The sequence below is a fragment of the Cellulomonas sp. APG4 genome (assembly GCF_009996735.1).
Taxonomy (GTDB): Bacteria; Actinomycetota; Actinomycetes; order Actinomycetales; family Cellulomonadaceae; genus Actinotalea.
The window spans coordinates 56,462-112,122 of sequence record NZ_JAACYI010000007.1 but is presented as its reverse complement, the minus strand read 5'-3'; the positions used below and the strand labels follow the sequence as shown (position 1 = coordinate 112,122).

53 protein-coding genes, 1 pseudogene and 1 riboswitch (1 of these 55 cut by a window edge) are annotated in these 55,661 nt (G+C 73.6%); of the genes and pseudogenes, 34 read left to right on the top strand and 20 right to left on the bottom strand.

The features are described 5' to 3' along the window. The first annotated feature begins 443 nt into the window (after window positions 1-443). Together GXB85_RS07595 and GXB85_RS18125 are read left to right on the top strand one after the other, a co-directional pair. Window positions 444-1,025: a TetR/AcrR family transcriptional regulator gene (locus GXB85_RS07595; protein ID WP_161917036.1), complete on the top strand. Its 582-nt coding sequence runs from the start codon at window positions 444-446 to the stop codon at window positions 1,023-1,025. 190 nt (window positions 1,026-1,215) lie between these two features. Next, a pseudogene (locus GXB85_RS18125) lies at window positions 1,216-1,446 on the top strand (response regulator transcription factor); the annotation flags it as partial. A gap of 6 nt (window positions 1,447-1,452) precedes the next feature. Here the strand turns inward: GXB85_RS18125 and GXB85_RS07585 are convergent. Together GXB85_RS07585 and GXB85_RS07580 are read right to left on the bottom strand one after the other, a co-directional pair. Continuing rightward, window positions 1,453-2,529, bottom strand: a complete 1,077-nt coding sequence (locus GXB85_RS07585; protein ID WP_161917034.1) for a glycosyltransferase family 1 protein — start codon at window positions 2,527-2,529, stop codon at window positions 1,453-1,455. Beyond that, the gene (locus GXB85_RS07580; protein ID WP_161917033.1) at window positions 2,526-3,437 is read right to left on the bottom strand and encodes an alpha/beta fold hydrolase; all 912 of its coding nucleotides are present in this window, start codon (window positions 3,435-3,437) and stop codon (window positions 2,526-2,528) included. Before GXB85_RS07580 ends, GXB85_RS07585 begins: the two co-directional genes overlap by 4 nt. Before the next feature lie 272 nt (window positions 3,438-3,709). Here GXB85_RS07580 and GXB85_RS07575 point away from each other — a divergent pair, with 272 nt between their 5' ends. The 6 genes from GXB85_RS07575 to GXB85_RS07550 all read left to right on the top strand — a co-directional run bounded on the left by GXB85_RS07575 (window position 3,710) and on the right by GXB85_RS07550 (window position 11,298). Then, on the top strand, window positions 3,710-4,723 hold the full coding sequence (locus tag GXB85_RS07575; RefSeq protein WP_161917032.1) for a hypothetical protein: 1,014 nt from the start codon (window positions 3,710-3,712) through the stop codon (window positions 4,721-4,723). Next, window positions 4,672-5,913 carry a glycosyltransferase gene (locus GXB85_RS07570; protein WP_161917031.1) on the top strand — a complete coding sequence of 414 codons (1,242 nt, stop codon included), beginning with the start codon at window positions 4,672-4,674 and terminating at the stop codon, window positions 5,911-5,913. The genes GXB85_RS07575 and GXB85_RS07570 overlap by 52 nt, the downstream gene beginning before the upstream one ends. Before the next feature lie 5 nt (window positions 5,914-5,918). Beyond that, window positions 5,919-7,148, top strand: coding sequence for a sensor histidine kinase (locus GXB85_RS07565; RefSeq protein WP_161917030.1), 1,230 nt, complete (start codon window positions 5,919-5,921; stop codon window positions 7,146-7,148). Continuing rightward, window positions 7,145-7,846, top strand: coding sequence for a response regulator transcription factor (locus tag GXB85_RS07560; protein ID WP_161917029.1), 702 nt, complete (start codon window positions 7,145-7,147; stop codon window positions 7,844-7,846). The genes GXB85_RS07565 and GXB85_RS07560 overlap by 4 nt, the downstream gene beginning before the upstream one ends. A gap of 129 nt (window positions 7,847-7,975) precedes the next feature. Beyond that, on the top strand, window positions 7,976-8,767 hold the full coding sequence (locus GXB85_RS07555) for an ABC transporter ATP-binding protein (protein WP_370524080.1): 792 nt from the start codon (window positions 7,976-7,978) through the stop codon (window positions 8,765-8,767). A 5-nt stretch (window positions 8,768-8,772) separates the two neighbouring features. Beyond that, the gene (locus GXB85_RS07550) at window positions 8,773-11,298 is read left to right on the top strand and encodes an FtsX-like permease family protein (RefSeq protein WP_161917028.1); all 2,526 of its coding nucleotides are present in this window, start codon (window positions 8,773-8,775) and stop codon (window positions 11,296-11,298) included. A 10-nt stretch (window positions 11,299-11,308) separates the two neighbouring features. Here GXB85_RS07550 and GXB85_RS07545 read toward each other — a convergent pair whose 3' ends face one another. Both GXB85_RS07545 and GXB85_RS07540 read right to left on the bottom strand, forming a co-directional pair. After that, window positions 11,309-11,890, bottom strand: a complete 582-nt coding sequence (locus tag GXB85_RS07545; RefSeq protein WP_161917027.1) for a TetR/AcrR family transcriptional regulator — start codon at window positions 11,888-11,890, stop codon at window positions 11,309-11,311. Continuing rightward, entirely contained in the window at window positions 11,890-12,414 is a 525-nt protein-coding gene (locus GXB85_RS07540; RefSeq protein WP_161917026.1) for a dihydrofolate reductase family protein, read from the bottom strand. Before GXB85_RS07540 ends, GXB85_RS07545 begins: the two co-directional genes overlap by 1 nt. Window positions 12,415-12,634: 220 nt before the next feature. Between GXB85_RS07540 and GXB85_RS07535 the strand changes: the two genes are divergently transcribed. The 4 genes from GXB85_RS07535 (at window position 12,635) to GXB85_RS07520 (ending at window position 16,441) form a co-directional block, all read left to right on the top strand. Further along, entirely contained in the window at window positions 12,635-14,269 is a 1,635-nt protein-coding gene (locus GXB85_RS07535; protein WP_161917025.1) for a methyl-accepting chemotaxis protein, read from the top strand. 61 nt (window positions 14,270-14,330) lie between these two features. Next, window positions 14,331-15,110, top strand: a complete 780-nt coding sequence (locus GXB85_RS07530; RefSeq protein WP_161917024.1) for a DUF6544 family protein — start codon at window positions 14,331-14,333, stop codon at window positions 15,108-15,110. A 234-nt stretch (window positions 15,111-15,344) separates the two neighbouring features. Next, entirely contained in the window at window positions 15,345-15,578 is a 234-nt protein-coding gene (locus GXB85_RS07525; RefSeq protein WP_161917023.1) for a hypothetical protein, read from the top strand. An 8-nt stretch (window positions 15,579-15,586) separates the two neighbouring features. Next, window positions 15,587-16,441 (top strand): cyclopropane-fatty-acyl-phospholipid synthase family protein, encoded by an 855-nt coding sequence (locus GXB85_RS07520; protein WP_161917022.1) that lies wholly within the window; start codon window positions 15,587-15,589, stop codon window positions 16,439-16,441. Between the two features lie 15 nt (window positions 16,442-16,456). On the opposite strand, the gene GXB85_RS07515 is transcribed toward GXB85_RS07520, so the two are convergent. Further along, entirely contained in the window at window positions 16,457-16,948 is a 492-nt protein-coding gene (locus GXB85_RS07515) for a metallophosphoesterase (protein WP_202627710.1), read from the bottom strand. 158 nt (window positions 16,949-17,106) lie between these two features. On the opposite strand from GXB85_RS07515, the gene GXB85_RS07510 reads away from it, so the two are divergent. Continuing rightward, window positions 17,107-17,709 carry a helix-turn-helix domain-containing protein gene (locus GXB85_RS07510; RefSeq protein ID WP_370524076.1) on the top strand — a complete coding sequence of 201 codons (603 nt, stop codon included), beginning with the start codon at window positions 17,107-17,109 and terminating at the stop codon, window positions 17,707-17,709. Here the strand turns inward: GXB85_RS07510 and GXB85_RS07505 are convergent. After that, window positions 17,706-18,560: a DUF1028 domain-containing protein gene (locus GXB85_RS07505; RefSeq protein WP_161917020.1), complete on the bottom strand. Its 855-nt coding sequence runs from the start codon at window positions 18,558-18,560 to the stop codon at window positions 17,706-17,708. The two genes, GXB85_RS07510 and GXB85_RS07505, sit on opposite strands and share 4 nt — an antisense overlap. Window positions 18,561-18,729: 169 nt before the next feature. Here GXB85_RS07505 and GXB85_RS07500 point away from each other — a divergent pair, with 169 nt between their 5' ends. From GXB85_RS07500 to GXB85_RS07480, 5 genes are read left to right on the top strand one after another with little or no spacing between them, the layout of a single operon-like run. Then, on the top strand, window positions 18,730-20,265 hold the full coding sequence (locus tag GXB85_RS07500; RefSeq protein WP_161917019.1) for an ABC transporter substrate-binding protein: 1,536 nt from the start codon (window positions 18,730-18,732) through the stop codon (window positions 20,263-20,265). Then, a complete protein-coding gene (locus tag GXB85_RS07495; RefSeq protein ID WP_161917018.1) occupies window positions 20,265-21,209 on the top strand; it encodes an ABC transporter permease in 945 nt (314 codons plus the stop codon). The genes GXB85_RS07500 and GXB85_RS07495 overlap by 1 nt, the downstream gene beginning before the upstream one ends. Beyond that, window positions 21,206-22,066 (top strand): ABC transporter permease, encoded by an 861-nt coding sequence (locus GXB85_RS07490; RefSeq protein ID WP_161917017.1) that lies wholly within the window; start codon window positions 21,206-21,208, stop codon window positions 22,064-22,066. The genes GXB85_RS07495 and GXB85_RS07490 overlap by 4 nt, the downstream gene beginning before the upstream one ends. Further along, window positions 22,063-23,037, top strand: coding sequence for an ABC transporter ATP-binding protein (locus GXB85_RS07485; protein ID WP_161917016.1), 975 nt, complete (start codon window positions 22,063-22,065; stop codon window positions 23,035-23,037). Before GXB85_RS07490 ends, GXB85_RS07485 begins: the two co-directional genes overlap by 4 nt. Next, window positions 23,034-24,053, top strand: a complete 1,020-nt coding sequence (locus GXB85_RS07480) for an ABC transporter ATP-binding protein (protein WP_161917015.1) — start codon at window positions 23,034-23,036, stop codon at window positions 24,051-24,053. Before GXB85_RS07485 ends, GXB85_RS07480 begins: the two co-directional genes overlap by 4 nt. A 15-nt stretch (window positions 24,054-24,068) precedes the next feature. On the opposite strand, the gene GXB85_RS07475 is transcribed toward GXB85_RS07480, so the two are convergent. Together GXB85_RS07475 and GXB85_RS07470 are read right to left on the bottom strand one after the other, a co-directional pair. After that, complete coding sequence (locus tag GXB85_RS07475; RefSeq protein WP_370524074.1) at window positions 24,069-25,604, bottom strand: sensor histidine kinase; 1,536 nt, start codon at window positions 25,602-25,604, stop codon at window positions 24,069-24,071. Beyond that, the gene (locus tag GXB85_RS07470) at window positions 25,601-26,350 is read right to left on the bottom strand and encodes a response regulator transcription factor (protein WP_161917014.1); all 750 of its coding nucleotides are present in this window, start codon (window positions 26,348-26,350) and stop codon (window positions 25,601-25,603) included. The genes GXB85_RS07475 and GXB85_RS07470 overlap by 4 nt, the downstream gene beginning before the upstream one ends. 154 nt (window positions 26,351-26,504) lie before the next feature. On the opposite strand from GXB85_RS07470, the gene GXB85_RS07465 reads away from it, so the two are divergent. From GXB85_RS07465 to GXB85_RS07445, 5 genes are all read left to right on the top strand, one after another. Further along, complete coding sequence (locus GXB85_RS07465; protein ID WP_161917013.1) at window positions 26,505-27,107, top strand: DUF4956 domain-containing protein; 603 nt, start codon at window positions 26,505-26,507, stop codon at window positions 27,105-27,107. Then, window positions 27,104-27,925, top strand: coding sequence for a polyphosphate polymerase domain-containing protein (locus tag GXB85_RS07460; RefSeq protein WP_370524073.1), 822 nt, complete (start codon window positions 27,104-27,106; stop codon window positions 27,923-27,925). The genes GXB85_RS07465 and GXB85_RS07460 overlap by 4 nt, the downstream gene beginning before the upstream one ends. Further along, entirely contained in the window at window positions 27,922-29,808 is a 1,887-nt protein-coding gene (locus GXB85_RS07455; RefSeq protein ID WP_161917012.1) for a carbohydrate-binding domain-containing protein, read from the top strand. The genes GXB85_RS07460 and GXB85_RS07455 overlap by 4 nt, the downstream gene beginning before the upstream one ends. Before the next feature lie 128 nt (window positions 29,809-29,936). Then, complete coding sequence (locus GXB85_RS07450; protein WP_161917011.1) at window positions 29,937-30,596, top strand: exonuclease domain-containing protein; 660 nt, start codon at window positions 29,937-29,939, stop codon at window positions 30,594-30,596. A gap of 81 nt (window positions 30,597-30,677) precedes the next feature. Continuing rightward, complete coding sequence (locus tag GXB85_RS07445) at window positions 30,678-31,502, top strand: CPBP family intramembrane glutamic endopeptidase (RefSeq protein ID WP_161917064.1); 825 nt, start codon at window positions 30,678-30,680, stop codon at window positions 31,500-31,502. 14 nt (window positions 31,503-31,516) lie between these two features. On the opposite strand, the gene GXB85_RS07440 is transcribed toward GXB85_RS07445, so the two are convergent. The 4 genes from GXB85_RS07440 to GXB85_RS07430 form a co-directional block, all read right to left on the bottom strand. Then, on the bottom strand, window positions 31,517-32,902 hold the full coding sequence (locus tag GXB85_RS07440; protein ID WP_161917010.1) for an NAD(P)/FAD-dependent oxidoreductase: 1,386 nt from the start codon (window positions 32,900-32,902) through the stop codon (window positions 31,517-31,519). A gap of 122 nt (window positions 32,903-33,024) precedes the next feature. After that, the gene (locus GXB85_RS07435) at window positions 33,025-34,068 is read right to left on the bottom strand and encodes an isopenicillin N synthase family oxygenase (protein ID WP_161917009.1); all 1,044 of its coding nucleotides are present in this window, start codon (window positions 34,066-34,068) and stop codon (window positions 33,025-33,027) included. 129 nt (window positions 34,069-34,197) lie between these two features. Then, window positions 34,198-34,275: a putative leader peptide gene (locus GXB85_RS18800; protein ID WP_370524091.1), complete on the bottom strand. Its 78-nt coding sequence runs from the start codon at window positions 34,273-34,275 to the stop codon at window positions 34,198-34,200. Window positions 34,276-34,359: 84 nt separating this feature from the next. After that, complete coding sequence (locus GXB85_RS07430; protein ID WP_161917008.1) at window positions 34,360-34,635, bottom strand: 2TM domain-containing protein; 276 nt, start codon at window positions 34,633-34,635, stop codon at window positions 34,360-34,362. Window positions 34,636-34,762: 127 nt separating this feature from the next. Here GXB85_RS07430 and GXB85_RS18120 point away from each other — a divergent pair, with 127 nt between their 5' ends. The 6 genes from GXB85_RS18120 (at window position 34,763) to GXB85_RS07400 (ending at window position 40,064) form a co-directional block, all read left to right on the top strand. Then, window positions 34,763-35,146 carry a TraR/DksA family transcriptional regulator gene (locus tag GXB85_RS18120; protein WP_370524072.1) on the top strand — a complete coding sequence of 128 codons (384 nt, stop codon included), beginning with the start codon at window positions 34,763-34,765 and terminating at the stop codon, window positions 35,144-35,146. 91 nt (window positions 35,147-35,237) lie between these two features. Beyond that, window positions 35,238-35,585, top strand: coding sequence for a cupin (locus GXB85_RS07420; RefSeq protein ID WP_161917006.1), 348 nt, complete (start codon window positions 35,238-35,240; stop codon window positions 35,583-35,585). Window positions 35,586-35,658: 73 nt separating this feature from the next. Further along, window positions 35,659-36,222, top strand: coding sequence for a 2-oxoacid:acceptor oxidoreductase family protein (locus tag GXB85_RS07415; RefSeq protein ID WP_161917005.1), 564 nt, complete (start codon window positions 35,659-35,661; stop codon window positions 36,220-36,222). Next, a complete protein-coding gene (locus tag GXB85_RS07410; protein ID WP_161917004.1) occupies window positions 36,206-37,384 on the top strand; it encodes a pyruvate ferredoxin oxidoreductase in 1,179 nt (392 codons plus the stop codon). Before GXB85_RS07415 ends, GXB85_RS07410 begins: the two co-directional genes overlap by 17 nt. Continuing rightward, entirely contained in the window at window positions 37,381-38,433 is a 1,053-nt protein-coding gene (locus GXB85_RS07405; protein ID WP_161917003.1) for a thiamine pyrophosphate-dependent enzyme, read from the top strand. Before GXB85_RS07410 ends, GXB85_RS07405 begins: the two co-directional genes overlap by 4 nt. Continuing rightward, window positions 38,433-40,064: an NAD(P)-binding protein gene (locus GXB85_RS07400; protein ID WP_202627686.1), complete on the top strand. Its 1,632-nt coding sequence runs from the start codon at window positions 38,433-38,435 to the stop codon at window positions 40,062-40,064. The genes GXB85_RS07405 and GXB85_RS07400 overlap by 1 nt, the downstream gene beginning before the upstream one ends. Window positions 40,065-40,071: 7 nt before the next feature. Here the strand turns inward: GXB85_RS07400 and GXB85_RS07395 are convergent, their stop codons facing one another. Then, window positions 40,072-41,652 (bottom strand): M15 family metallopeptidase, encoded by a 1,581-nt coding sequence (locus GXB85_RS07395; protein ID WP_161917001.1) that lies wholly within the window; start codon window positions 41,650-41,652, stop codon window positions 40,072-40,074. A 313-nt stretch (window positions 41,653-41,965) separates the two neighbouring features. On the opposite strand from GXB85_RS07395, the gene GXB85_RS07390 reads away from it, so the two are divergent. Beyond that, complete coding sequence (locus GXB85_RS07390; RefSeq protein WP_161917000.1) at window positions 41,966-43,447, top strand: threonine/serine exporter ThrE family protein; 1,482 nt, start codon at window positions 41,966-41,968, stop codon at window positions 43,445-43,447. Window positions 43,448-43,474: 27 nt separating this feature from the next. On the opposite strand, the gene GXB85_RS07385 is transcribed toward GXB85_RS07390, so the two are convergent. The 6 genes from GXB85_RS07385 to GXB85_RS07360 form a co-directional block, all read right to left on the bottom strand. Beyond that, on the bottom strand, window positions 43,475-43,963 hold the full coding sequence (locus GXB85_RS07385) for a GNAT family N-acetyltransferase (RefSeq protein WP_161916999.1): 489 nt from the start codon (window positions 43,961-43,963) through the stop codon (window positions 43,475-43,477). 108 nt (window positions 43,964-44,071) lie between these two features. After that, window positions 44,072-46,948 (bottom strand): vitamin B12-dependent ribonucleotide reductase, encoded by a 2,877-nt coding sequence (locus GXB85_RS07380; RefSeq protein WP_161916998.1) that lies wholly within the window; start codon window positions 46,946-46,948, stop codon window positions 44,072-44,074. 473 nt (window positions 46,949-47,421) lie between these two features. Beyond that, window positions 47,422-48,318, bottom strand: a complete 897-nt coding sequence (locus GXB85_RS07375) for an ECF transporter S component (RefSeq protein WP_161916997.1) — start codon at window positions 48,316-48,318, stop codon at window positions 47,422-47,424. Continuing rightward, window positions 48,315-49,979 (bottom strand): ABC transporter ATP-binding protein, encoded by a 1,665-nt coding sequence (locus GXB85_RS07370; RefSeq protein WP_161916996.1) that lies wholly within the window; start codon window positions 49,977-49,979, stop codon window positions 48,315-48,317. Before GXB85_RS07370 ends, GXB85_RS07375 begins: the two co-directional genes overlap by 4 nt. Then, the gene (locus GXB85_RS07365; RefSeq protein ID WP_161916995.1) at window positions 49,976-51,016 is read right to left on the bottom strand and encodes an energy-coupling factor transporter transmembrane component T; all 1,041 of its coding nucleotides are present in this window, start codon (window positions 51,014-51,016) and stop codon (window positions 49,976-49,978) included. Before GXB85_RS07365 ends, GXB85_RS07370 begins: the two co-directional genes overlap by 4 nt. 1 nt (window position 51,017) lies before the next feature. Further along, a complete protein-coding gene (locus GXB85_RS07360; protein WP_161916994.1) occupies window positions 51,018-51,695 on the bottom strand; it encodes a hypothetical protein in 678 nt (225 codons plus the stop codon). Between the two features lie 169 nt (window positions 51,696-51,864). Next, a riboswitch (cobalamin riboswitch) is annotated at window positions 51,865-51,938 on the bottom strand. A gap of 90 nt (window positions 51,939-52,028) precedes the next feature. On the opposite strand from GXB85_RS07360, the gene GXB85_RS07355 reads away from it, so the two are divergent. The 4 genes from GXB85_RS07355 to GXB85_RS07340 all read left to right on the top strand — a co-directional run bounded on the left by GXB85_RS07355 (window position 52,029) and on the right by GXB85_RS07340 (window position 54,649). After that, on the top strand, window positions 52,029-52,577 hold the full coding sequence (locus tag GXB85_RS07355) for a cob(I)yrinic acid a,c-diamide adenosyltransferase (protein ID WP_161916993.1): 549 nt from the start codon (window positions 52,029-52,031) through the stop codon (window positions 52,575-52,577). Between the two features lie 69 nt (window positions 52,578-52,646). Next, a complete protein-coding gene (locus GXB85_RS18795; protein ID WP_161916992.1) occupies window positions 52,647-53,270 on the top strand; it encodes a PilZ domain-containing protein in 624 nt (207 codons plus the stop codon). Between the two features lie 108 nt (window positions 53,271-53,378). Further along, complete coding sequence (locus GXB85_RS07345) at window positions 53,379-54,014, top strand: DUF3105 domain-containing protein (RefSeq protein WP_161916991.1); 636 nt, start codon at window positions 53,379-53,381, stop codon at window positions 54,012-54,014. Window positions 54,015-54,058: 44 nt separating this feature from the next. After that, entirely contained in the window at window positions 54,059-54,649 is a 591-nt protein-coding gene (locus GXB85_RS07340; RefSeq protein WP_370524071.1) for a DUF305 domain-containing protein, read from the top strand. 74 nt (window positions 54,650-54,723) lie between these two features. On the opposite strand, the gene GXB85_RS07335 is transcribed toward GXB85_RS07340, so the two are convergent. Then, a protein-coding gene (locus tag GXB85_RS07335) for a DEAD/DEAH box helicase (protein WP_161916990.1) crosses the window boundary here: on the bottom strand, window positions 54,724-55,661 show its 3' portion. Its footprint extends 838 nt past the window's final position; 938 of the gene's 1,776 nt are visible here — the last part of the coding sequence; its start codon lies off the right edge, out of view — the gene reads right to left on this strand; it ends in the stop codon at window positions 54,724-54,726.

Genomic DNA, 55,661 nt, shown 5'->3' with positions numbered 1-55,661 from the left:
GCGTGGCCGCACGCAAATGGGTGATGCAGCTAGGAAAGCCGGAGGTTCCCCGCGCGGGAGAAGACCTGCCGACGCGACGCGTCGGGGAGGAGGCGCGCAACTCCCACACGGCCGAGGCCTGGGTGACGGTGACGTCGTCCAGGCTGCACCATCATGGGGTCCGCCTTGACTGCCAAAGTGACAGCCTAACTAGGCTAAGACGGGGTGGGCAATCTCGGACGCGGCTGGACGCGAAAGGACACCTGACCTGCACAAACGGCGCTGCGAATACGGTCGGCCAACCGCGCGGGGGAGCCTGGGGGTCAAGGGGTCGCAGGTTCAAATCCTGTCATCCCGACAGTGAAACAGCAGGTCGGAAGGCCCGCACCGCTTCGGCGGTGCGGGCCTCTCGCTGTCTGGTGGGCAGACCCCCGCGCCCATGGCCGACGGATACAGCGGCAGTCATGACCTCCGCCCGCCGCTACCATCATGGCAACCTGCGTCAGGCGGTCCTGGACGAGGCCGCGACGGTGGTCCGGGACAGGGGAGCCGCCGAGCTCTCGCTCCGCGAGATCGCGGCGACCGTCGGTGTCACCCACGCCGCGCCGCGGCGGCACTTCCCCGGCAGGCAGGATCTGCTGGACGCCGTGGCCGTCGAGGGCTTCGCCCGGCTCGGGACCCGGCTGCGGGATGCCCTCGACACGTCGTCCGACTATCGCGCACAGCTCCGGTCGGTCGCAGAGGCCCATCTGGACTTCATGATCTCCGAGGCGAACCTGGTCGAGCTGATGTTCGCTCACAAGCACGGGCCGGCCGGAGCCGCCGTGGGGAAGGCAGCCGCATCCGCGTTCGCGCCCATCCTCGTGATGTTCCGTCGCGGCCAGGCCGACGGCGTGGTCGCCGTGCGCGATCCCGAGCGGCTCGGCCTGGTCTTCCTCGCCACGCTCCAGGGCCTCGCCGGTCTCGTCGGCTGCGGCGTCATCCGCCCCGGACAGCTCGACGACCTGATCCCCGACGCCCTGGCGCCCTTCTCGGGCGGACGCTGACCCCGCCGCCTACGGCTGCGGCGGTACGCAGGAGGTGCCGCACAGAGGCGATGTGGGCGTGCGCGCCGGTCGCGAGGATCGGCTCATGACGATCAGCGCGCACCTTCGACGGGAGACGCCCGTCCATGGCCCGAACGGGCGGACCAGCCCCGTGGCGCAGCCTGGCCATCCGCACGTTCAGCGCACGCAGCGCTCCGACGACCGTCTCGAACGGCTCACCGAGCGCGAGCGCGAGGTGCTGGCGCTCATGGCGCAGGGGCGGTCCAACGGCGCGATCGCGCGACTCGTGTACCTGTCGTACGGGGCGGTCGAGAAGAACGTCGCGTCGATCTTCTCGAAGCTGGAGCTGACACCCGACACCGCGGACCACAGGCGCGTGCTCGCCGTCCTCCGGTACTTGGGGCGCGACACCGGAAGGTGACGGTGCTCAGCGCCGGGCACCCGCCACGCGCCGCAGCACGTCGGCGAGGATCGCGGCGGACGCGTCCCAGGCGAACCTGTCGGCGCGCGCACGTGCGGCCGTGGATCGGCGCTCCCACTCCCCGCCGTCTGCCAGAGCGCGGACGGCCTCGGCGAAACCCTCGGCGTCACCCGGGTCCACGTACGCCGCAGCATCACCGCCGATCTCCCGGAACACCGGGATGTCGCTGACCACGACGGGCGTGCCGAGGGCCATCGCCTCGACGAGCGGGATGCCGAACCCCTCGTCGCGCGACGCCGAGACCAGGGCTGTCGCACCCCGCAGCACCTGCCAGTACTCCTCGTCGGTCGCGCCGTCGTGGAAGACGAGCCGTTCGGCTCCGGCCAGGTCCGAGAGACGCGTGCGGTCGGACGGTGTGACCCGGCTCATCAGGTGGAGCACGTGCCCGGGCAGCATCGCCACGGCCCGGGCGAGGGTCTCCACGTTCTTGTACGGCATGAACGAGCCCATGTAGACGAGGACGCCGGGCCGTCGCTCGTGGCGCGACGGCGTCCCCGTCGGTAGCCCCGGGTCGGCAGCGTTCGTCACGACGGTCACCGGGCGGCGCGTGAGCCGGTGCCGCGCCATGAGGTGCTGGGTGGTGCGCGACACGGTGACGACGTGGTCCGCTCGGTTCAGCAGGGCCCGCTGGGGCCACCACGCGAGGTGGAAGGCGCGCCACAGCACCCGGACCGCGGCCGGCAGGCCCCCGGGTGGGGTCCGGTGGCGGTAGTAGATGAGGTCGTGCAGCGTGAGCACGAGCCCGTAGTCCCGGCCCCAGCTGCCCATCGTCTGCATCGGGCTGAAGACGACATCCGGGTGGAGGCGACGAACCTGCCGTGCCACGAAGGGCTCGCGCCAGCTCGTCGGGGCGCTGATCAGGTGCCACGGTAGGTCCGGGAGATGGTCGAGCTGCCGCTCGTCGCTGACGAGCAGCTCCACCGGTAGCAGCCATGCGAGCTCGGTGACGAGCCCGACGGTGAAGCGGCTGATGCCGTCGTGCCGGCCCACCCGCACGTAGCGACAGTCCACGAGCGCCCTCACCCGGACACTCCTTCCACGAAGTCGACGAGCGCCCGCGCCACCTCGTCGGGCGCCTCGTAGTGGGTCAGGTGGCCCACGCGCGGCAGCATCACGAGCCGCGCGTCCGGGAACAGGCGCACCAGCGCATGCTGGTCCGCCGGCGGCGCCACGCCGTCACGGTCGCCGGCGACGAGCAGGGTCGGTGTCGTCACGTGCGGCGCGAACGAAGCGACCTCGCCCGACACCGACGCGTCGAACGCATCCAGCAGCGTGCGGCGGTCGGCGAACGAGGAGAAGTGGCGATCGTGCTCGTCGTGGATCCACCGGCGCAGCCCGGGGTCCGGAGTGGTGACCATGAGGATGCTCGCCCCACGGGTCAGGACCGGGTGGCGCAGCACCCAGGTGCCGGCACGCTCCGGCAGCCTCCCGGCGAGGCGGTGGAGCAGAACCGTCCCGCGCACGGTCAGCCGGTGCCGTCCCCGCAGTGCGGACCTCGCGATCGGGTTCACCAGCACGAGGCCACGCACCGGGGGTCGCTCCTGACCGGCCAGCGCGGCAGCGGCCACGATCGACCCGAACGAGTGACCGGCGAGGACCGGACGGTGCTCGGTGGCGACCGCAGCGAGCAGGTCCCTCGCCCAGCGTGCGTACCCCGCGACGTCGTGCCGACCGGTGGTCAACGGCTGGGAGCGGCCGAACCCGGGGAGGTCGGGGACCACGACGCGCAGCGCGGGGAGGTGGGCGATGATCGGCTCGAGCCCGTGGTGGTCCCCGCGGTAGCCGTGCAGGAACACCACGCAGGGTGCGTCGTCGCGGCCGTACACCCACAGACGGGTGAGCGCGCCGCGGAGCACGATCTCCTCCTGCCGGGCCTGGAGGCCGGCGAGGAGCGGCGTGGAGGGGGAGGGCCACCCGGATCGACGAGGCATCGGCCTGAGCCTAGGTACCGGGACTCGGTCCACGGGCGCTTCGGATCATCCCGAGCCGGAACTCGGGGGACAGCCCCCCAGAGGGTCCCGCCTCTACTGCCGCGGTGGTAGCCGCCGGTCGCCGCGTCAGGGTGATGTGGGCGACGACGCCCGCTCAGGATGCTCACCGCGTGACCATCACGACAGCACGGCCGGCGACCGCCGCTGACCGCCAGGACGTCGGCACCCCCGCCGACGTCTGGCGGCCCCGCCCGCGTCGCCCGGAGAGCTGAGTGGGCGACCACGGTGCCGCCGTCCTGCTCGCTCTGCTGGGTGCCGCCTGCTTCGCGGTGGCCTCCACGCTCCAGCACCACGAGGTGCGCACGGGACGCAAGGGCTCGCGTGCCCGGCCCGGCCCGGACGACGGCGGCGCACACGACGAGCGCCTGGCGGCACGCCGCCTGCTAACGATCATGCGGCGTCCGCGGTGGCTCGCGGGTCTGGGCCTCGCGGGCGTCGGTGCCGCCGTCCACGCCCTCGCGCTGCTCCTGGCACCCCTGCGGGTGGTGCAACCGATCGGGGTCCTCGCGGTCCCGCTGACCGTGGTGATCGCGACGGCCCGGACCCGCCGACGTCCTCCGGGCGGTGTGGTCGTGGGCACGGCGGTGGCCGTCGCCGGGGTCGCCACCTTCGTCGCGGCGTCCGCAGGCACTGCGACGAGTCGCACGCCCACCGCCGGCGCCACGGTGGGCGCCGGCGTCGCTGTCCTCGTGCTCGTCGTCGCTCTCCGCACCGTGGCCGGCTCCGTCAGGTCCGGCACGGCGCGGTGCCTGGCGACGGCCACCGCAGGCGCGTCGGCGTTCGGGCTCGTCTCCGTCTTCGTCCGCGTGCTGTCGGAGGTGGTCACCTCCGACGGCGTCACGACGGGTGCGGCCCGGGTGCTCGGCACGGCCGGTGGCCTCGTGGTGGCGCTCGTCGTCGGGGGCTGGCTCGTCCAGCAGGCCTACCACGCGGGGTCGCCCGAGCTCGTGATCGCGTGCCTCACCGTCGTCGACCCGATCGTCGCGGTGCTCCTCGGCGCACTCGTCCTCGGCGAGGGCGCGGGCACCTCCCCGGCGACCTGGGCGCTGCTCGCCGTCGCGGCGGTGGCGGCCACGGCCGGGGTCCTCGTCCTCGCCCGTCACCACCCCGACGCCGTCCGCGCCCGCGCCGCCGCGAGGCCCGCTTCCCGCTCACACCACCCCTGGGAGTCACCATGGCTGCACTCCGGCTGCTCATCGGCGCCGAGACCTACCCGCCGGACGTGAACGGCGCGGCACGCTTCGCCGGACGCCTGGCCACCGGGCTGGCGGCACGGGGCCACGAGGTCCACGTCGTCGCGCCCTCTCCGACAGGCCCGCCCGGCGCGACCGTCGTGGACGGGCACACAGTCCACCACGTCAGCTCGAAGAGGTACGGGCCGCTCGACGCGATGCGGATCTGCATGCCGTGGGACGCCGCACGGGAGGCGGCGCGCATCATGCGGGACGTCGACCCCGACGTGGTGCACACCAACGGGCACCTCTCCGTCGGACGCGCGGTCGTGCACGCCGCACGGCGCTCGGGCCGCCGACTCGTCGCGACGAACCACCTGATGCCGGAGAACGTCGTCGGCTACCTGTCGCTGCCGGCCTTCGTCCGGGACGCCGTGGGCATGTGGATGTGGCGCGACCTGGGCCGCGTCTACTCCCACGCCCAGGTCGTCACGGCGCCGACGCCCCGGGCCGTGGAGCTCCTGACGACGCGGTCCGGGATCACGGCGGCGGTCGCGGTGTCGAACGGGATCGACACGGAGCAGTTCCAGCCCCGAGCGAGAGCGGCCGCCGTCGCGCCGACCATCCTGTTCGTGGGGCGCCTCGATCCGGAGAAGCGGGTCGACGACCTCCTGCGTGCTGTCGCGTCGATGCCTCACGACGTCCGCTGTCGCGTCGAGATCGTCGGAGAAGGGCCCAGACGCGCCGAGTGGACCGCCCTGGCGACGAGGCTCGGCATCGCCGACCGGGTGCGCTTCGCCGGCCGCGTCACCGACGACGAGCTCCTCGAGTGCTACGCACGCGCCGACGTCTTCTGCATGCCCAGCGTGGCCGAGCTGCAGAGCCTGGTGACGCTCGAGGCGATGGCCGCGGGCCTGCCGGTCGTGGCGGCAGACGCCATGGCCCTGCCGCACCTCGTCCGGCCCGGGATCAACGGCCGGCTCTACCAGCCGGATGACACGGAAGGGCTCGCCCGTCACCTGGCCGAGCTGATCGGCGACCGCGGGCTACGCGAACGGAGCGGGGCCGCGAGTCGCACGCTCGTCGCCGAGCACGCCATCGAGGCGACGCTCGACGCGTACGAGGCCGTGTACGCGCGGGTGCTCGACCGACAGCCCGTCGTCGCGGACGGCTCCACGCCCTCGCAGATGCCGCCCGTGCAGGTGCCGGGGCGACGAACGGCCCCGGACCGGTCCGTAGGGTGAGCACCATGGACAAGGGCCGAGCGGCCATGGGTTGGATCCGTCGTCATCCTGCGACCTCGGACCTCGTCCTCGGTGCCGGGCTCACCCTGCTCTTCGTGATCGGTGCGATGGCCGCGCCGGGCTGGCTGGATGAGGGCGCGCCGGTCGATCTCACCCTCACCCCACCCGGGGTCGCGCTCACGGTGCTGACCGGCGCCGCTCTCACGCAGCGACGTCGTCGTCCGGCCGCGACCCTCGTCGTGGCCACGGCAGCGACGGCTGCGTCGGTGGCTGCCGGGTGGCAGGTCCACCTCGCGCCGCTCGCGCTCGCACTGACGATGTACGGGTACACCGTGCGGAGCAATCGCGCCCGCGCCCTCGTCGCGGCGGGTGCCGCCGCGATCACGGTCGGGATCGGCGGGGTCGTCGCCGGTGTGCGGCGCGACGACTGGGACCGGCTGGACACGATCATCCTGCTGGTCGGGACCTCCACCGCGATCGCGCTCGCCGTCCAGGCCCGACGGGCGACGATCGCCGCGCTCGAGGACCGCGCTCGTCGCGCCGAGGAGTCGCGCGAGGCGACCGCGCGACGCCGCGTCGCCGAGGAGAGGGTGACGATCGCGCGCGAGCTGCACGACGTGATCGCCCACCATGTGGCCGTCATGAGCGTCCACTCGGGCGTCGCCGAGCACCTGCTGGAGCGGGACCCGGCGGCGGCCCGCGCGGCGATCGGCCATGTCCGGGATGCGGGCCGCGCGGTGCTGAGCGAGCTCCAGTCGGTCCTCGGTGTCCTGCGGCAGGACGAGACGGCGCTGCCCACCGCGCCCGCGCCCGGCCTCGCGGCGCTCGAGGGACTCCTCGCCTCCTTCCGGGCGACGGGTGCACCCCTTGAGACCCGGATCCCGACGCCCCTGCCCGTTCTGCCCCCGGCGGTCGACGCCGCCGCACTGCGGCTCGTGCAGGAGGCCCTCACCAACGTGCAGAAGCACGCGGCGGCCGCCTCGACGACGGTCCGCCTCGAGGTGGACGGCGGCTCCGTCCTCGTCGTCGTGACCAACGCCCGCCCGCCCGACCGCTCACCCACCCCCGATCCAGGCGGGCCGGACGTGCCGGACACCCGTCCGGGTTCGGGCCTGGGCCTCGTCGGCATGCGGGAGCGGGTCGTGGCGGCCGGTGGCTCGCTCGAGACCGGACCGACCCCTCACGGCGGCTTCATGGTCGCCGCCCGACTGCCCCTGACCCAGGAGGACCGATGACGGTGCGAGTCGTGATCGCCGATGACCAGGCGCTCATCCGTGGAGGCTTCCGCGTGCTCGTCGACGGCGCCGACGACCTGGAGGTCGTCGGCGAGGCGTCCGACGGCGAGCAGGCCGTCGCGCTCGCCCGGAGCGAGCGGGCCGACGTCGTCCTCATGGACATCCGGATGCCCGGTCTCGACGGGCTCGAGGCCACCCGACGCATCAGCGCCGACGAGGACCTCGCCGGGGTCAAGGTGCTCATCCTGACGACCTTCGAGCTCGACGAGTACGTGTACCTCGCCCTGCGCGCCGGCGCGAGCGGGTTCCTCGGCAAGAGCGTGGACCCCGACGAGCTCCTCGCCGCCATCAGGCTCGTGGCTGCGGGTGAGGCGCTGCTCTCCCCGGCCGCGACCCGCTCGCTGATCATGAGCTTCCTGGCGCAGCCGAGCCGGGTCGCGGCAGCCGGCTCCACCGTGCAGCTCCACCAGCTCACCGAACGGGAACGCGAGATCGTGTCCCTCGTCGCGGCCGGCCTGACCAACGACGAGATCGCAGCGAGGCTCTTCATCTCGCCGATGACCGTCAAGACCCACGTCAACCGGTCGATGACCAAGCTCGACCTGCGCGACAGGGCGCAGCTCGTCGTCGCCGCCTACCAGTCCGGGCTGGTGCAGGTCGGTCCGCTGCCTCCGGGCGGCGTACCGCCTCCGGTGTAGCCGCGAGGCAACGCACCAGGGCGACGCGGGGCACCGGGCCCGCTCGACATGCTCGAGCGGTGACGACCCACCAGGACCGTCGGTGGCCACCGTCACGGTCGAGGACGTCAACCACTCCCTGGAGGTCTCGTGTCGCCCTACCCAGATCACGCCGTCGTCGACCGGCTGCCGGGGAGCGCGCCCCCGTCCCGCCCCGACGACGCCGCCGCGATGCTCGTGGGGGCAGTCAAGCGGTACGGCTCCGGCGGTGCGTCCGTCGTCGCGCTCGACGACGTCACGATCGCGTTCCCGGCGGGCAGGTTCACGGCGGTGATGGGTCCGTCCGGCTCCGGGAAGTCGACGATGATGCACTGCGCCGCCGGGCTGGATCGCCTGAGCTCGGGCCGCGCCTTCGTCGGCGGTACGGATCTGTCGACGCTCGACGACCGCGAGCTGACCTTGCTGCGCCGCGAGCGGATCGGGTTCGTCTTCCAGGCGTTCAACCTCGTGGCGACGCTCACGGCGGAGGAGAACATCTGCCTGCCGTTGACGTTGTCGGGCCGACGCCCGGACCGTGCCGTGCTCGAGCAGGTCGTCTCGATGCTGGGCCTCGGTGATCGCCTGCACCACCGACCCGCGGAGCTCTCGGGCGGCCAGCAGCAGCGCGTGGCCGTCGCCCGGGCGCTGGTCGCCCGGCCGCAGGTGGTGTTCGCCGACGAGCCGACCGGCAACCTCGACACCCGTTCCGGGCACGAGATCCTCGGGTACCTGCGATCGGCGGTCGACCTGCACCACCAGTCGATCGTCATGGTCACGCACGATCCGAACGCCGCTGCCTGGGCTGACCACGTCGTGTTCGTCGTCGACGGCCGGGTGCACGACGTGATGGATCGCCCGTCGGCCGACGCGGTGCTCGACGTGGTGAAGGGTCTGGGGCGATGAACGGCATGGCGCGGAGCGCAGCCCGCAGCGTGCTCACGAGCCCGAGCCGACTCGTGCTGACCGGCACCGCGATCACGCTCTCCGTCGCGTTCCTCGTCGCGACACTCGTGCTGACGGACTCGATGCGCGGCCGAGCCGCGCGCGACATCGCCGAGGCGTTCGCCGGGACGGACGCGGTGGTGCAGGGCGTCGAGCTGGGCGAGCCCGGCGGAGGGCCGGGGGACCCGGTCAGGTCGGTGCAGCAGGCCCTCGACACCGGCATCACCGAACGCGTCGCCGCGGTCGACGGCGTCTTGGGGGCCGCCGCGCAGTGGGTCGGCTTCGCGAAGCTGGTCGTCGACGGGTCGTCGGTCGGGGCCGGCACGGCGAGCGACGTCGGGCGCACGTGGGTCTCGGACCCGGGGCTCAGCCCGTTCCGCCTCGCGAGCGGACGAGCGCCGAGCGAGGTCGGCGAGATCGTGGTCGACCGCTCGCTCGCGACGGCTGCAGACGTGGCTCCGGGCGACGTCGTGCAGGTGCTGACGGCGACAGGGATGCACGACGCGACCATCACCGGCGTCGCGACCTTCGCGTCGGCGGACGCGGCTCCGCTGCAGCGCACCGTCCTGCTGCCCGACGCGGCGGCAGCCCCCTGGCTCGACACGGTGGCACCGACCGAGGTGCTCGTCGACGTCGCGGAGGGCGCCGACCGGGCCGAGGTGCTGGGCCGGGTGGCGGCGCTGTCCGACGGTGACGTGGTCGACGGCGCCGCCTACGTCCGGACGGCGCAAGGCGCCGCGACCTCTCCGCTGGAGTTCCTGAACGTCTTCCTCCTCGCCTTCGCCGTGGTCGCGGTGGTGATCGGGGTGACCATCATCTTCAACACGTTCGGGCTGATCGTCGCCCGTCGTCGGCGGGAGTCAGGACTGCTGCGTGCGATCGGCGCCGAGCGGCGGCAGGTGGTCGGAGGGGTCGTGGTCGAGGCCGCGCTCGTGGGGACGCTCGCGACCCTGGTCGGCCTCGTGTGCGGGGTCGCGGGGGTGGGGGCGCTGCGCTGGGTCGTCGGGCTCACCGGGATCAGTCTGCTCACCGGGCCGACGATCGTGACCCCCGCCTCGATCGGGATCGCCGCGACCGTCGGGATCGGGGCGACGATCCTCGCCGCATGGATCCCGGCGCGCCGCGCGGGGGCGACGCCGCCGATCGAGGCGCTGCGCGAGAGCGCGGCGGAACCCCGGCGCGTGCCTCCCGCGCGGACGGCGAGCGGGTTCGTCCTCGCCGTGCTGGCGATCGCCGGAGGAGCGGTCGCTGTGGTGGGCTCCACCCCCGCGTGGCTCGTGCTCGTGATCGGCATCGTCCCGGCGATCGTGCTGTGCGGCCCGGCGATCGTGACCGCCACGGCACGCTGGAGCTCTCCGCTGGCCCGCCGCGCCGCGGGTGTGGGTGGTGTGATCGCAGCCGGCAACCTGGGGACGAGCCCGCGCCGGTCGGCGTCGACCGGGCTCGCGCTCACGCTCGGGACCGCGATCGTCACGCTGTTCGCGATCTTCGCGAGCTCACTGGCCAGCGGGGTAGGGACGGACGTCCGTGACGGGCTCCAGGCGGACATGGTGGTCACCTCGGCGACACCCGACGTGTCGACGATCGACCCCACCCTGGCCGACCGGATCGAGGCGCTGCCCGACGTCGGCGCCGTCGCGGCCGTGACGAAGGCCGAGGGCGTCGTGGCGGGGGCGGCCGAGGCGATCGGCGGCATCGACCCCGCGGCGCTGCCCACGATGTTCGACCTCGACCCGATCGCCGGGGACCTCGCCGACCTCACCGGAGGAGGCGTGGCGGTGGTCGGCGACGACCCGGCGCGGCTCGGCGACGTCGTGTCGATCGAGTTCGAGCGCTCGACGCTGGAGGCGCCGGTCGTCGCCGTGGTCGCCAGGAGCACCGGCGGTTTCGAGGCACCCGTGCACTTCGTCGACCGAGCCACGCTCGACGCCGCCGCAGGGAGTCAGCTCGACGCGCTGGTGCTCGTGGACCTCGCCGACGGCGCCGGCCGCGACGCCGAGGACGACGTCAGGGCGCTGGTCCGGGACGTGCCCGGCTCGTTCCTCGAGACCCGGGCAGAGCACGTCGCCAACAGCGGGAGCTCCGTCGCGGCGTTCGGCAACTTCATCGACGGCATGCTCATCCTCGCGAGCCTCATCGCGCTCCTCGGGGTCGCCAACACCACGGCGCTCGCGATCAACGAACGGAGGGGGGAGATCGGGCTGCTGCGGGCCGTCGGCACGACCCGCCCCGAGCTGCGTCGCATCGTGCGCCTCGAGACGGGCCTGCTCTCGTTCGTTGCAGCGGTGATCGGCGTCGCCGTCGCGGCCGGCTTCGGCTGGGCTCTGATCGATGTCACCGGGGGCTCGGAGATCCCCTCCGTGATCATGCCGTGGTCCCGCATCGCGCTGACCCTCGTCGTCGCCGTCGCCGCCGGGGTCGCCGCCGCTGCGTGGCCCGCGTTCCGGGTCTCCCGGGTGCCCGTGCTCGAGCTCGTGAGCCGGGACCGCTGACGTGGTGGTCTCAGGTGCGATAGGCCTGCAGGAGGCGCAGGAACTTCCTCTCGAGTGCGGGGACTAGCGGGCCGTCCCGATGGATCGCCCAGTGGATCATCGCGCCGTGGTAGGTGACCTCGAGCAGCTCCGCGAGGGCGTCGAGGTCTGTGCCTGCCCGGAGCTCCGCGGTCGACTCGGCCTCACGGAGCCGCTCGACGATCTTCGCGCGCAGGCGCACGGCGCCGTCCTGGGTCGAGGCGTGGAACTCGTCGTCGGCCAGCCCGATCTGGAGGAGGGACACCGAGTTGGCCATCTCCTGCGCCGTGGTGTCGGCGTCGACGGCGTGCACCATGCCGGCGATCAGCCGGTCGAGAGCAGAGCCGGTGTCCGGTACGGCGTCCATGCCACCGACCCATCGCTCGACGGCCCAGCGGTCGGCCGCCAGCAGGAGCTCGCGCTTGGAGCCGAACCGCTGGACCAAGGTCGACGGGGACAGCCCGGTCTGCTGGCCGGCCGCGGTGAGGGTGAACCTCTCAGGCCCGATCCGCTGCACGAGGCGTAGCACCTCGGCCAGGACGGCTTCGTCGCTGATGAGCTTCGGGCGCGGCATCAGGCGGGGAAGCGGTAGACGGACTGCACGGCACCCTGCTCCGTCGACGTCGACGAGACGAGCTGGGCGCGGATGGCGGCGGGCACCGGGCCGAAGAGCGGGATGCCGTCGCCGAGGACCACGGGCACTCGCGTCACCGTGAGGTCGGAGAGACGCCCGAGGGCCAGGAACGACTGGACGGTCCGACCGCCGTCCGCGTAGACGCGTCCGACGCCTGCCGCCTCGAGGCCTGTCACCAAGGACGGGATGTCCCGGTGGGCCGTCACAGGTGACGGACCCATGTCGGGGAGCGGACCGGGCGTCATCGTGGACGACAGGACGTGGATGGGCGTGCCTCGGTAGTAGTCCGGAGCGGACTCGGCCATCACCTCGTAGGTCGCCCGGCCCATCGCCAAGGCCTCGACGGACGCGAAGAACTCCTCGTATCCCGTGTTGTCGAAGGACGTGAGCCAGTCGAGCTCGCCGTTCGGCCCCGCGATGTACCCGTCGAGACTGCATCCGAGGAAGGCGTGGAAGGTCGTCATGAGGCAAATAGTAAACGAACGTGCACTTATATGGCTGCCATCAGGCTCGGACCCCGACGATGGCTGGGGAGCAGCGGGCGCTACCACGTCACCCCTCTGAGCGCCGGGATCGCGGCCGTGCCGACAGGCGTCACGTCCGTCACACGCCGACCCGCTCAGGAGGGTCGACCGCCGGTCGATCAGTGAATCGATTCGAGGGCGGCGATGAAGGGGGACGGCGATGATCGAGGAAGAGCGGGCCACGGAGGGCACGGTGCCGCCGCGGCGGGCGGCATCCCGGCGACGGTTCCGGGACCTGGCGGTCGCGGTCCGGATCGGTACCGCCGTCGGGGCACTCGCGGTCGTCGCCGCCGGGATGGGTGGCCTCGGCATGCTCACGGCCCAGCAGCTGAACGCCGGCCAGCACAGGTTGTACCTCGAGCACGTGGTCCCGATGGACCAGCTCGACGAGATCCAGCGCACGCTGCAGGGCAGCAGGGTGCGCGTCAACGCGTACACGTTCGAGCCGGAGGACACGCGCGGTGACCTGCGGGCCGAGATCGCCGAGCGCCGTGCGACGCTCGAGAGCCTCGTGGAGGGGTACCTGCCGCTCGCGGCCGACGCGGACCGCACGTCCGACGGGCTCGCCTCGGCGCTGCAGTTCCACGCCGAGTTCGAGGCCCAGTTCGCACCCGCCATCGAGCGAGGTGACCAGGCCGCGCTCTCCGCGCTCTACGACGACGTGATCTACCCCGCGGCGGACGCCGCACTCGACGCGTTCTCGGCCGAGGCCGAGGAGCAGGCCGTTGCGGCGGCGGACGAGTACGCCGTCGGCGAGGTGATGGTCGCGGAGCGGCGCGTGCTGATCGTCGGCGCCCTCGTCGCGGGCCTGGGCGCTGCCCTCGCGCTCGCCTGGGTGATCGTCCGTGGCATCACCACGACGGTCGGCGAGGTCAGGGCCGCGGCGGGTGCGATGGCCACCGGCGACCTGACCCGCGCACCGAAGGTCGACTCGCACGACGAGCTCGGCCAGATGGCCGGTGCGTTGGCTGGCGCCCAGGTCGCGTTGCGGCGCACGCTCGCGAGCGTGGGGGAGGCGTCGGCGACCATCGCCGCAGCATCGGAGAAGATGTCCGCGGCCGGGAGCCAGGTCGCGGCGGGTGCCGAGGAGACCTCGGCGCAGGCGGGCGTGGTCGCCGCCGCCGCCGAGCAGGTCTCGCGCAACGTCGAGACCGTGTCGGCGGGCGCCGAGCAGATGGGTGCGTCGATCCGGGAGATCGCGCAGAACGCGCACGAGGCGGCGCAGGTCGCTGAGCGCGCCACCGCTGTCGCTGCCTCGACGAACGCCACCGTGACGCGGCTGGGCGCCTCGAGCCAGGAGATCGGCAACGTCGTGAAGCTCATCACCTCGATCGCCGAGCAGACGAACCTGCTCGCCCTCAACGCGACGATCGAGGCGGCGCGAGCGGGTGAGGCCGGGAAGGGCTTCGCCGTCGTGGCCGGCGAGGTGAAGGACCTCGCGCAGGAGACCGCCAAGGCGACGGAGGACATCGCGCGCCGGATCCAGGCCATCCAGGGGGACAGCGCCGACGCCGTCGCGGCGATCGGCCAGATCTCCGACATCATCGGGTCGATCAACGACTACCAGATGACCATCGCCTCGGCCGTGGAGGAGCAGACCGCGACGACGACAGAGATCTCGCGCGGCGTGACGGAGGCGGCCACCGGCTCGGGCGAGATCGCGGTGAACATCACGGGCGTCGCGTCCGCTGCGTCGACGACCACCGAGGTCGTGGCCCAGATGGAGGCCTCGACGAGGGAGCTCGCGCAGATGTCGGCCGAGCTCAGGGCCCGCGTCGACACGTTCACCTACTAGGCCGCCCGACGGAGGACCTTCGACCGGGAGCCACCGTGCGGCGTCGGACGAGCATGGATCTGTGCCCTCCGACCTGAGTGCCGTGCCACGCAGCGCCCTGGCCGTCGCAGACCAGTGGGTGAGGCTCGCCGCACCGACGCCCGTTCCGGCTCCGTTCGACCCGACGTGCGTGGACCGCCTGCCGATCCCGGTCGCGCGGTGGGTGCGGCACTCCATCGCGCCGGGCACACCGCTCACGCGCACCCTGCTGCTCGAGATGGACGGGCTCATCCGCCTCGGGGCATGGCGGCCGTTCACCGCCAGCCAGGTGCTCGCCAGCTCCCGTGGGTTCATCTGGACGGCCTCGGCCCGGTTCGGTCCGGTGCCGGTGGTCGGGTACGACAGGTGGGCCGAGGGCCAGGGTGAGATGCGCTGGCGGATGGCCGGACTCGTCCCCGTGATGTCCGGGACGGGCCCGGACGTGACGCGGTCGGGTGCAGGGCGGCTCGCGGCCGAGGCCTTCCTCAGCCCGACGACGGCGCTCGATCCTTCCGTCGCGTGGCGGGGCGTCGACGACCACCGAGCGGTCGCGGAGCTGGAGGTGGGCGGCTGGACGCACGCGATCGACGCCGTGGTCGACGACACCGGCCGACTGACCGAGGTCTCGTTGCCCCGGTGGGGCGGCCCGGCGGGCGAGCCCTTCGCGCTGCACCGGTTCGGGGTGTTCTTCACGGGGGAACGGGAAGACGGCGGGGTGAGGCTTCCGGAGACGATCGAGGCGGGTTGGTTCCCCGGGACCGACCGGTGGTCCGCCGACGGCCTCTTCTTCCGAGCCGTACTGCGGCGGGTCGTGCACCGCTGACCGCGCGCCGAGGATCGCGCACCCCGATGCACACCACCTCTCCGCGAGGTCGCCACGGCACGACGGCCCACAGCCATGAGGCCCGCGCTACGGTCTGATCAAGGGTCGGGAGTGCCCCGGCCGCCGCCCCGAGGAGGCCATGTGAGCAGGCGTCGACGTCGGTGCACGACCGTGGGTCTCGTCGCTCTCGGAGCGCTCGGGCTGGCTGGCTGCGGCGACCCCCCGGACATCAGCGTGACCAGTACCAGCGAGGTCGCGGTCTCCGTACGGATCGGCGACGAGGACGTCGGTGAGGTGCCCCAGGACGGTGGCGTCGTGCTGCTCGAGGTCACGGAGTGCTACGGCCCGATCGTCCTCGAGTACGCCGACGGTCGCACGGTCGAGCTCGACCAGGAGATCTGCCCCGGGCAGGAGCTGGCGGTCGACGGCACGGCGGCGAGGGTCGTCGACACGGCCACATCCGACTGAGCCCTCCGATGCCGACGCCCACCGCACCACGACCCGAGCCGTTCAGCGCGTTCACCACGCCCGCGTTCTGGGACGACCCGCACATCTCCGCCGGGATGCTTGCGCTGCACCTGGACCCCGACGCCGAGCTCGCGTCGCGGCCCCACGACGTGGTCGACCGCTCCGTCGACTGGCTCGTCCGGCACCTGGGCCTGGCGACCGGGGCCCGCGTGCTCGACCTCGGGTGCGGCCCCGGGCTCTACGCGCACCGTCTCGCACGTCGGGGGGTCCGAGTGACCGGGATCGACGTCTCACGTCGTTCGATCGCCCACGCGCGCGCCATCGCCTCGGCCGAGGGGCTGCCCGCAGAGTTCCGCAGGGCGAGCTACCTCGACGCGAGCCTGGGCTCGGGGTACGACGCCGCCCTCCTCGTCTACGAGGACTTCTGCGCGCTGAGCCCGACCCAGCGGGCGGGCCTGCTGCGCGCCGTCGCCCGCGCGCTCGTGCCCGACGGCGCGTTCGTGATGGACGTGACCGCGGCCGCGCGGTTCACCTCGGAGCAGCCCTTCGAGGAGAAGGATCACGACCTGGACGGCGGCTTCTGGGCGCCGTCGCCCTACGAGGGCCAGCACGAGCGGTGGACCTACCCCGAGCTGCGGCTCGTGCTCGACCGCTACACGATCGACGACGGCGCGTCCGAGCGGCAGTTCTGGAACTGGACGCACTGCCTCACTCCCGACGAGGTCACGCGTGAGCTCGAGGCCGCCGGCCTCGCCCCACCCGAGCTGTTCGGCGACCTCACGGGCGCGCCCTACGACCCGGACGGGCCGACGTTCGCCGTCGTCGCCCGCCTGCCGTCGGGCACCACACGCGGGAACCCATGACCTCGGGTGCCGTCGTCACCTGCGCGGCGGCAGGCGGTGCAGGACGACGTCCGCGAGCTCGCCCTGCGTCACGTGTGCCGTCACGTACGTACAGGCGGGCTGCCTGCGGCGGTCGGTCGGTGAGCCCGGGTTGAGCAGCCGTAGGCCGCGCGGGGTACGGGTGTCCCAGGGGATGTGGCTGTGCCCGAAGACCAGGACGTCCGCGGAGTCCGCGAAGAGGTCGTCGCAGCGCTGCTCACGGCCACGCGTCGGTCCCGTCTCGTGGACCACGGCCATGCGCACGCCGTCGAGCTCGACGCGAGCGACCTCCGGCAGCCGCGCGCGGAGTCCCGGGCCGTCGTTGTTCCCGTAGCACGCGACCAGGCGACGCGAGCGCTGCTCGAGCGCGTCGAGGGTGGCCTCGTCCACCCAGTCGCCCGCGTGCACGACGACGTCGGCGCCGTCGACCGCGGCCCAGAGCTCGCCCGGCAGGTCCTTCGCACGGACGGGCAGGTGCGTGTCGGCCATGAGCACGAGGCGCAGCGGCCCGCGGGCGATGGGCGCACGGGCGGCGCGAGCGGGGGAGGCGGGCACGGAGACATGCGACACCGTGGTGCCGCGGGCCGCAAGCGGGTACCCCTAGGATGCGGCAGGCCGGGTGCAGTCGAGCGCAGGGGACGGGACACGTGGGCCAGCCGAGCGAGGACGGACCGGACGCGGTCGCGGCGCCGACGGCGACCGTGGGGGTGGCCGTGCGCTCGACCCGGCGGGTCCTCGGGCTCACGGTCGAGGCCCTCGCCCAGCGCTCAGGGGTCAGCACGGGCGCCCTCAGCCAGCTCGAACGCGGTCAGGGGAACCCCTCGTTGCTCACGCTCCAGCGGCTCGCGACGGCGCTCGGCGTCCCGCTCGCGCGGTTGCTCCAGGGCTCGACCCCGCCCGACCACCTGGTGGTCCGCGCCGGCGAGCGGCCGCGGCTCCCGGCGGCGAACGGTGACCCCGAGGGGATCGACGTGGTCCGCGAGCTGCTCACGCCGTCGGGCGGGCGGATGCAGGTGATCCGCAGCGAGCTGCCGCCCGGGTTCAGCAACGAGGGCCGCTCGTACCGACACCTCGGCGAGGAGTGCGTCGTCGTCCAGCAGGGTCGGCTCACGGTGGGCGTCGGCGACGAGGTGGTCGAGCTCGACGAGGGCGACGCGATCACCTACGACTGCACTGTCGCCCACTGGTGGGCGAACCGCGGGAGCGGCACGGTGGTCGTCCTCGGCTCGGTGACGCCGCTCGCGTTCTAGCCCTCCGCGCGACCGCCCGAGGCCCGCTCGGCGGCCGCGGCCCGCAGCTCGCGCAGGAGGACGGGGTCCAGGTGGCCGTCCACGAGTCGGTGCTCGACGTTGGCGAGGTGGGCCCACGCGGCGAGGCGCTGGGGCAGGGGCCCTTCGGGCAGCCCCACGCTGCCGAGAAGGTCGTCGACCGTGCCCGCCACCGCGTCCGTCAGGGGGACGAGGAGCGTCTCGTCGGGCGGGTCGAGGACGACGTGCTGGCGGCCGAGGAGGCGCGCGAGCTCGTCGACGGGGTTCGGGTGGTCGTCGACCCGCAGGTCGGTGCGCAGACCCCTCCGCAGGGACGGTGCGTCGTCGGCTCCGAGGACGAGCAGGGCGGCGCTCTGCCGGCCGCGCCGGTCACCGCCGGCGCGTTCCCCGGCGCGCAGCGCGTCGAGCAGCCGTGCGTCCAGGCGACCGGTCGCCGTCAGGAAGGCGTCGCGCATCGCGTCGAGCACCTCCTCGGCCGCGAGCAGGTTGCCGATCACCGCCCAGCCGTCACCTGTCCGGTGCCCCGCCGGTCGGGTGCACGCATCGCCGGTCACGGCGGCGCCCCATCCGCGCGGCCCGACGAGGGCGACCTGGCGCTGTGCCGCCTCCGGGTCCAGGCCGAGGAGGTCCGTCACGGCGGCGGTGGGATCCCGACCGTCCCGCAGGAGGTCGAGCCCCTGCCCCCGCAGCGAGGGGTTGGTGTGTCCCTGGCTCGCGACCGCGCCGAGCCCCGGGGCCACCGCGGGCACCGTCGCGCCGATCGCGAGGAACTTCGAGGCCGTGGCGACCCCCAGGGCACCGTCGGCGTCGCGGGCGACGATCGAGTAGGTCATGACCCTCCGCGGTCTCGGTGGCGCGTGCCTTGTGTCACCAGCGTGTAACGACCGTGGTCGATGCTTGACGTGGACGACATCGCCTTCGACATAATGACGGATCCTCACCATAGTGATGCAGGGTCCGGTACGTGAAGCACCGGGCACACGACCCCGGAAGGAATCCCCCATGAGGCGAGCAGCACGATGGATCAGCGCAGGAGCCGCAGTCGGTCTGCTGGCCGCATGCTCCACGGGGGAGGGCGTCGACCTCGACGGCGACGAGGGCACGGGCGGCGACGCGACGGGCGAGGTCCTCGTCGCGGCCATCGCGGGGGAGCCGGACCAGCTCGACCCGCACCGCACGTCGTCGTACTTCTCGTTCCAGGTCCTCGAGAACGTGTTCGACACGCTCGTCGAGCCGGATGAGAACCTCGAGATGCAGCCAGCCCTGGCCGAGTCCTGGGAGGTCAGCGACGACCAGCTGACCTGGACGTTCGACCTGCGTGACGGTGTCACGTGGCACGACGGCTCGGACTTCACGGCCGACGACGTCGTGTACTCCTACACGCGGATCATCGACGAGGAGCTCGCGAACGCGTGGCGCTTCGCGGCCGTCACCGAGGTGAGCGCACCCGACGACGACACGGTGGTGATCGAGGTGGCCCAGCCTTCGCCGAACCTCCTCTCGAGCATCGGTGGCTTCAAGGGCATGGCCATCGTGCAGCAGGAGAACGTCGAGAGCGGGGACATCGTGACGGCGCCCGTCGGCACCGGGCCGTTCTCGGTCGCCGACTACGCGGCGGGCGAGGCCATCGACCTCACCGCCAACGCCGACTGGTGGGGCGGGGCACCCGAGGTCGGCGGCGTGACCTTCCGGTTCGTCCCGGAGCCGACGACGGCCGTCGCCGAGCTCACCGCGGGCGACGTGCACTGGACCGACAACGTGCCGCCGCAGCAGGTGAGTGACCTCGAGGGGAACGACGACGTCGTCGTCGGGGCGGCCGCGAGCAACGACTACTGGTACCTCGCCGCGAACCAGGCGCGCCCGCCGTTCGACGACGTGCGCGTGCGGCAGGCCCTCGCGTACGCGATCGACCGCGAGGCGATCGCGCAGGTGACGCAGTACGGCAACGCGACCGTCAACCAGCTCGCGATCCCGGAGACCAGCGGCTGGTACACCGCGTACGACACCTACAGCCACGACCCTGCGCGTGCGAGCGAGCTGCTCGAGGAGGCCGGGGTCGACGGGCTCGAGATCGACATGATGGTCACGAGCGAGTACCCCGAGACGGTGACGGCGGCCCAGGCGATCGCCTCCCAGCTCGCGGAGATCGGCGTCACGGTGACGCCGCGTGAGCTCGACTTCGCCACGTGGCTCGATGAGCAGGGCCAGGGGAACTTCGACCTGCTGATGCTGTCGTGGCTCGGCAACATCGACCCCGACGACTTCTACTACGCCCAGCACCACAGCACGGGCTCGTTCAACTTCCAGGGCTACGCCAACCCCGAGGTCGACGCGCTGCTCGACGAGGCCCGGACCGAGACCGACGAGGCCGCCCGCAAGGACCTCTACGCCGAGGCGGCCACGCAGATCGCCGACGACGCGAGCTACGTCTACCTCTACAACCCCGACGTCGTGCAGGCCTGGGTCCCCGAGCTCGAGGGCTACGAGGCCCGCGGTGACGGCGCGATCCGGTTCCGCGACGTGAGCCTCGCCGACTGATGCTGCGCTTCACCCTGCTGCGCGCCGGGCACGCCGTCGTCGTGCTGCTCGGTGTCACGGTCGTGGTGTTCGCGCTCGTGCACCTCGTGCCCGGGGACCCCGTGCGGGTGGCCCTGGGCACGAGGTTCACGCAGGAGTCCTACGACGCGTTGCGCGCCGCCTCGGGCCTCGACCAGCCGCTGCTGACGCAGTACGTGCAGTACCTCGGCAGTGCCGTCACGGGTGACCTGGGGGTGAGCTTCCGCACCGGTCAACCGGTGACGACCATCCTGCTCGAGCGGCTCCCCGCGACGGTGTCGCTCGCGGCCGCGGCGCTGGTGATCGCGCTCGTCATCGCGTTCCCGCTCGGCGTCTTCGCCGCGACACGGCACGGTCGGGCGTCGGACACCGTGGTGCGGGTCGCGAGCCAGGCGGGCGTCTCGGTCCCGGACTTCTGGCTGGGGATCATGTTCATCCTGCTCTTCTCGGTCACGCTCGGCTGGCTCCCGCCCTCGGGCTACGTCCCGCTCACCGAGGACCCGCTCGAGTGGGCGCGTCGCGTGGCGATGCCCGCCCTCGCCGTCGGCCTCGTCTCGGGGGCGATCCTCACGAGGTTCGTGCGCAGCGCGGTGCTCGAGTCGCTGGGTTCGGACCATGCGCGGACGGCGCGCGCCAAGGGCCTGCGGGCGAGGGTCGTGCTGCTGCGGCACGTGGTGCGCAACGCGCTCGTGCCCGTCGTGACGGTGATCGGCGTCCAGGCCGCGACCCTGCTGGGCGGGATCATCGTCGTCGAGGTGGTGTTCGCGTGGCCCGGGCTCGGGCGGTTGACGTACGACGCCGTCGCCGCACGGGACTACCCGGTGCTGCAGGGCTCGGTGCTGCTGGTGGCCGCCCTGTTCCTGCTGGTGAGCTTCCTGGTCGACGTGCTCTACGGCCGGATCGACCCGAGGATCTCGGCCCGATGAGCGCCTCGACGAGCGCATGGCGCCTGCTGCTGCGCAGCCCGGTCGCGGTCGCGGGACTGGGCGCGCTGGGTCTGCTCGTGGTGCTCGCCCTGCTGGGACCCGTGCTCGTGCCCTACGGCGCGAACGCCGTGGACGTGACGCGCGCGCTCCAGCCGCCGAGCGGCGCGCACTGGTTCGGCACCGACGACCTGGGCCGCGACGTGCTGAGCCGGGTGGTCCTGGCGGCGCGCGCGTCGCTCCAGGTGAGCGTGGTCAGCGTGAGCATCGCGCTCGTGCTCGGCGTGGCGCTCGGCCTGGTCGCGGGCTACTTCCGTGGGTGGGCCGACGCCGTGGCGATGCGCGTGGTCGACGTGCTCTTCGCGTTCCCTGTGATGCTCCTCGCGATCGCGATCGTCGCGGTGCTCGGCCCCGGCCTGACCACGGCCATGATCGCGATCGGCATCGTCTACGTACCCGTGTTCGCCCGGGTCACGCGCGCGAGCGTGCTCGGCGTGCGCGAGGAGCCGTACGTCCGCGCCGCCGTGGCGATCGGGGCCGGGCCGCTGCGCATCATCCGCACGCACGTGCTGCCCAACGTGACCGCGCCGATCATCGTGCAGACGTCACTGAGCCTCGCGTTCGCGATCCTCGCCGAGGCCGCGTTGTCGTTCCTCGGACTCGGGATCCAGCCGCCCGAACCCTCGTGGGGCCGCATGCTCTTCGACGGCAAGGGCTTCACGGGGTCGTGGTGGATGAGCGTGTTCCCCGGCCTCGCGATCTTCGTGACCGTGCTGGCGTTCAACCTGGTCGGGGACGGGCTGCGCGACGTGCTCGACCCACGCCAGAGGTCCGTCCTGGAGTCCCGGAGGGACCGATGAGCACGACGACGGCGGCCCTCGCGGTCGAGGACCTGCACGTGACCATCGGTCGGGGCGCCCGGGTCGCGCGGATCGTGCGGGGTGTGTCCTGGTCCGTCCAGCCGGGGCAGACCCTCGGCGTGGTGGGGGAGTCGGGCTCCGGCAAGTCGATGTCGGTGCTCGCCGCGACCGGCCTCGCCCCGGCCACGGCGCGCGTCGAGGGACGCGCGTTCCTCGACGGCACCGACCTGCTCGGACTCGGGCCGGGCGAGCTGCGTCGCACCCGCGGACGCGGGCTCGGCTTCGTCTTCCAGGACCCGATGACCTCGCTCAACCCGCTGCTGACGGTCGAGCGGCAGATCACCGAGGGGATCGAGGAGCACCTGGGCGCGACCCGGCGCGCGGCGCGCACCCGTGCGCTCGAGCTGCTCGAGATGGTGGGCATCCCCGACGCCGCACGCCGCCTCGAGGCGTACCCGCACCAGATGTCGGGCGGCATGCGTCAGCGGGTCATGATCGCGATCGCCCTCGCGTGCGAGCCCACGATGCTTGTCGCGGACGAGCCGACCACCGCGCTCGACGTGACGACGCAGGCGCAGATCCTGGACATCGTGCGCGAGCTCCAGGAACGCATCGGCATGGGCGTCGTCTGGATCAGTCACGACCTCGGGGTGGTGGGTGGCCTCGCAGACGAGGTCGTGGTCATGTACGGCGGCCAGGTGCTGGAGAGCGCGGGCGTGCAGACCCTGCACGACGCCCCGGCCCATCCGTACACGCGCGGGCTGCTCGGTGCCCGCCCTCGTCTGGGCAGGCTGCGCGAGGAGCTCGTCGCGATCCCCGGCGCACCACCCGACCCGCGCGCACTGCCGGGCGGATGCGTCTTCTACGAGCGGTGCCCGATCAAGGCGGAACGGTGCGCGCACGAGGTCCCGCCGCTGGCCGAGGTGGCACCAGGTCATCTCGCGCGGACGTTCTGCACGGAGGAGCGATGACCCCCGACGACGCGTCCACGACGGACCGCCCGCTGCTCTCGGTGCGCGACCTGAGCGTGCGCTTCCCGGCGGGGCGCGAGGGCCGCGTCCGGCGATGGGTGCACGCCGTCGAGGGCGTCGGGTTCGACGTCGAGCGCGGACGCACGCTCGGGCTCGTGGGGGAGTCCGGCTCGGGGAAGTCGACCATCGGCAACGCCCTCACCGGACTCGTCCGTGCGACGTCCGGCACCGTCCACCTCGACGGGACGGACGTGCTCACCGCTCGCGGCCGCGCGGCCCGGGAGCTTCGCCGACGCATCGCGATGGTCTTCCAGGACCCCTACGCGTCGCTCGACCCGCGGCGGAGCATCGGCGCGACGATCCGCGAGCCCCTCGACGTGCACCGACTGCTCGCGTCGCGCGCGCAGCGGGCGGCCCGCGTCGCAGAGCTCCTCGACCTCGTCGGGCTCCCCGCCCAGGCCGCCCAGCGCTACCCGCACGAGCTCTCTGGAGGTCAGCGGCAACGCGTCAGCATCGCCCGGGCGCTGGCCGCCGATCCCGACCTGATCGTGCTCGACGAGGCGACGGCGTCGCTCGACGTCTCGGTGCAGGCCCAGATCATGAACCTGCTGCGCCGCCTGCAGCGCGAGCTCGGACTCACCTACCTGTTCATCTCGCACGACCTGGCAGCTGTCGAGCACATGAGCCACCGGGTCGTGGTGATGTACCTCGGGCGTCTCATGGAGCAGGGGGAGCGGTCGGGCCTGTACGAGCGGCCCGCGCACCCGTACACGCAGGCCCTGATGTCCGCGATCCCTGCGGACGACCCTGCGGTCGAGCGCACACGTGAGCGGATCCTGCTGAGCGGCGAGCTCCCGAGCCCCGTCGACCCGCCGTCCGGCTGCGTGTTCCGCACGCGCTGCCCGCTCGCGATCGACGCCTGCGCCGACCACGTCCCGCCGGTCCACCTCGACGTGGACCACACGGCATGGTGCCTGCGCACCGACGCCGCGCTGGCGGGCCGAGCCCCTCGATAGCGGGGCCCGCGCGGCTCAGGCGTGCCCGTCGGCCGACGGCGCACGCTCGTGGCCCTGTACCGGCGTGACGGGGAGGCGCACGACGAACTGGGTCACCCCGTGAGCGCTCGTGACGGCGATCGTCCCGCCGTGGGCGCCGACGACGGCGTCCACGATGGCCAGACCGAGGCCCGTGGAACCGCTCCGCGGGCTGCGGGCCTCGTCGCCGCGCGTGAACCGGCGGAAGAGGTGCGGCACCAGCTCCGGCGCGATGCCCGGGCCGTCGTCGCGCACGGTCAGCACGACGTCGCCGTCGTCGCGACGGACCGACGCCACCACCGTGGTGCCGGGCGGGGTGTGGACCCGCGCGTTCGCAAGGAGGTTCACGAGCACCTGACGCAGGCGGTGCTCGTCGCCGCGCACCACGGTCGGCGGGACGTCGTCGTCGGGTGCGGGGACGTCGAGGTGCCACCGGTGGTCCGGGCCGGCGACGTGCGCGTCGGTCACGGCGTCGGCCGCGAGGAGCGAGAGGTCGACCGGCGCACGCTCGAGGTCGCGGCCCGCGTCGAGGCGCGCGAGCAGCAGCATGTCCTCCACGAGCCGCGTCATGCGCTCGGACTCGGCCTCGACGCGTCCCATCGCGACCAGCACGTCGTCGGGAACCTCGGAGCGCATCCGCCGCACGAGCTCGGCGTAGCCGCGGATCGACGCGAGGGGTGTGCGCAGCTCGTGACTCGCGTCGGCCACGAACTGCCGCACCTGGGTCTCGCTCGCGTGGCGCGCCCCGAGCGCGGCCTCGACGTGGTCCAGCAGCCGGTTGAGCGCACTACCCACCTGGCCCACCTCGGTGCGCGGGTCGGTGTCGACCGTGGGCACGCGGGCGACGGGAGCCACCTCGCCGCGAGCGAGCGGCGCCGCTGCGACGTGAGCGGCCGTGCTCGCGACACGCTCGAGGGGACGCAGCTCCCTGCGCACGAGCGCCCCGCCCACGACCACCGCCGCGGCGACACCGGCGATCGTGACCAGCAGCTCGACGACGAGGTAGCTCGTGACCGTGCCCTCGACGTCCTGCGCCGACACCCCGGTGACGACCAGGTCGCCTGAGCTCGTGGTCGTCGCGAGCGCCCGGTAGGTGCCCAGCTCGCCGAGCTCGACGGTGGTCGGCCCGGCGGCCGGGTCCAGCGCCCGCAACGTCGCGACCGCGGCGTCGGAGAGGGCCTGCACCTGCCCCTCGGCGTCGATCCGCCCCGCGACCACCTCGCCGTCACGGATGCTGACGGTCACCGTCCCGACGGCCTGGCCCCGGACGTCGAGCCCCGGAGGTGGCTCACCGAGCGGCCCGTCCGCCTCCCAGGGCGGGAGGTCGGTCTCGTCCGAGGGTGCGGAGCCCGCGCGGGGACGGTCCTCGGCGCCGAGCACGCGCTCGCTCGCGGCCCGAAGGGTGTCGTCGAGGCGGTCCACCAGGCTTCCGCGCAGCGCGAGGGTCGACACCGTGCCCATCGCCCCCGCGAGCACCACGACCATGGCGGCGACGAGCACCACGAGGCGCCGGCGGAGCGTCCAGCCGGTCACGGGCGCGCGGCGTCGTCGGCCGGCTTGAGCACGTAGCCCGCACCGCGCAGCGTGTGGATCATGGGTGCACGTCCCGCGTCGATCTTGCGACGCAGGTAGGAGACGTAGAGCTCGACGATGTTGGCCTGGCCGCCGAAGTCGTACTGCCACACGCGGTCAAGGATCTGCGCCTTGGACAGCACACGCCGCGGGTTGCGCATGAAGAAGCGCAGCAGCTCGAACTCCGTCGCGGTCAGGCGCACCTCCTGGCCGGCGCGGGTCACCTCGTGGCTGTCCTCGTCGAGGACGAGGTCACCCACCACGAGGGCGCCGTCCTCCTGCGCCTCGGTGAGCCCCGAGCGGCGGAGCAGCGCGCGCAGGCGTGCGACGACCTCCTCGAGGCTGAACGGCTTGGTCACGTAGTCGTCACCGCCCGCGGTGAGTCCGGCCACGCGGTCCTCGACGGCGTCGCGCGCGGTCAGGAACAGCACGGGGACGTCCGGGTGCACCGCGCGTATGCGGCGCAGCACCTCGAGGCCGGACATGTCGGGGAGCATCACGTCGAGCACCACGACGTCGGGCCGGGTCGCGCGTGCCGACCGGATCGCGGGCTGGCCTGCGGTGACCGCCTCGACGTCCCACCCCTCGTAGCGCAGCACGGTCGACAGCAGCTCGCCGAGCGACGGCTCGTCGTCGACGACGAGGGCGCGGACGCGCGAGCCGTCGGCGCGGGTCAGCACGGCGTGAGGGGCGGGGCGGGGGCTCATGACGCGATCGTGCGCGCGCGACCCGAGGAACCGCTGGGAGGAGTCTGTGCGCCACCTGTGGACCGCGGCTCACACCGGACGCACAGGATCCGCTGGGCCACGCCACAGCGCACGTCGCGAAGGTCGTGGCGACACACCGACCCAGGGAGCCCTGATGAACGCCGCCGTGCCCTACCTGCCCTACCTCATCGACCTCGTCGCGATCCTCGTGCTGACGTTCGCGCTGTACGTACCCCGGCACCGGCGCCGTGACCTCGTGGTCGCGTTCCTCGGCGTCAACGCGGGCGTGCTCGCGGTCGCCACCGTGCTCGCGCAGTCGACCGTGGCCGTAGGCCTGGGGCTCGGCCTGTTCGGGGTGCTGTCGATCATCCGGCTGCGCTCGACCGAGCTGGGCCAGCAGGAGGTCGCCTACTACTTCTCGGCGCTCGCCCTGGGGCTCGTCGGTGGGCTCGCACCGAACCCGGGCATGGCCGCAGGGCTCAGCGCGCTGGTGCTGGGCGTCGTCGCCGTGGGCGACCATCCACGGCTGCTGCGCAGGCACCGCGCCCAGCTCATGGTCCTCGACACGGCCTTCACCCGGCACGACGCCCTGGTGGCCCACCTCGAGGGTCTGCTGGGCGCCCGCGTGCACCGCGCCGACGTCGTGAAGGTCGACCAGGTGCTCCAGACGACGCTGGTCGAGGTCCGCTACGAGGTCCCGCCCGTCGATGCGCCCTCCGCCGCGGTCGCCCGGGACCGGCTCGGGGTCGCCGCGTGAGCGCCCTCGCGGGTGTGCCGGGCCGGGCTGTGACCGACCTGCCCCCGGTGGGTCTGGACGAGCTGATGGACCGGGCCGCCCTGCTGACCCGCACCGACCGCAAGTACGTCGTCCCGGACGCGGCGGTCACCGGGCTGGTGCGCGCGCTCGCATCGCTTCCCGGCGGTGCCCGTGTGCTCGACATCGACGGCCGCCGGAGCTTCGGCTACCGGTCCGTGTACCTCGACACCCCCGCGCTCCAGTGCTACCGGGAGGCGGCGCACCGCCGTCCGCTGCGCTGCAAGGTGCGCACCCGCTCCTACGTCGACTCGGGTGGGGAGTGGCTCGAGGTCAAGACGCGCGACCGGCGCGGGCGCACCACCAAGCACCGCGTGCCGCGCGACGGGAGCAGCGCCGACGACCGCGCGCTGAGCGTGCCCGAGCGCGCATTCGTCGCGCAGGTGCTCGAGGACCACGGCCTCGGGCTCCCGACCGACCAGCTCAGGCCCGCGCTCGTCACCTCCTACCGACGCACCACCGTCTGGCTCCCCGGTGACGACGTGCGCGTCACCGTCGACACCGAGCTCGTGTGCCGCTCGCTCGGGGCCGGGGTCGCGCTCGCACGCCGGGCCGTCGTCGAGACGAAGTCTCCCGGGGCGCCGTCGGCCGCCGACCACGTGCTGTGGCGGGCGGGGCACCGGCCCGCACGTGTCTCGAAGTACGCGACGGGCATGGCGGCGCTCGACCCCGCACTCCCCGCGACCCCGTGGCGGCCCGTCCTGAGCCGTCATCCCTTCGTCTGCACCACCGTCACCGAGCCGTCCAGGAGGACGTCATGAAGCGCAGTCACCTCACCCGATCCCTGTCCCTCGCCACCGCGCTGGCGCTCGTCGGAGCGTGCGGGACCACGACCGCGACGTCGGCGTCCACCTCGTCGGGGACGGCGACGGTCGAGCAGGACGCAGCGGTCGCCCAGACGGCCGCGACGTCCGAGAACATGGTCGACCACGACGAGCCCGACGACCACGTGTGGGACGTGGCCGACGAGGAGGTGGTGGCGCTCGACGGCACGGGCGCCACGTCGTCGTCGGACGCGGTCACGGTGGACGGAGGCACCGTGACGGTGACGCGGGCCGGCACCTACCGGGTCACCGGGACCCTCACCGACGGCCAGCTGCGCGTCTCGACCCAGGACGAGGGGATCGTGCGGCTCGTCCTCGACGGGGTGGACATCACCAGCACCACGGGCAGTGCGCTCTACGTCGAGGAGGCCGACGAGGTGGTGGTCGTGCTCGCCGACGGGACCACGAGCACGCTCACCGACGCGACCGCGTACGTGCTGGCCGACGGGGTCGACGAGCCCAACGCGGCGCTGTTCTCGACCGCGGACCTGACCCTCGCGGGCAGCGGGGACCTGGTGGTGCAGGGGCGCAGCAACGACGCGATCGCGTCCAAGGACGGGCTCGTCGTCACCGAGGACCCGACGATCGAGGTCGACGCCGTCGACGACGGCGTGCGCGGCAAGGACTACGTGCTCGTGGAGGGCGGGACGCTGGACGTCACGGCGGGCGGCGACGGCCTGAAGGCGGACGAGGACGAGGACGCGACCGCGGGCTACATCCAGGTGACGGACGGTGAGGTGACCGTCACCGCGGACGGTGACGGCGTCGACGCCGTCACCGACGTCCTCGTGGACGGCGGGAAGCTCCACGTCACAGCCGGAGGCGGCCACACGGCGGCGCCGGACGAGGAGGTCTCGACCAAGGGGCTCAAGGGCGGCGTCCACGTGGCCGTCGCGGGTGGGACGGTGGCGGTGGACGCGAGCGACGACGCGGTGCACGCGAACGGCACCGTGAGCGTCACGGGCGGCGACCTCACGCTGGCGTCGAGCGACGACGGCGTGCACGCCGACGGCACCCTCGCGGTGGACGGCGCCCAGGTGACCGTCACGTCGTCGTACGAGGGCCTCGAGGGTGGCGCGATCGTCGTCGCCTCGGGCGAGGTGGACGTGACCGCGGACGACGACGGGCTGAACGTCGCGGGCGGCGCCGACGGCTCCGGCTTCGCGGGTCCGGGCGGTGCGGCCGACGGAGGCATGCCAGGCGGCGGGCCGGCTCCGGCGGACCGTCCGTCACGCGACGACGGCTGGGGCGGTGATCGTGGTCCCGCGGCGACCGGGAGCGCGGACGACGGGGACGGCATCGTCACGACCGACCAGCTCGCCCTCACGACGCCCCGCGCGACGGGTGCGCAGCAGGCGGCGACGGGTGCCGCACCGCAGCCGGGCGACGAGGGCTCGCTGGTGATCTCGGGGGGCACGGTCACGGTGCACGCCGACGGTGACGGCCTCGACGCGAACGGATCGGCGGCGGTGACGGGCGGCACCGTCACCGTGCACGGCCCCACGAGTCAGGGCAACGGTGCGCTCGACGTCGACGGCACCTTCGTGGTGAGCGGCGGGACGCTCGTCGCCGGCGGGAGCGCGGAGATGCTCGTGACGCCGCAGGGCGACGGGCAGGGCGTCGCCGTGGTGGCGTTCGGGTCCGCGGCCCCGGCCGGTGCGACGATCGAGCTCGTCTTGGAGGACGGCGCCGTCGTCGCGACGCTGGTGAGCGAACGCGCGACGGAGGCTGTCGTGGTGAGCTCACCTTCGCTGACCGCGGGGACGACGTACGGGGTGCTCGTCGACGGACGCGAGCTCGGCCCCGTCACAGCGGGATGAGGTGGGGTCCGGGCGGGGTACCGGCGCGGTGCTCCGCCCGGACCCGTGGTGTCGCCGGGTCCTAGGTCCCGGCGACCGCGCCGTCTCCGGCGGTGTCATGGCCGCGAGAAGCGCACCGGGAGGCTCGCATGGCACTCGACTTCGTCGCGTTCGACTGGGAGACCGCCAACGGTGCGCGGGGCTCGGCATGCGCCGTCGGGCTCGTCCGGGTTCGGGACGGGCAGGTGGTCTCGACGTGGTCGAGCCTGCTGCGGCCACCCGCACCGTTCGCGGGGTTCGACCCGGCGAACACCGCGGTCCACGGTCTGTGCGCCGACGACGTCACCGAGGCCCCGTCCTTCGCCGAGGCGTGGCCCACGGTCGAGTCGTGGCTCGTCGCGGACACCGCGGTGGCCCACAACGCGAGGTTCGACCTCGACGTGGTCAAGGACGCTACGTGGGCGAGCGGCCTGCACTGTCCACGACTGAGGTACGGCTGCACGCTCACGCTCGCGCGGCGTCACTTCGACCTCCCGTCGTACGGCCTCGACGTGGTCGCCGAGGCGGCCGGCGTCACGCTCGAGGCCCACCACGACGCCCTCGCGGACGCGCGTGCGGCAGCCGAGGTGCTGCTGCGGGTCTGCTCCGACGTCGGCGCGACCAGCGTCGAGGAGGCGTTCGACGCGCACGGCATCGGTCTGGGATGGTCCACCGGGCCGGAGGCCGTGCCGTGCCGTGTCGTCGGCCGGTCGCGCTGGCACGGGTCGCCCCGCGGCACAGCGCAGCACGTCGAGCCGACCCTCTGGTGACCCCGGCTGGCGCTGCTACCTCGACAGGAGGAGCCGCCGTCGGGCTGGCATGCTGACGCCGTGGCGAACCCCCCGATGCCGATGACGGGCACGGGTGCGTCCGAGCCGCACGCCGACACGGCGAGCCGGTGGGCGCTGCTTCCCGCCGCCGGGGTCTCCGCGTCCGCACTCCTGCTCTTCGGGCTGCACGTGCGACCGCTCGGGTACGTGGTGCTGCTGCTCAGTCTCGCGGGGGCCGTGCTGGTGGACCGGGTGCTGGCCAAGGACCTGCTGCTGATCGGCCTCGGGATCTCGATCGTCAGCACCACCTCGATGGAGGCCGACGTCTCGTGGGACCGGTTCTTCGCGATCGGGACCGCACTGACGCTCGCGGTCGCCGTGCCGTTCCTCGTCGACAGGTTCGTCTACCGCAGGCGGGCGATCCGGTTCCCGTGGCGCACCGGGAGGCGCTGGCCACGGATCGAGAAGGCCTACCTCGTGCTCGTGCCGCTGCTGGGGTGGGCGATCCTGCCGTTCTACTTCATCTCCTCGGGCGCCTACGAGAACTGGCCGCACATCACCGACGGCAGCGAGCTCGCGCGGTTCTTCGTCGGGGTCAACGCGGTGGGGACGTGGGACGAGCTGTTCTTCATCTGCACGTGCTTCGCCCTGCTGCGCCGGCACTTCCCGGTGTGGCAGGCCAACCTGCTGCAGGCGACGATCTTCGTCTCGTTCCTGTGGGAGCTGGGCTACCGCTCGTGGGGGCCGCTGCTCACGATCCCGTTCGCGCTGCTCCAGGGCTTCATCTTCACGCGCACGGGGTCGCTCACGTACGTGCTGATCGTCCACCTGCTGTTCGACGCGATCGTCTTCCTCGCGATCGTGCACGCGCACAACCCCGACATGTTCGCGATCTTCGTCTACTAGCGCGCTCCGCGGGTTCACTCCCGCAGGGCGTCGAGCAGGTGCAGCCAGATCTCGCTGCGCGTGGGGAACGCGGGCACGGCGTGCCGAAGCCGCGCGATCGGCACCTCGCCGACGACGGCGATCGTGGCCGCGTGGAGCATCTCGGCCACCTCGGTCCCGGTGAGGGTCACGCCCACGAGCACGCCGCGGGCCTCGTCGACGAGGAACCTGCTGGTGCCCGCGGTACCCGCACCGTGGAAGGTCCCGCCCGCGTTGCCCGAGGTCGGCACGTCGACCACTCGCACCTCGAGCCCCGCCCGTGCGGCCGTGCGCGTGGTGTGGCCCACGGCCGCGACCTGCGGGTCGCTGAACACGACTCTCGGCGCGAGCTCGTCGTCGGCGCCGTGCCGCACCGCGGTGTCCCGCCCGAGCACGGCGTCGGCGACGAGACCCGCGCGGTACTTGGCCATGTGGGTGAAGGGGGCCCGGCCGTCCAGGTCGCCGAGCACGTACAGCCACGGCAGGCCGCCGACGCGTCCGTCGAGGCCGGGGGACAGGGTCGCGTCGTCCGCGAGGCCCACGGACTCCAGGCCGAGGCCCGTCGTCTGCGGAGTCCGCCCCAGCGCGACGAGCACCTCGTCCGCCTCGACGGAGCCGCCGTCGTCCAGGGTGACCTCGACCCGATCGGCCGTGCGCCGCACCGCGGTCGCGCGTGCACCCGTGCGGATGTCCACCCCGGCGTCGCGCAGCGCCGCGGTCACCTGCTCGCACGCGAACTCCTCCTCACGCGGGAGCAGGTGCCGCTCGCCCTCGACGAGCGTGACGTCCACGCCGAGCGAGCGGTACGCCTGGGACGTCTCGACCCCCACCACACCGCCGCCCAGCACGACGAGGCTCGCGGGCAGGCGCGCGGCCGTGGTCGCCTCACGGTTGGTCCACGGCCGCGCCTCGGCCAGACCGTCGATCGGGGGGACGGTCGGTGTCGAACCGCCCGCGAGCACCACCGCGCGCCGCGCCTCGAGCACGCGCCCGTCCACCTCGACGCGCTGCGGGCCGACGAGCCTGCCCCACCCGCGGTAGAGCGTGATCCCCCGCTCGTCGAGCCACGGGAGCTGGGCGGAGTCGTCCAGGTGGTTCACCACGTCGTCGCGCCAGGCGAGCACCGCCGCCGTGTCGAGCTCGCCGGAGACGGAGGCGGCCGCGCCCGGCACGCGCCGCGCCTCGGCGAGCACCTCGCCGGGGCGCAGCAGCGTCTTCGAGGGCATGCACGCCCAGTACGAGCACTCGCCGCCCACCTTGCGGTCCTCGACGATCGCGACGTCGAGCCCGGCCTGCGCGAGGTAGCCCGCGGCCACCTCCCCGCCCGGGCCGGCACCGATCACGACGACGTCGTGCACCGCACGCTCGGGTGTCGCGTCCATGGCCGTCCCCTCACCGCGGGGACGGTCCCCGCCTCACGCGCCAGTGTGGACCCACGACGGGCGGCGCGGCGAGGGTGGGGCCGCGCGGGCCAGGGTGCCCGGCGCGGCCCCACCCTCGCGCGTCACGGCACCCGGACGCCGTCGCGCAGGTGCGGGTGGTGGGCCTCGACGACGTTCGGGTGCGCGCGCACGCGGCTCTTGAGCGCGTTGTAGCCGTACTCGTCGAGGATCGCCTCGTCATCGGCGTCGGGCCGCACCCCGGGCGCCTCGGCAGCGAGCTCCGCGGGCAGGGTCAGCCGCGGGAAGACCGCATCGAGGCGGGGGTTGTGGAAGTACGGCACCGAGATGCGGTCGGTGCCCGGCTCGGGTGCGAGCACGCGGTGGCGGGTCGCGCGCAGGTAGCCGTCGGTCGCGTACTCGAGCATCTCGCCGATGTTGACGATCAACGCGTCCTCGTGGGGCGGTGCGTCGAGCGGTTCGCCCTGGTACTCGACCTGCAGGCCACGGCGGCCTGGCTCGACCAGCAGCAGCGTGAGCACCCCGAAGTCGTTGTGCCACCCGACGCCCTGGTCCGTGCCGCCCTCGACCCGACCCGGGTAGCGCACGACCTTCGTCAGGGTCGCCGGGGTCTCGGCGAAAGCGGGGTCGAACACGTCCTCCTGCTGGCCGAGGGAGACGGCCCACGCGCGCAGCAGCCGGTCGGCGACGGACGCCATCGCGGTGTTCCAGGCGGTGAGCACCTCACGGAGCTCGGGCAGCTCCTCGGGCCACAGGTTCGGGCCCTGGAGCACGTTGTAGGCGGGGTGCTCGGGCCCGCTCGGCAGCACCGGGCGCTCGGGCCCGACGTCGATCTGCTCGCGCCAGTCGACCTTGCCCTGGGTGCGCTCGCCGCCCACACGGGTGTAGCCGCGGAAGTGCGGGCTGCGGGTGTTCTCGATCCGGAGCTTGCGCTCCTCGGGGAGCGCGAAGAAGCGGCGAGCCGTGGTGATGACGCGCTCGGTGAGCTCACGGCCCGCACCGTGGCCCACGAGGTAGAAGAAGCCGTGCTCGTGCGTGGCCTGGCGCAGCGCGGCCTGGAAGTCCGCGGCCGTGGCCGGGTCGTCCGCCGTCGAGAGGTCGAGGACGGGGAGGTTGAGGACGGGACGGTCGAGGGTGGTGGCAGACATGAAGGGTCCTTTGGGGGTCTGGTCGTGTGGTGGGCGTGCACGGGCGGCACCTCGTGACGAGGGCGGCCCGCGCCGCGCGACGCGGTCCCGGAGGAGGGCGTCGCGGGCGTCCGGCTCAGACGGGCTGGCTCAGACGCGACACAGACACAGACAGCTGCCGGTGCGCAGCAGGTCCACGTGGACACGGCGCACCAGGAGCGGGGACATGGAGCCGAGGGTACACACGTGCGTCGGGACGGACCACGGGCGTGCCGCCGTCGTGAGACGGCAGGGCGCCCGTGATCGTGTGCGTCAGCGACGCCGCATCCGGTCCATCTCGGCCTGGATGGCGCGCTCCGACGGCGGACCGGAGTACACGTCCCAGGCGTGGAAGGCGAGACCGATGCCCCAGCCCGCGATCGGGAACAGCGGCCAGAAGAAGCCGTCGGGGCTGGAGACGAACCAGATCCCCACGAGGAACGCGTTGACCAGCACGTAAGCGAGCGCGTTGGCCCCCAGGTCGCGCTTGGCTCGCAACCGCTTCTCGGCCTGACGCCGCAGCTCGAGCTCCTCCACCGGCTCCGACATGTCCACTCCTGCTCCTGCGGGCGGCCCGCGTGGCCGTCTCTCCGACGGTAGCGCTCCCGGGGCACGTCGCGGGAGCCGTCCGGGCGTGCGAGCGTGGGGGATCGTCCGACGACGGAAGGGGCGGGACGTGGCGAGGCAGGAGCAGCTCGGGGCCCCGGCCGCCGACGACGTCGACCCGGTGACCGCGCTGCGGGCCGCGCGTGCGGAGCTCGACGCCAGGCTCGCCGAGCTGCGGTCGAGCCACGAGGTGCTCGTCGACGCCGGCTCGGGCTCCAACATCGACGACGAGCACGACCCCGAGGGCGCGACGATCGCGTACGAGCGTGCTCAGATCGACGCGGTGGCGCGCGCCGTGCTCGCGCGCCTCGCCGAGGTCGACGCCGCGCTCGGGCGGGTGGCGGACGGGAGCTTCGGGATCTGCGGGCGCTGCGGCGACCCGATCGCCCCGGGCAGGCTCATGGCCCGGCCCGCGGCGCGCACGTGCATCGCGTGCGCGGCGCTCGGCCCCTGAGGCGCAGTCCTTCGGGCCGGTTGCCGCGGCCGCGGCCTGGGGCCAGGCTGTCCCACGAGCCGTCCCGCCGGGGCGACCGCGAGGAGGACCCATGGCGCATCTACCCGAGCTCGCCCGGACCCATCTCGAGGCCGCGCGCGCCTCCGAGCACGGACGCAGCGCCGAGCTGCTCCTGCACGACGGCGTGCTGCGGCAGACCGTCATCGCCCTGGTGGCAGGCACCGAGCTCGCCGAGCACAACTCCCCGCACGCGGCCTCCCTGCAGGTGCTCGCCGGTCGGCTCGAGGTCACGGGGGAGCCGAGCCCTGTCGTGACCGAGGGCGACCTCGTGCTCCTGACGCACGAGCGGCACGCCGTCCGCGCGCACGAGGACTCGGTGTTCCTGCTCACGACCGTGACCAGCGTGCCTCCCGCGGGGGATCCCGAACGCGCACGCTGAGGGACGTAGGTCCTCGCTCGCCCCCGGCGCGGTGCGGTATGCCGGGAGGAGCTGAGGAAGCCGGTGAGCGTCCATGTTCCAGGTCAGGTTCCACGGCCGCGGCGGCCAAGGTGTGGTGACCGCCGCCGAGCTCCTCTCGGTTGCGTGCTTCGCCGAGGGGCGGTACGCGCAGGCCTTCCCGAGCTTCGGCTCGGAGCGCACGGGCGCGCCCGTCGTGTCCTACTGCCGGATCGCGACCACGCCGATCAGGGCGCACGAGCCGGTGGTCGACGCCGACGCCGTCGTCGTCCAGGACCTCACGCTGCTGCGCCTCGGCGTCCTGAGCGGTCTGCGGCGCGACGGCTTCCTCGTCCTCAACGGGCCTGCGGCCGCCGTCCCCGCGGGTGTGGTGCCGGCGACGCACATCGCCGCGATCGGCGCGACCGAGATCGCGCTGACGCATGTGGGCCGCGCGGTGCCCAACGTCCCACTGCTCGGAGCCTTCGCCGCGCTCACCGCTCAGGTGGGCGTCGACGCCCTCGTGACAGCCCTGCGTGAGCGCTTCACCCCACCGGTGGCCGAACGCAACGCCGCCGCCGTCCGTGCGGGCTTCGACGCGGCGACCCACCCGGAGGTGCACGGTGCTGCGACAGCGTGAGGGCTCGGCGGCGGTGGCGCTCGCGGTGGCCCGGTGTCGACCGCAGGTGGTCTGCGCCTACCCGATCTCCCCGCAGACCCACATCGTCGAGGAGGTGAGCCGCCTTGTCGCGGCCGGCGAGCTCACGTGCGAGTTCCTCACCATGGACTCCGAGACCTCCGCGATGTCCGGGGTGATCGGCGCGAGCGCGGTGGGCGTGCGCTCCTGGACCGCGACCGCGAGCCAGGGCCTGCTGCACATGAGCGAGGCGGTCCACAACGCAGCCGGGCTCGGCCTGCCGATCGTCATGACGGTCGCCAACCGCGCGATCGGCGCACCGATCAACATCTGGAACGACCACTCCGACTCGATGTCCCAGCGCGATGCGGGCTGGGTGCACCTGCACGCTGCCTCCAACCAGGAGGCCGTCGACCTGCACCTGCAGGCCTTCCGTCTGGCTGAGTCCCTCTCGGTGCCGGTCATGGTGTGCATGGACGGCTTCGTGCTCACCCACGCGACCGAGCCCGTCGACGTGCCCGAGCAGGGCGTGGTCGACGCCTTCCTCCCGCCCTTCGTGCCGCGCCAGCGGCTCGACCCGGAGGCGCCGGTGTCGATCGGGGCGATGGTCGGGCCCGAGGCGTTCACCGAGGTGCGGTACCTCGGTGACCGGCAGCTCAGGCGTGCGCTCGAGGAGGTACCCCGCGTGGCGGACGAGCTCGCGCGCCACCTGGGCCGCCACAGCGCCGGCCTCGTGCAGCCCTACCGCACCGACGACGCCGACGTCGTCCTGGTGGGTCTCGGCTCCGTCATGGGGACCGTGCGCGACGTCGTCGACACCGAGAGAGACGCGGGCCGCCGCGCAGGTGCCCTGACCGTCACCACGTACCGTCCCTTCCCGGCCGCAGCCGTGGCGGGCGCCGTGCCCCCGGGCGCACGGGTGCTCGTGATCGAGCGCTCGCTCGCGCCGGGGTCCTCCGGTCCCGTGACGGCCGACGTCCGTGAGGCCCTCGTCGGCCGCGACGCCGCCCTGCACACCGTCGTCGCGGGCCTCGGCGGACGCCCGGTGACGTCGCGCGCTCTCGCCGAGCTGCTCGCGCGCGAGCGCAGCGGTCTCCTCGACGGCACGACGTTCCTGGACCTGCGGTCCGACGTCGTGGCCCATGAGGTGGGGAGGCCGGCATGAGCACGCACCTGGGGATGCCGCTGATGTACTACCAGGTCGGCAGCTTCGCCGTCGGCAACCGGCTCGTCGACCCCGACCTGCGCAGCGAGCAGGCGAGACCTGACCGCGCCGCGTCGCTCACCAAGGGGCACCGGGCGTGCCGGGGATGTGGCGAGGCGCTCGGGGCCCGCTACGTCCTGGACACCGCGATGCGCGCCACGGGAGGCCGGATGGTGACGGTCAACGCGACCGGCTGCCTCGAGGTGTTCTCGACCCCGTTCCCCGAGACCTCCTGGCGCGTCGCGTGGCTCCACTCGCTGTTCGGCAACGCGCCCGCGGTCGCGAGCGGTGCCGCCGCCGGGCTGCGCGCCCTCGGCACGGACGTACGGGTGGTCGCGCAGGGCGGTGACGGCGGCACCGTGGACATCGGTCTGGGCTGCCTCTCGGGGATGTTCGAGCGCGACGACGACGTCCTGTACGTCTGCTACGACAACGGTGGGTACATGAACACGGGGGTCCAACGCTCGGGTGCGACCCCGCCCGCGGCTCGGACCACGACGACGCAGCCGGTCGGACACTCCTACGGTCATGCCTTCGGTCAGGGCAAGGACGCCCCCCGGATCGCCCTCGCGCACGAGATCCCCTACGTGGCCACGGCGACCGTCGCGGACCTGCGCGACCTCGAGGCGAAGGTCGAGCGTGCGATGTCGCTTCGGGGCGCCCGGTATCTGCACGTGCTCGTCCCGTGCCCGCTGGGCTGGGGGACCGCACCCCACGAGACCGTGCGGATCGCGAGGCTCGCGACGGAGAGCGGGTTCTTCCCGGTCTTCGAGGGTGAGCGGGGCCGGGTGACCACCGTGCGGCGGATCCGGCACCGCGTCCCGGTCGAGGAGTACCTGCGTCCGCAAGGGCGGTACGCCCACCTGTTCACGCCGCACCGACGCGAGGACGTGCTCGGTCGTCTCCAGCAGATCGCCGACGCGAACGTCGAGCGGTACGGCCTCGCCGCGCCCGCGGCGGCGATCAGTACGGCCGGGGGCGGGCCGGACGGTCACGGGGAGGTGCCGTGATGGAGCTGCCGTACGGGATCACGCTGCCCGTGGGTTCGAGCCTGGGCAACCGGACCGGCGCCTGGCGCGTCGAGCGACCCGTGTACGCCGACGGACGTGCTCCGTGCGGGCACGCGTGCCCGGCGCACGAGGACCCTCAGGACTGGCTCTACGCGGCCGAGGAGGGGGACTACCGCACCGCCTGGACGCGGCTGGTCGCCGCGAACCCGTTCCCTGCGGTGATGGGACGCGTCTGCTACCACCCCTGCGAGACGGCGTGCAACCGGGGGCGGCTCGACGAGGCGGTCGGCATCAACGCCGTCGAGCGCTTCCTCGGTGACCACGCCCTCACGCACGGCTGGGACCTGCCGGGGCCGGGGCCGGCGACCGGTCGGCACGTCCTGGTCGTCGGGGCGGGCCCGACAGGTCTGACCGCGGCCTACCAGCTGCGGCGCCTCGGTCACGAGGTCACCGTGCGCGACGCCGGGCACGAGCCCGGCGGGATGATGCGCTACGGCATCCCGACCTACAGGTTGCCCCGGGACGTGCTGGACGCGGAGATCGCACGCATCGTCCGGCTCGGCGTCGGCCTCGAGCAGGACAGCCAGGTCACCGACCTCGACGCGGCCCTGGAGGAGGGCTTCGACGCGACGCTGCTGGCGGTCGGAGCCCAGCTCGGTCACCGCGCGTACGTGCCGGCCGGAGAGGCGGCCCGGGTGCTCGACGCCGTCACGCTCCTGCACGACGTCGCCGAGGGCGCCGCTCCGCGCATCGGTCGCCGGGTCGTCGTCTACGGCGGCGGGAGCACCGCCGTCGACGCGGCGCGCACCGTGCGCCGCCTCGGGGCCGAGGAGTCCGTGATCGTCTACCGACGAGACCGAGCGCACATGCCGGCGCACCCCGCCGAGCTCGCCGAGGCCCTCGACGAGGGCGTGGTCGTGCGATGGCTCACCACCGTCGCGCGCGCCGAGCCGGGCCGTCTCGCGGTCGAGCGCATGGAGCTCGACGAGGCCGGGTTCCCGCAGCCGACCGGCGAGATCGAGGAGCTGTCGGCCGATGCACTCGTGCTCGCCGTGGGACAGGACTGCGACCTCGCGTTCCTCGACGGCGTGGCGGGTGTCGAGGTGCGCGACGGGGTGGTCCAGGTCGACGAGTTCCTGCGCACGGGCCGCGCGGGGGTGTTCGCCGGCGGTGACACGGTTCCCGGGCAACGCAGCGTCACCGCCGCGATCGGCCACGGCACGCGCGTGGCACGCTTCATCGACGCGTGGCTGCGCGGTCGCGAGCCGACGGTGGCCGCCGAGCTCCCCGTCGTGGACTTCGAGCAGCTCAACCCCTGGTACTTCGCCGACGCCCCGCACGCCGTGCGACCGCGCCTCGAGGCCGCGCGTCGCGTCACGGGCTTCGAGGAGGTGGTCCAGGGACTCGACGAGACCACCGCGCTCTACGAGGCGCGCAGGTGCATGTCGTGCGGGAGCTGCTTCGAGTGCGACAACTGCTACGGCGTGTGCCCCGACGACGCCGTGGTCAAGCTCGGTCCCGGCCTGCGGTTCGAGATCGACTACGACTACTGCAAGGGCTGCGGGCTCTGCGCCGCCGAGTGCCCGGCGGGGGCGATCCTCATGGTGCCCGAGCCCGTCCCGCCGAGCTGAGGGCGGCTCAGAGCCGGCCGAACTCCCAGTGCCACGGCTCCTGCGGGCCGCCGCCCCCGGGCTCCATGATGCGCGGGTGGTACCAGCCGAACTCGGCCGCGTGGGCCTTCATCCACCGGTACCGCGGGCTCGAGAACTGGCCCACGTCGCCGAACCCGCCGAGGTCCACCGCGAGGCCCAGACCGTGGTTGGACGTCCCAGGGGTGGCGGCGAGGGAGCCTCGGGACGCCTTGGTCGAGATCTGTGCCGAGTAGCTCCGGTACGAGCTCGTGACCTCGAGATCTGCGCCGAACTCGGCCCGGTAGGCGACGTTCAGGCGCTCGAGGGCCTCGGCCGCGTCGCAACGCAGCCGCACGTCGGCGTCGAAGCCGACGTCGCACAGCACGTCCGCGGGGATCGCGCCGTTGCCGGCGTCGCGCGCGACGGCGATCTTGCGCTCGCGCTCGGCCGCCGCGGCCTCGGCAGCGAGGCGCGCGGCCTCCTGTGCCGCAGCGGTCTCCTGCGCCGTCTGCTCGACCTGCTGCGAGAGCGTCCCGACGGTGGCGGCGGCCGCGAGCAGGTCCGACGTGACGTCGAGGTCGATCGACTCGGTGTCGAGCGCGAGCAGGGCCGCGGAGCTCGCGCTCGGCGTGGGCGTCTCGGGTGCCGTGTCGGCCGCGGGGTCCTCCGGGGCGGGGACCCGCGCCGCAGGCGTGCGGGTCGTGGGCCGCACGGGCGGAGCTGCCGCGGCGGTGCCGGCGTCGTCCGCGGGAGCGGGTGCCTCGGCGGTCTCGGCCGGCTCCGGGGAGCGCTCGACGTCCTCGCCCGAGCGGGAGGCCGGCGCCGTCGTGCGGTCGGCGACGGTGACCTCGGGCGCCGGGGCCTTCTCGACGAGGGCCGAGAGCTCGGCGACAGCCGACTCCAGGTCCGCAAGACCCTCCTCACCCAGCACCGGCGCGGCGCCGTCAGCGGCCGTGCTCGCCACCAGCAGGGCCTCCTCGGCCACCGCGAGGGCCTCGAGACGCTTCTGCGCCGCGTACGCGTTGGCCTGGAGCGTGAGGCGGTTCGCCGACGCCTGGTCGGACCGTGCTGCCGCGAGCCGCGCCTCGAGCTGGGCGGAGCGCTCGGCGGCCGCCGCCTCGGCGGCGCCCGTGAGCCCGGACGACGTCGGGTCCACCTGGAGGTAGCTCAGGCCGCTCGCCACGAGCGCCCCTGACAGGGCAACCGTGACCAGTCCCTTGGCGGCGGCGGTCGGCGTGCGACGACGCGCGGGTGCCGCGGGAGCCGCGGGAGCGACCAGGGCGAACGGACGCGTGCACGAGGCATCGGCCGAGCGCAGGTCCCGCCGGCGAACGGCGGGCGCACCGGAGGAAGGGCTCGCGACGAAGGCCGCACCCGGCCGCGGACCGCTCGACGTCGCGCGCGGGCCGTGGCCCTCGCGCGACGTGGCAGGAGCCGTGCCCGCGCGCAGGTCGCGACGACGGACCACCGCGGGGGGAGCGGTGTGCGGCGTCGACGTGGGTGCGGGCACGGCCGCCGGGCGCCGTACGGCGTCCTCGGCACGCCGGAGCTCGCGCCGCGTCAGCGGGCGGGGGGCTGGCTCCGTCATGTGGTGGGTGGTCCTCGGCTTCTCGTGGTCGGCGGTCGCGGCCCGGCGGGGGACCCGGGCCTTCATCTCTCTGTCGGTCCTTCCTACGTCGACCTGAACGCCCACCCGGGTGACATCCACCGAATGCGCACACGGAACGCGTCGTCCTCAGGTCAGGACCGGGGCGAGACGCGTCAGAGGTGCTTCGCGGGTTGGTCAGGTCATGGGACGTCTTGTCGCTCCGCTCGGTGAGGTGCGGGCGGGGACGGGCCGCTCCGGGCGAACCGGGGCCACCGCGGAGGCCGGCCCGCCGAGCCGCAGATAGTCTCGCCGCATGGTTCGCAGGTTCCCCGTGAGCGGTGTCGTCCGCCGAGTCGTCGGGGGGCCCCCCACCGCACCCGTGGGCGTGCGCGCACGCGACGGGGGCGTCGAGGACGCCGTCGCGCTCGCGACCGTCGAGCTCGCCGTGCGTGTGGGCGAGGCGATGCTCGCCCTCGGTGCGGCAGCCGTCGACGCGACCCGCACGGTGCGCGGCCTCCTGCGCACCTTCGGCCTGGCCGGGGCACAGGTCGAGGTCACGTTCACCTCGCTCGTCGTCTCGTACGCGCGCGGAGGTGCGGGCCAGCCGCTGACGGTGATGCGCATGGTGGACGACCGCGTGCCGGACTACGGGCGCCTCGCCGCGGTCCTGACCGTGGTCGAGCCTCTGCTGGCCGAGCGGGTCCCGGCCGGCGACGTCGTCCAGCGCCTCGCCGAGGCGCACGAGGAGCTCGACGCCGTAGTGATGGCACCGCGGCCCTACCGCCGGTGGGTCGTGACGGTGGCGCTCGCAGCGCTCGCCGGTGCCGTCGCCGTGCTCCTGGGCGGCGGAGTCGAGGTCGTCATGGTCGCGGCCGCGACGACGGCGCTCATCGACCGCGTCACCTGGGCGCTCGGACGCCGTGGCCTCCCGCCGTTCTTCCTCCAGGTCGCAGGCGCCGCGGTCGCGACGTTGGTCGCCGTCGCCCTCTTCGTGGCCGTTCCCTACCTGCCCGTCGACCTCCCCGTGCTGCCACCGTCGCTCGTGGTCGCCTCGGGCATCGTCGTGCTGCTGGCCGGACTGTCGCTCGTCGGCGCCGCCGAGGACGCGATCAGCGGCTTCCCGCTCACCGCCGGCGCACGCACGTTCGAGGTGGTCGTGCTGACCCTGGGCATCGTCGTCGGTATCGGCGCGGTGCTCGACGTCGCGCGACGCCTCGGCGTGCCGCTCGAGGTGGTCCAGGGAGCAGGCACGGGCGGGCCCGTCCTGCGGCAGGTGGTCGCCGCTGCGGTGATCGCCATCGCCTGGGCCGTCGCGTCCTACGCAGGTCCGCGCGCGATCCTGCTCGCGGGCGCCGTCGGCGCCGTCGCGTGGCTCGTCCTACGCGCCGTCGGCGAGGCCGGCGCGGGTCCCGCGGTCGCGAGCGCCGCGGCGGCACTCGCGGTGGGGGTGCTGAGCGAGACCCTCGGTCGGCGTCTGGGTGTGCCGTCGGTGGTCACGTCGGTGTGCGGGATCGTGCCGCTGCTGCCCGGCCTCGCCGTCTACCGGGGCCTGTTCGCGCTGGTGAACGAGGAGACCGGGCTCATCCTCGGGATCGAGGAGCTGCTGGGCGCCGCGATGATCGGGCTCGGCATCGCCGCGGGTGTGACGCTGGGGGAGTTCCTCGGCGCACCGATGCGGCTCGGCGCGCGCCGCCGCCGCGAGTTGCCAGACCTTCGGCGTCGTCGCCCGGCGATGGATCGGCTGCGGCGCCGCCGGCCGGCGGCCTCGAGCGAGGACGCAGGCGCGGCGACCTAGGTGGTCCCATGGCCGGCTGCACCGTCCTCAGAGGGCCAGCCGCATCTCCGCGTTGGGCACGACGACCCCACGTACGGCGTTGGCACGGCGATCGACCACCTGGAATCCTTGCCGGGCGAAGACCGGCTCGGCCACGAGGCTCACGAACGCGTGCAACCCGGTGAGATCTCGTCGCCGGCCCTCGGCCAGGACCGCGCGCAGCAGCCGCGAGCCGGCACCTCGACCGCCGGCACGCGGATGGACGAACAGCATGTCGACGAGGCCGTCCGGCCGGAGGTCGGCGAAGCCGACGACCGTGGCATCCAGCTCGGCGACGACGGTGAAGGCACCGTCACGTCGCCCGTCCCACGCGCTCAGGTCCGTGAGCTGCGGGCCCGCCCAGGCCTCGACCTGGTCGGCCCGGTAGTGGTGCGCAGCCGTCTCGTGGATCGCAGCGCGGAAGGTCGCGTACGTCGCCTCGGCGTCCTCGCTACGCCGATACCGGCGAAGAGAGATCGACTGCTCGGCGCTGACCATGCGAGCACCGTAGCGACCTGCGCCCTGCGCCCTGCGCCAAGGGGCTGCGGACGCCGCGAGGGCGGCCGGGATGTCCCGACCGCCCTCGCGTGGTGCGCTGCTGGAGCGTCAGCTGCAGCCGCTGGTGCTGCCGCAGCCCTCGCACACGTGGCACGAACCGGCGGGCCGCATCTTGATGCCGCAGTTCATGCACAGCGGGGCATCCGCCTCACGGCCCTGGATCAGGTCCATGAGCTCGGCCGACGAGTGCACCGACTCCGAACGGACGGGGGCCGTCGCGGCGGCCTCCGGCGCTGCGGACGCGGGCTCCGCCGCGACCGCCGGGGCGGCCGACGCCGCCGGCGCCTGCGGTGCCTCGGCCGACGCCGACGGCTCGACGACGGGCTCGTAGCTGCCCGTCTCGAGCTGACGCTGGCGCTCCTCGACCGTGTAGATGCCGAGTGAGGCACGGGTCTCGAACGGCAGGTAGTCCAGCGCGAGCCGACGGAAGATGTAGTCCATCATCGACTGCGCCATGCGGATGTCCGGGTCGTCCGTCATGCCCGCCGGCTCGAACCGCATGTTGGTGAACTTCTGCACGTAGGTCTCGAGCGGCACGCCGTACTGGAGGGCGACCGAGACGGCGATCGAGAACGCGTCCATGACGCCGGCGAGCGTCGAGCCCTGCTTGCCGAGCTTGACGAAGAGCTCGCCCAGGCCGTCACCGGGGTAGGAGCCCGCGGTGATGTACCCGTCGGCGCCGCCCACCGTGAACGACGTGGTGAGCGAGGTGCGCTGGCGAGGCAGGCGCTTGCGCGTCGCCCGCGCAGGAGCGGACGGCTCGGCGGCCTCGACAGGTGCCGGGGCCTCGGCGACCTTCGCCTTGGCGTCCGAGAGCGGCTGACCCACCTTGCAGTTGTCGCGGTAGATGGCGAGCGCCTTGATGCCCATCTTCCACGCCTTGAAGTGGATCTCCTCGATCTCGTCGATCGTGGCCGTCTCAGGCAGGTTGACCGTCTTGGAGATGGCACCCGAGATGAACGGCTGCACGGCGGCCATCATCCGGACGTGACCCATGGGGGAGATGGCACGCTCACCCATGGCGCAGTCGAAGACCTCGTAGTGCTCGGTCTTGAGGCCGGGGGCGTCCACGACGTGGCCGTGCTCGGCGATGTACTCGACGATCGCCTCGACCGTCTCCTCGGCGTAGCCCAGGCGGCGCAGCGCCCGCGGGATCGTCTGGTTGACGATCTGCATCGAGCCGCCGCCCACGAGCTTCTTGAACTTGACGAGCGAGAAGTCGGGCTCCACGCCCGTCGTGTCGCAGTCCATCATGAAGCCGATGGTCCCGGTGGGGGCGAGCACCGACGCCTGCGCGTTGCGCCAGCCGTTCTTCTCGCCGAGTGCGTTGCCCTGGGCCCAGACGCGGGTCGCGGCCTGGTGGATCGAGGCGTCCATCGAGTGCAGCGTGCGCACGTCGTCGTTGGCGGCGGCGTGCTTGCGCATGACGCGCTTGTGGGCCGCCGAGTTGAGCGCGTACCCCTCGTACGGGCCGACGACGCCCGCGAGCTCGGCCGACCGCTTGTACGCGGTGCCCGTCATGAGCGAGGTGATCGACGCGGCCAGCGCACGGCCGCCCTCGGAGTCGTAGCCGTGACCGGTCGCCATGAGCAGCGCGCCCAGGTTCGCGTAGCCGATGCCGAGCTGGCGGAACTTGCGCGTCGTGTCGCCGATCGGCTCGGTCGGGAAGTCGGCGAAGCAGATCGAGATGTCCATCGCCGTGATGACCAGCTCGACGGCCTTCTCGAACCGCACCACGTCGAACGTGTCGTCGGCCTTGAGGAAGGTCAGCAGGTTGAGCGAGGCGAGGTTGCAGGACGAGTTGTCCAGGTGCATGTACTCGCTGCAGGGGTTGGACGCGGTGATGCGGCCCGACTCGGGGCTCGTGTGCCAGTCGTTGATCGTCGAGTCGTACTGCAGGCCCGGGTCGGCGCACTCCCAGGCCGCCTTGGCGATCTTGCGGAAGAGGTCACGTGCGTCGACGGTCTCGATCACGCTGCCGTCGGCGCGCGAGCGCAGGCCGAAGCTCGTGCCGTCCTCGACCGCCTGCATGAACTCGTCGTTCACGCGGACCGAGTTGTTGGCGTTCTGGTACTGCACCGAGACGATGTCGCGGCCGCCGAGGTCCATGTCGAAGCCTGCGTCGCGCAGCGCACGGATCTTGTCCTCCTCGCGCGCCTTCGTCTCGACGAACTCCTCGATGTCCGGGTGGTCGACGTCGAGCACGACCATCTTCGCCGCACGACGGGTCGCGCCACCCGACTTGATGGTCCCGGCCGAGGCGTCGGCGCCGCGCATGAACGAGATCGGGCCGCTCGCGGTGCCGCCCGACGAGAGCAGCTCCTTCGACGAGCGGATGCGCGAGAGGTTGAGGCCGGCGCCCGAGCCGCCCTTGAAGATCATCCCCTCCTCGCGGTACCAGTTGAGGATCGACTCCATGGTGTCGTCGACCGACAGGATGAAGCACGCGCTCACCTGCTGCGGCGAGGGCGTCCCGACGTTGAACCACACGGGCGAGTTGAAGCTGAACACCTGGTGCAGCAGCATCCAGGTCAGCTCGTGCTCGAAGACGGTCGCGTCGTCCTCGGTCGTGAAGTAGCCGTGGTCGCGGCCCGCCTTGGTGTAGGTGAGCACCACCCGGTCGATGAGCTGCTTGAGGCTCCACTCGCGCTGCGGCGAGCCGAGCGCGCCCCGGAAGTACTTGGTCGTGACGATGGTCGTCGCGTTCATGCTCCAGGCGTCGGGGAACTCGACACCCTTCTGCTCGAAGATCGTCTCGCCCGACTTCCAGTTCGTCTGGACCACGTCGCGGCGGTCCCACGTCACCTCGTCGTAGGGGTGGACGCCGGGCGTGGTGAAGACCCGCTCGATCGTCAGTCCCGCCGTGCGGCCCTTCGCGGTGCCGCGTCCCGCGCCCTTGCGTGCGCTCTGGGACGTCTCAGTCATGTCGTGCTCCTTCAGGCTCCAGGATGGGGCGGGTCGGTACGAGCGGCCTGCCGGTTCTTCGGGTGGTGCGAGGCCGCGGTTGTCGCCCGGGCCGTGCGTCTGCGATGTCGACGGATGTCAGTGCTGCGGGCACCCGCTCGCGGGTACTCGTCCTGCGTGCTGCTGTGGGTCCCGCTGTGGGAAACCTGTGGGTGGCCGCGGATGTCTGTGGACATCTGTCGCGGGCCGATCACCACAAGCCGTGCCCGAACTACATGCTGGTAACCACTATATGTAGTGCCTGCGACATTGAACACCGCCCAGGTCGTCCCATCACCACGCACCGCTGCCCGGCCCGTCGCGTCGTCGCAGGTGAGCGCACACCCGACCGCGGCGCGACGCCCCCGGGGTCACCCGAAAAGCCGATCAGGGGCGGCGTGTCGCCGGTGGGACGTACCGGACAGACCGGACGCGGAGGTGGCGTCGGACCGCCGTCAGCGTCCGGCGACCCGGCCCGTCGGCAGGGACGAGGGTGTGGACGGCCGCGGTGAGCGTGCATCCACAGGCGGGCCGAAGCTCGCGCGCGTCGCGACCCGGCGCAGGCCGCGCAGCACGGGGCGGGACAGCACCGCGAGCCCCACGGCCGTCGTGACGGCGCGGCCCACGTCCCAGCCGAGCGAGGTCGCGGCGGTGAACGTCGCGAACCGAGCGAGGTTCGTGCCGAGCGGGTCGCCCGCCACGTAGGAGAGCTCGGTACCGGGGCCCACCTGGAAGGGCCAGAACGAGAGGTTCATGGCGACGCCGAACGCCAGCCCCGCCGCCGCGCCGTAGGCGACGAGCAGCGCGACCTCGCCCCTGCCACGGATCCCGCGCGGGAGCAGCCCCGCGCCGAGACCGATCCAGGCGGCGCCGAGCATCTGGAACGGGAGCCACGGCCCCACGCCCCCGGTGAGGAGCGCCGACGAGAAGATCGTGGTGGCACCGAGCGCGAAGCCGAAGCCCGGTCCGAGCGCGCGACCACCGAGCACCACGACCACGAAGACGAGCTCGACCCCGGCCGTCCCCGCCGACAGCGGCCGCAGCACCGAGCCGATCGCCGCAAGCAGGCCGAGCATCGCGACCGCCTTGACGTCGAGCCCACCCTCGCCGAGCGCGACCGCCAGCACCACCACGACGGCGGTCAGGACGACGGCGAGCACGAGCGGGGCGTCGAGCCCGTGCTCGAGGCCCGTGCCCGGGTCCACGAGCAGCGGCCAGCCGAAGGCGAGCAGGCCGGCGAGGCTTGCGAGCACGAGCGCGGTCGCGGTGCGCGGGCGCAGCGTGAGCGCGTCGACGCGCGGCGGCCGCGCGGCGTTCACGGGCGGCCCGTCCCCGTGGCTGCGCCAGGTCATGCGCCGACCTCGAGCGACGGTCGCAGCTCGTCGACCGTCAGCACGGGATGCGGGTGCATGATGCGGGCGACCTGGGGGGCGAACGTGGGCGAGGCGACCAGCACGTCGCGCGCCGCGCCGTCGGCGACCAGCTCGCCCTCCGCGAGCAGCACGACGCGCTCGGCGCACACGGCGACGAACTCGACGTCGTGGGTCGACAGCAGCACGGCACCCCCCGCGCGGGCATGGGCGACGAGATGGCTCGCGAGACGTCGTTTGGCGCCGTAGTCGAGCCCCCGCGTGGGCTCGTCGAGGAGCAGGACGCGGGGCTGCGCCGCGAGCTGGATCGCGAGGACGAGCCCGAGCCGCTGACCCTCCGACAGGTCCCGCGGGTCCTGGTCGGGAGCCGCCTCGGGGACCAGGCCTCGCAGGAGGCGCGCCGTCGTGCCCGCAGGGGCGCCGGCCTGGCGGTCACCGGCCGCGCACTCGGCGGCCACCGACTCGAGGTAGAGGAGCGCGTCCGGGTCCTGCGGTACCAGGCCCACGTGTCGCCGCGCCTCCGCGGGGGCCATGGTCGACGGGTCGCCCGCGACCTCACCACGGCCCGCCACCCGGACGGTCCCGCGGCGGCGGGGGCCCGACCCCTGCAGCGCCCACAGCAGGGACGACTTGCCGGCACCGTTGCGGCCCATGAGCGCCGTGACCTCGCCCGCGTGGAGCTCGAGCGAGACCCCGCGGACGGCGGCGACCCTGCCGTGCTGCACGTGGACGTCGTCGGCCCGGAGCAGCGCCGCGGGGGCGGCGTGGTCCCCAGCGTGCGCGGGTGGGGCAGGGAGGGACCTGACGTGGGTGGGAGACGACCCGCCGCCGGCGTCGAGCCCTTCACGCAGCCCACGTGCCCGACGGCGGGCGTCGCGTACCGAGAGCGGCAGTGGTGACCAGCCCGCGAGCCGGCCGAGCTCGACGATGGGCGGCGCGACGCTCGCGACCGCGAGCACCTCGTCCGGGTCGCCCTGCTGCACCGTGCCGTCGGCGCGCACGTGGAGCACGGTGTCGGCGTGCTGCACGACCCGCTCGAGGCGGTGCTCGGCGAGGAGCACCGTGAGGCCGAGGTCGTGCACGAGCCGCGTGAGCGCCGCCAGGACGTCCTCGGCCGCCCCGGGGTCCAGGGCCGACGTCGGCTCGTCGAGGACGAGCACGCGCGGACGTGCGGTCAGCACCGCCCCGATCGCGACGCGCTGCTGCTCGCCGCCCGACAGGTCGCCCAGCGCGCGCCTGCGCAGCGACGCGAGGCCGAGCAGGTCGAGCACCTCCTCGACCCGTGTCCGCATGACCGTCGCCGGCACGGCGAGCTGCTCCATCGCGTAGGCCAGCTCCTCCTCGACCGTGTCGGTCACGAAGCCGCGCGCCGGGTCCTGCACGACGACGCCGACGACGTCGGCGAGATCACGGGGGAGGTGGGTGCGGGTGTCGCGGCCCTCGACCAGGACGCGCCCGGTGAGCAGGCCGCCGGTGAAGTGCGGCACCAGCCCCGTGGCAGCGCGGAGCAGCGTCGACTTGCCTGAGCCGGTGGGGCCGACGACGAGGGCGAGGGCACCTTCCTCGACGGTGACGTCCACCGCGCGCAGCGCGGGCCGTTCGCTCCCGGGATAGGTCACGCCGACGTGCTCGAAGCGGATCATGCCGGCCTCCCCGGGAGAAGGGCGGGGACCACGGCCGCAGCGACGCTGAGCACCACGACCGGGGGGAGGGCGGGCCAGCGCAACGGGTGGAGCGAGGGCTCGAGGAGCGCGGGGTCGCTCGCGGTGACGGCGACGAGGACCGTCCCCGCGAGGACGCCGCTCGCCGCGACCACGGTCTCGGCCACGCCCCAGCGGTCCGGGCGGTACCGCGTGCGCCGGACGGCGCGCCCCGCGAGCAGCGAGCCCAGCACGGCCGCGACGGCTCCGGCGAGGAGCACGGGGACGCCGAGCCAGCCGGGCGTCGTCGCGTCCAGCAGTCCGTAGCTGCCGACGGCCGCCGCGAGCAGCGCGACGAGCAGGAGGGCGGCGACGCGTCGGTCGCCACCTGCGCGCACGGCTCGGGCGTACCCGCGCGAGTCCATCGACGCCGCGAGCGCGAGCGAGCGGTCCAGCGCGTCGTCGAGCACGGGGACGGCGAGGGCGACGAGGCCGCGAGGTCCGCGCGGCTCCTGGCCGCGCAGACGCTGCGCGCGGCGGACCTGCCCCGCAGAGGTCACGAGCGCGGGGCTCACGCTCATCGCGATCACCACCGCGGTACCGATCTGGTGCAGGGCCGCGGGCAGCGCACGCAGGGCGCGCTTGGGGTTGGCGAGCGCGTTCGCGGCGCCGAAGCACACCACCAGCGCGGCCAGGCGCAGGCCCGCGTAGACGGCGCCGAGCAGCCCCTCCACGGTGACCGGGCCCAGCAGGTGCACGGCCACCGCCCACTCCGGGAGCGGGACCCGGGGCAGGTCGAGGAGCACCTGCCCCGGTCCCTTGATCCCGACGACGACGTGGAACGCCACGCGCATGACCAGCACGGCCGCCGCGAGCAGGAGGTACCCCCGGAAGGCGCGGGCCCACGGGGTGTCCTCACGCCGTGCGAGCACGACGACGACGGCCGCGAGCAGCACGAGGCCCACGACGAGCGGGTTCGTCGTGCGGGTGGTCGCGACGGCGAGGCCGAGCGCCCAGACCCACCACGCCCAGGGGTGCACGTCAGTCCTGGCCGCCCGGGCCGTGCGGGTCGCGGCGACGACGGGTGAGGCCGACGACGGCCGCGACGAGCAGCACCGCGAGCGCGGCGCCGAGCACGAGCGGCGTCACCGACCCGGGCTCGTCCTCGTCGCCCGGGGTCGTCCCGGCGTCGTCCGCCGCAGCGCCGTCCGACCCGGTCTCGTCGCCCGGCTCGTCCTCCTGCGCGACCTCGGCCGTGGCGAGGGCCTCGGCGGGCGTGACGGTCGGGCCCGCCGAGCCGTCGAAGTAGCGCCAGCCCTCGACCGCGCCCGGCTGCGGCGTCGACTGGTCGGCGCCGACCTCGTACGCCACCCACTCGCCGTCGGCCTCGGCCGACCAGTAGGACCACCAGCTGCCCTCGAACGTCGTCGGGCAGGGGTTCGGGAGGTCGTCGATCGCGCAGATCATCTGCGCCGAGTCGCGGGTGTCCGTGAAGCCGGCGTCCGCGAGCGCCTGGGCCCCCGAGGCGGGCGTGCCCTCGGCGCAGCCGACCTCGACCTCGCCCCCCAGGTCCGTGAGGTCGACGACCACGGTGACGCCCGCGTCGTCGGCGCAGGCCTCGCCCGTCGGAACGGCGGTCAGCACGGGGGCAGGGGCGGCCGCGGCCGCGGTGAGCGGCAGCGCCGTCGCACCGGCGGCGAGCAGGGGGAGCAGCAGCACCCGGAGGGATGCGGGACGGACGTGCACGTGGAGCCTCAATTCTGAGCGGCCCGTGACGGGCCCGGCCCAGGGCGGTGGCCTGCGCCTGGTCCCACGGGACGCGCAGACCGCCGGTCGCGGCCCGGGCTCCGTCCCGTTGCCTCGACGGTAGGAGCCTCTCGCGCGGTGCAGGTGCTCCGGCTCGCCGCCCCGGGGGGCGACCTACGGTTGCGGGACAGCGCCGGACTCGGACCGGCTTCCCCTGCGACCACGCGTCGATCTGCCGCCGGACGGCGGCGCGTCTCAGGCTACTCCCTCGCGCGACCGGGGCGTCCGACGTGACACCCTGCGGCCATGCGCATCTACACGAAGGCGGGCGACGACGGCACCACGGGCCTGTTCCTTGGCGGGCGGGTCTCCAAGGCCGACGTGCTCGTCGACGCGTGCGGTGACGTCGACGAGGCCGTCGCGGTGCTCGGGACGGCACGCGCCCTGTGCGCGGACGAGCGCCTCGCGGCGATCCTGTTCGACCGGCAGCGCGAGCTGTTCGTGGTCGCGGCGGACCTCGCGACGAACCCCGCGCACCGGGACCGCCGCACGCCCGGCGTGTCCCAGGTCACGCGTGAGATGGTCGACGGGCTCGAGAGCCTCATCGACACGCTGGTCGCCGAGAGGCCGTTGCGGCCGGTCTTCATCGTGCCGGGCTCGACCCAGGTCTCGGCCGCCGTCGACCACGCGCGCACGGTGATCCGTCGCGCCGAACGGCACGTGGTCCAGGCGGCGGAGGCCGGGCACGAGGTCTCACCACTCGCGCTCGAGTACCTCAATCGGGTGTCCGACCTGGTCTTCGTGGTGGCGCGGCACGCGGCGGGCGAGGTCGAGGAGCCGCCGAGCCACGACTGACCTGTCTATAGTCGCGCCCGACGGTGCACACGCCGGCTGCGCGGCCGGCTCGACGAGGAGGACGCCGGGGTGTCGTTCGATCTCGATGGCTGCCGTGTCTACGCGGAGGCGGGGGAGCTGCTCGCCGACGGGCACGTGCGCGAGACGTACGACGACGCGCTCCTGGTCGAGGCCGAGCACTTCACCGGACGGTGGCTCGAGCCGGGCGACGCCGTGATCGTGCAGGTGCTGAGCGCCGTTCGCGGCGAGTGCGTCTACGACGCGGTCGTCGCGTGGGCGGAGACGGGTCGGGTCGAGGTGCGCGAGCTCCGGCTGCGCGAGGCGGTCCAGAAGCGTTCGGCCGTCCGCGTGCCGACGTCCCTGCCCTTCCGCGTGACCCACCGCCTCGAAGGGCGCGAGCAGGTCGAGCTCGACAGCCCGCTCGACCTCGTGGTGGTCGACGTGAGCGCCCACGGCCTGCGGTTCTCGGCGCCGGTCGAGATCGAGCCCGACACGCGTCTCGCGCTGCACTTCCAGGCGGACGGCGTGGACGCACCGATGGTGGTGCGCGTCCTGCGGGTCACCGAGATGCCCCGCGGCTACGCCCACGGCTGCACCATCGAGGGGCTCGACGAGCGGCGCACCGACGACCTCTTCTCGTTCGTCCTCGCGGAGCAGCGCCGCCAGCGCGCCGCACGGCTCGACGCGATCTGAGGCGACCCGCGACCGCACGTCGGGCGGCGTCCGCCCGATGGTTGAGGCGTCACGTACCCTGACCCGGTCAGTCCGGGGCAGGGCCCCGCCGATCGCCGGGGAGACGCCGTGAGCACCAAGCGCACCGCCAAGGACGAGCGCCGTGAGCGCATCGCCGAGCTGCAGGCACGCCAGCAGCGCGCCGAGCGTCGCCGTACCTGGCTGATCCTCGGGATCTCGGGCCTGGTCGCCCTTGCCCTGGTGGTGCCCACGGCACTCGTGCTCACGGGGGAGCAGCGGCGCCAGGACGAGGTGGCCGCCGCGGCCGAGGCCCCGATCGAGGGCGTGACGGAGGTCACCGACCTCTCGGCGACGCACGTCACCACGCCGGTGGACTACGAGCAGACGCCGCCCCTCGGCGGTGACCACCACCCCACGTGGCAGAACTGCGGCTTCTACAGCGAGCCAGTGGTGGACGTGCACGCGGTGCACTCGCTCGAGCACGGCGCGGTCTGGATCACCTACGACCCCGAGCTCGACGACTCCCAGGTGGCCGAGCTCCGCGCGCTCACCGAGCGGCACCCGTACCTCCTGGTGAGCCCGTACGACGGCCTCGAGGCCCCCCTCGTCGCGAGCGCCTGGGGACTGCAGCTCCCGCTCGAGGGCGTGGACGACGAGCGGCTCGAGCCGTTCCTCGTCAAGTACCTCCAGGGGCCGCAGACCCCTGAGCCCGGCGCTGCCTGCAGCGGGGGCATGGGCGCGTGACGGCACCCGTGCGCCCGGCAGGTGCACGGCCGGGGGTGGTGGCCGTGGCGGTCGGCCTCGTCGCGCTGGCGGCCGGCGTCGCCGTCGGGCTGCTGCTCGCGGGGTCGCTCGTGCGGGCCGACCACCCGGTCGAGGGGTCGGCGGACGTGGGCTTCGCCCGGGACATGCAGACGCACCACGCGCAGGCGGTCGAGATGGCGGTGCTCGTGCGCGACCGCTCGGACGACGACGAGCTGCGCCAGGTGGCCCTCGACATCGAGCTCACGCAGCAGAACCAGATCGGCCAGATGCACGGCTGGCTGTCCGTCTGGGGGCTCCCGCTCGCCGGGACCGCCGAACCGATGGCGTGGATGGCCGACCACGGGCACGGTGCGGGCGCCGACGACGGCGAGGTGACCCGGATGCCGGGGCTCGCGACCGAGGAGCAGATGGCGGCGCTCGCCGACGCGGAGGGCGTCGAGGCCGAGCGCCTGTTCCTCGAGCTGATGATCCCGCACCATCGGGGCGGGGTGGACATGGCGCGCGCGGCGCTCGACCGCGCCGAGCAGCCCGAGGTGCGGCGCCTCGCGCAGGCGATGGTCGACGCCCAGACCGCGGAGATCGTCGTGCTCGAGGCGCTCCTCGCCGCGCGCTGAGCCGACGGGCGCCGCCGGTCCCGCACCGCGGCGACGGCCGGCCCCGGGTATCACGGGGCAGGCGGCGCAGACGCTCAGCGGGAGTGACGCTCGGGGCGTCGGGTGCGGTGGTGCGTCCCGGGGTGCGCGGTCGCGCGGGCCGCCGAGCGCCCCTTGGGCCCCGTGTCGACCTGGATGCGCAGCGGTCGCCCACCCACCCGTGCGGCACCGATGCGACGGAACGCCTCGGGGTCGAGGTCGCGGCGGATCTCCACCAGGCTGAAGCTCGCGAAGATGTCGATCTTGCCCAGGTCCTTGCCGCTGAGCCCGCCCTCGCCCGTGAGGGCGCCGACGATCGCCTCGGGCCGGGCTCCGTGGGTGTGGCCCACGGCGACCTTGTAGCGCGTCACGCCGGGGTCGCCCGCGCGGCGGGCCGCGGTGCGCGCGCGCTCCTCGCTCGTGAACGCGACCCGACCGTCCTCGACCTGGGCGCCGCGCGCCTGCTGGGCGGGAGACGGCTCGAGCTCCGACGCGGCCTGGGGCCCTTCGTCGCCCACGCCCATCGCGGCGAGCACCGCGGCGACGTCGAGCAGGTCCATGCCCGATCTCTCGACGTGCGCCGCCACGGCCTCGCGGTACATCTCCAGGCGTCCCGCCGCGAGGCGGTCGGGGCTGCGGTCGAGCAGCTGGCGCACCCGGTGGGCGGACACGGCGGCCGGGCTGGGGACCGTGATCTCCTCGAGCCGCTGGCGGGTCGTGCGCTCGATCGCGCGCAGCCGGCCCTGCTCGTTGGGCGTCACGAAGGTCAGCGCCTCGCCGGTGCGGCCGGCCCGGCCCGTCCGTCCGATCCGGTGCACGTAGGCCTCGGGCTCGGTCGGCACGTCGAAGTTGACGACCAGGCCGATGCGGTCGACGTCGAGGCCGCGGGCGGCGACGTCGGTCGCGACGAGCACGTCGAGCGCCCCGGCACGCAGTCGCTCGACGATCTTCTCGCGGTCCTTCTGCGCCACGTCCCCCGAGATGGTCGCGGCCG

Coding starts and splice junctions, on each gene's coding strand:
- GXB85_RS07595 (WP_161917036.1), top strand. CDS start 444: ATGACCTCCGCCCGCCGCTACCATCATGGCAACCTGCGTCAGGCGGTC.
- GXB85_RS07580 (WP_161917033.1), bottom strand. CDS start 3,437: ATGCCTCGTCGATCCGGGTGGCCCTCCCCCTCCACGCCGCTCCTCGCC.
- GXB85_RS07570 (WP_161917031.1), top strand. CDS start 4,672: ATGGCTGCACTCCGGCTGCTCATCGGCGCCGAGACCTACCCGCCGGAC.
- GXB85_RS07565 (WP_161917030.1), top strand. CDS start 5,919: ATGGACAAGGGCCGAGCGGCCATGGGTTGGATCCGTCGTCATCCTGCG.
- GXB85_RS07560 (WP_161917029.1), top strand. CDS start 7,145: ATGACGGTGCGAGTCGTGATCGCCGATGACCAGGCGCTCATCCGTGGA.
- GXB85_RS07550 (WP_161917028.1), top strand. CDS start 8,773: ATGGCGCGGAGCGCAGCCCGCAGCGTGCTCACGAGCCCGAGCCGACTC.
- GXB85_RS07545 (WP_161917027.1), bottom strand. CDS start 11,890: ATGCCGCGCCCGAAGCTCATCAGCGACGAAGCCGTCCTGGCCGAGGTG.
- GXB85_RS07540 (WP_161917026.1), bottom strand. CDS start 12,414: ATGACGACCTTCCACGCCTTCCTCGGATGCAGTCTCGACGGGTACATC.
- GXB85_RS07535 (WP_161917025.1), top strand. CDS start 12,635: ATGATCGAGGAAGAGCGGGCCACGGAGGGCACGGTGCCGCCGCGGCGG.
- GXB85_RS07520 (WP_161917022.1), top strand. CDS start 15,587: ATGCCGACGCCCACCGCACCACGACCCGAGCCGTTCAGCGCGTTCACC.
- GXB85_RS07515 (WP_202627710.1), bottom strand. CDS start 16,948: ATGGCCGACACGCACCTGCCCGTCCGTGCGAAGGACCTGCCGGGCGAG.
- GXB85_RS07505 (WP_161917020.1), bottom strand. CDS start 18,560: ATGACCTACTCGATCGTCGCCCGCGACGCCGACGGTGCCCTGGGGGTC.
- GXB85_RS07500 (WP_161917019.1), top strand. CDS start 18,730: ATGAGGCGAGCAGCACGATGGATCAGCGCAGGAGCCGCAGTCGGTCTG.
- GXB85_RS07495 (WP_161917018.1), top strand. CDS start 20,265: ATGCTGCGCTTCACCCTGCTGCGCGCCGGGCACGCCGTCGTCGTGCTG.
- GXB85_RS07490 (WP_161917017.1), top strand. CDS start 21,206: ATGAGCGCCTCGACGAGCGCATGGCGCCTGCTGCTGCGCAGCCCGGTC.
- GXB85_RS07485 (WP_161917016.1), top strand. CDS start 22,063: ATGAGCACGACGACGGCGGCCCTCGCGGTCGAGGACCTGCACGTGACC.
- GXB85_RS07480 (WP_161917015.1), top strand. CDS start 23,034: ATGACCCCCGACGACGCGTCCACGACGGACCGCCCGCTGCTCTCGGTG.
- GXB85_RS07470 (WP_161917014.1), bottom strand. CDS start 26,350: ATGAGCCCCCGCCCCGCCCCTCACGCCGTGCTGACCCGCGCCGACGGC.
- GXB85_RS07465 (WP_161917013.1), top strand. CDS start 26,505: ATGAACGCCGCCGTGCCCTACCTGCCCTACCTCATCGACCTCGTCGCG.
- GXB85_RS07455 (WP_161917012.1), top strand. CDS start 27,922: ATGAAGCGCAGTCACCTCACCCGATCCCTGTCCCTCGCCACCGCGCTG.
- GXB85_RS07450 (WP_161917011.1), top strand. CDS start 29,937: ATGGCACTCGACTTCGTCGCGTTCGACTGGGAGACCGCCAACGGTGCG.
- GXB85_RS07445 (WP_161917064.1), top strand. CDS start 30,678: ATGACGGGCACGGGTGCGTCCGAGCCGCACGCCGACACGGCGAGCCGG.
- GXB85_RS07440 (WP_161917010.1), bottom strand. CDS start 32,902: ATGGACGCGACACCCGAGCGTGCGGTGCACGACGTCGTCGTGATCGGT.
- GXB85_RS07435 (WP_161917009.1), bottom strand. CDS start 34,068: ATGTCTGCCACCACCCTCGACCGTCCCGTCCTCAACCTCCCCGTCCTC.
- GXB85_RS18800 (WP_370524091.1), bottom strand. CDS start 34,275: ATGTCCCCGCTCCTGGTGCGCCGTGTCCACGTGGACCTGCTGCGCACC.
- GXB85_RS07430 (WP_161917008.1), bottom strand. CDS start 34,635: ATGTCGGAGCCGGTGGAGGAGCTCGAGCTGCGGCGTCAGGCCGAGAAG.
- GXB85_RS07420 (WP_161917006.1), top strand. CDS start 35,238: ATGGCGCATCTACCCGAGCTCGCCCGGACCCATCTCGAGGCCGCGCGC.
- GXB85_RS07415 (WP_161917005.1), top strand. CDS start 35,659: ATGTTCCAGGTCAGGTTCCACGGCCGCGGCGGCCAAGGTGTGGTGACC.
- GXB85_RS07405 (WP_161917003.1), top strand. CDS start 37,381: ATGAGCACGCACCTGGGGATGCCGCTGATGTACTACCAGGTCGGCAGC.
- GXB85_RS07400 (WP_202627686.1), top strand. CDS start 38,433: ATGGAGCTGCCGTACGGGATCACGCTGCCCGTGGGTTCGAGCCTGGGC.
- GXB85_RS07395 (WP_161917001.1), bottom strand. CDS start 41,652: ATGACGGAGCCAGCCCCCCGCCCGCTGACGCGGCGCGAGCTCCGGCGT.
- GXB85_RS07390 (WP_161917000.1), top strand. CDS start 41,966: ATGGTTCGCAGGTTCCCCGTGAGCGGTGTCGTCCGCCGAGTCGTCGGG.
- GXB85_RS07385 (WP_161916999.1), bottom strand. CDS start 43,963: ATGGTCAGCGCCGAGCAGTCGATCTCTCTTCGCCGGTATCGGCGTAGC.
- GXB85_RS07380 (WP_161916998.1), bottom strand. CDS start 46,948: ATGACTGAGACGTCCCAGAGCGCACGCAAGGGCGCGGGACGCGGCACC.
- GXB85_RS07375 (WP_161916997.1), bottom strand. CDS start 48,318: ATGACCTGGCGCAGCCACGGGGACGGGCCGCCCGTGAACGCCGCGCGG.
- GXB85_RS07370 (WP_161916996.1), bottom strand. CDS start 49,979: ATGATCCGCTTCGAGCACGTCGGCGTGACCTATCCCGGGAGCGAACGG.
- GXB85_RS07355 (WP_161916993.1), top strand. CDS start 52,029: ATGCGCATCTACACGAAGGCGGGCGACGACGGCACCACGGGCCTGTTC.